60 protein-coding genes, 3 tRNA genes and 1 pseudogene (2 of these 64 only partly in view) are annotated in these 53,996 nt (G+C 66.4%); 30 read left to right on the forward strand and 34 right to left on the reverse strand.

Features of this window, described 5'->3' with window-relative positions:
* The 3 genes from FQV39_RS00545 to FQV39_RS00555 all read left to right on the forward strand — a co-directional run.
* A protein-coding gene (locus FQV39_RS00545) for an AMP-binding protein (protein WP_149128536.1) crosses the window boundary here: on the forward strand, positions 1–68 show its final stretch. It extends 1,498 nt beyond the left edge of the window; only the last 68 of its 1,566 coding nucleotides appear in the window; its start codon lies beyond the left edge, outside the window; it ends in the stop codon at positions 66–68.
* Positions 69–96: 28 nt separating this feature from the next.
* Positions 97–753: a DUF1190 domain-containing protein gene (locus tag FQV39_RS00550; protein WP_149128537.1), complete on the forward strand. Its 657-nt coding sequence runs from the start codon at positions 97–99 to the stop codon at positions 751–753.
* Positions 754–833: 80 nt separating this feature from the next.
* Positions 834–920 (forward strand) — tRNA-Leu (locus FQV39_RS00555).
* Between the two features lie 136 nt (positions 921–1,056).
* Here FQV39_RS00555 and FQV39_RS00560 read toward each other — a convergent pair.
* Positions 1,057–1,596 carry a DUF6778 family protein gene (locus tag FQV39_RS00560; RefSeq protein WP_149128538.1) on the reverse strand — a complete coding sequence of 180 codons (540 nt, stop codon included), beginning with the start codon at positions 1,594–1,596 and terminating at the stop codon, positions 1,057–1,059.
* 166 nt (positions 1,597–1,762) lie between these two features.
* Entirely contained in the window at positions 1,763–2,410 is a 648-nt protein-coding gene (locus FQV39_RS00565; protein ID WP_149128539.1) for a DUF938 domain-containing protein, read from the reverse strand.
* 126 nt (positions 2,411–2,536) lie between these two features.
* On the opposite strand from FQV39_RS00565, the gene FQV39_RS00570 reads away from it, so the two are divergent.
* Positions 2,537–3,799, forward strand: coding sequence for a hemolysin family protein (locus FQV39_RS00570; RefSeq protein WP_187640296.1), 1,263 nt, complete (start codon positions 2,537–2,539; stop codon positions 3,797–3,799).
* A 79-nt stretch (positions 3,800–3,878) separates the two neighbouring features.
* Here FQV39_RS00570 and FQV39_RS00575 read toward each other — a convergent pair whose 3' ends face one another.
* The 4 genes from FQV39_RS00575 to FQV39_RS00590 all read right to left on the reverse strand — a co-directional run bounded on the left by FQV39_RS00575 (position 3,879) and on the right by FQV39_RS00590 (position 7,019).
* A complete protein-coding gene (locus FQV39_RS00575; protein WP_149128540.1) occupies positions 3,879–4,193 on the reverse strand; it encodes a hypothetical protein in 315 nt (104 codons plus the stop codon).
* Positions 4,194–4,356: 163 nt separating this feature from the next.
* Positions 4,357–5,535, reverse strand: a complete 1,179-nt coding sequence (locus FQV39_RS00580; protein WP_149128541.1) for an FAD-dependent monooxygenase — start codon at positions 5,533–5,535, stop codon at positions 4,357–4,359.
* Positions 5,536–5,712: 177 nt separating this feature from the next.
* Positions 5,713–5,964, reverse strand: coding sequence for a zinc-finger domain-containing protein (locus FQV39_RS00585; RefSeq protein ID WP_149128542.1), 252 nt, complete (start codon positions 5,962–5,964; stop codon positions 5,713–5,715).
* A gap of 77 nt (positions 5,965–6,041) precedes the next feature.
* Entirely contained in the window at positions 6,042–7,019 is a 978-nt protein-coding gene (locus FQV39_RS00590) for an acetyltransferase domain-containing protein (protein WP_149128543.1), read from the reverse strand.
* A 374-nt stretch (positions 7,020–7,393) separates the two neighbouring features.
* On the opposite strand from FQV39_RS00590, the gene FQV39_RS00595 reads away from it, so the two are divergent.
* Positions 7,394–8,161 carry an alpha/beta fold hydrolase gene (locus FQV39_RS00595; RefSeq protein WP_149128544.1) on the forward strand — a complete coding sequence of 256 codons (768 nt, stop codon included), beginning with the start codon at positions 7,394–7,396 and terminating at the stop codon, positions 8,159–8,161.
* Between the two features lie 187 nt (positions 8,162–8,348).
* Complete coding sequence (gene cysE, locus FQV39_RS00600) at positions 8,349–9,197, forward strand: serine O-acetyltransferase (RefSeq protein WP_149128545.1); 849 nt, start codon at positions 8,349–8,351, stop codon at positions 9,195–9,197.
* Here the strand turns inward: cysE and FQV39_RS00605 are convergent.
* Entirely contained in the window at positions 9,188–10,090 is a 903-nt protein-coding gene (locus tag FQV39_RS00605) for a LysR substrate-binding domain-containing protein (protein WP_248313186.1), read from the reverse strand. The two genes, cysE and FQV39_RS00605, sit on opposite strands and share 10 nt — an antisense overlap.
* Before the next feature lie 119 nt (positions 10,091–10,209).
* Between FQV39_RS00605 and FQV39_RS00610 the strand changes: the two genes are divergently transcribed.
* Together FQV39_RS00610 and FQV39_RS00615 are read left to right on the forward strand one after the other, a co-directional pair.
* Positions 10,210–11,532 (forward strand): serine hydroxymethyltransferase, encoded by a 1,323-nt coding sequence (locus FQV39_RS00610; RefSeq protein WP_149128546.1) that lies wholly within the window; start codon positions 10,210–10,212, stop codon positions 11,530–11,532.
* Between the two features lie 30 nt (positions 11,533–11,562).
* On the forward strand, positions 11,563–12,054 hold the full coding sequence (locus FQV39_RS00615; RefSeq protein WP_149133581.1) for a GNAT family N-acetyltransferase: 492 nt from the start codon (positions 11,563–11,565) through the stop codon (positions 12,052–12,054).
* Between the two features lie 21 nt (positions 12,055–12,075).
* Here the strand turns inward: FQV39_RS00615 and FQV39_RS00620 are convergent, their stop codons facing one another.
* Together FQV39_RS00620 and FQV39_RS00625 are read right to left on the reverse strand one after the other, a co-directional pair.
* Positions 12,076–12,417 (reverse strand): hypothetical protein, encoded by a 342-nt coding sequence (locus tag FQV39_RS00620; protein WP_149128547.1) that lies wholly within the window; start codon positions 12,415–12,417, stop codon positions 12,076–12,078.
* Positions 12,418–12,549: 132 nt separating this feature from the next.
* Positions 12,550–13,929: a serine hydrolase domain-containing protein gene (locus FQV39_RS00625; protein WP_149128548.1), complete on the reverse strand. Its 1,380-nt coding sequence runs from the start codon at positions 13,927–13,929 to the stop codon at positions 12,550–12,552.
* Between the two features lie 166 nt (positions 13,930–14,095).
* On the opposite strand from FQV39_RS00625, the gene FQV39_RS00630 reads away from it, so the two are divergent.
* Positions 14,096–14,308 carry a DUF3126 family protein gene (locus FQV39_RS00630; protein ID WP_149128549.1) on the forward strand — a complete coding sequence of 71 codons (213 nt, stop codon included), beginning with the start codon at positions 14,096–14,098 and terminating at the stop codon, positions 14,306–14,308.
* 164 nt (positions 14,309–14,472) lie between these two features.
* On the opposite strand, the gene FQV39_RS00635 is transcribed toward FQV39_RS00630, so the two are convergent.
* Positions 14,473–15,192 (reverse strand): hypothetical protein, encoded by a 720-nt coding sequence (locus FQV39_RS00635; RefSeq protein ID WP_149128550.1) that lies wholly within the window; start codon positions 15,190–15,192, stop codon positions 14,473–14,475.
* A 280-nt stretch (positions 15,193–15,472) separates the two neighbouring features.
* Between FQV39_RS00635 and FQV39_RS00640 the strand changes: the two genes are divergently transcribed.
* Positions 15,473–15,799 (forward strand): DUF6949 family protein, encoded by a 327-nt coding sequence (locus FQV39_RS00640; protein ID WP_149128551.1) that lies wholly within the window; start codon positions 15,473–15,475, stop codon positions 15,797–15,799.
* A 159-nt stretch (positions 15,800–15,958) separates the two neighbouring features.
* Complete coding sequence (locus tag FQV39_RS00645; protein ID WP_149128552.1) at positions 15,959–16,489, forward strand: gamma carbonic anhydrase family protein; 531 nt, start codon at positions 15,959–15,961, stop codon at positions 16,487–16,489.
* 175 nt (positions 16,490–16,664) lie between these two features.
* On the opposite strand, the gene FQV39_RS00650 is transcribed toward FQV39_RS00645, so the two are convergent.
* From FQV39_RS00650 to FQV39_RS00660, 3 genes are all read right to left on the reverse strand, one after another.
* Positions 16,665–17,300, reverse strand: coding sequence for a transglutaminase-like cysteine peptidase (locus FQV39_RS00650; protein ID WP_149128553.1), 636 nt, complete (start codon positions 17,298–17,300; stop codon positions 16,665–16,667).
* 401 nt (positions 17,301–17,701) lie between these two features.
* Positions 17,702–18,316 (reverse strand): PilZ domain-containing protein, encoded by a 615-nt coding sequence (locus FQV39_RS00655; protein ID WP_149128554.1) that lies wholly within the window; start codon positions 18,314–18,316, stop codon positions 17,702–17,704.
* A gap of 60 nt (positions 18,317–18,376) precedes the next feature.
* On the reverse strand, positions 18,377–18,946 hold the full coding sequence (locus tag FQV39_RS00660) for a PAS domain-containing protein (RefSeq protein ID WP_149128555.1): 570 nt from the start codon (positions 18,944–18,946) through the stop codon (positions 18,377–18,379).
* A 509-nt stretch (positions 18,947–19,455) separates the two neighbouring features.
* Here FQV39_RS00660 and FQV39_RS00665 point away from each other — a divergent pair.
* Together FQV39_RS00665 and FQV39_RS00670 are read left to right on the forward strand one after the other, a co-directional pair.
* Entirely contained in the window at positions 19,456–20,268 is an 813-nt protein-coding gene (locus tag FQV39_RS00665) for a rhomboid family intramembrane serine protease (protein WP_149128556.1), read from the forward strand.
* A gap of 196 nt (positions 20,269–20,464) precedes the next feature.
* Positions 20,465–20,896 carry a CBS domain-containing protein gene (locus FQV39_RS00670; RefSeq protein WP_149128557.1) on the forward strand — a complete coding sequence of 144 codons (432 nt, stop codon included), beginning with the start codon at positions 20,465–20,467 and terminating at the stop codon, positions 20,894–20,896.
* Positions 20,897–21,015: 119 nt separating this feature from the next.
* Here the strand turns inward: FQV39_RS00670 and FQV39_RS00675 are convergent, their stop codons facing one another.
* The 3 genes from FQV39_RS00675 to folE all read right to left on the reverse strand — a co-directional run bounded on the left by FQV39_RS00675 (position 21,016) and on the right by folE (position 23,316).
* Entirely contained in the window at positions 21,016–22,050 is a 1,035-nt protein-coding gene (locus FQV39_RS00675) for a patatin-like phospholipase family protein (RefSeq protein ID WP_149128558.1), read from the reverse strand.
* A gap of 136 nt (positions 22,051–22,186) precedes the next feature.
* Positions 22,187–22,594: a phosphoribosyl-AMP cyclohydrolase gene (gene hisI, locus FQV39_RS00680; RefSeq protein WP_149128559.1), complete on the reverse strand. Its 408-nt coding sequence runs from the start codon at positions 22,592–22,594 to the stop codon at positions 22,187–22,189.
* 77 nt (positions 22,595–22,671) lie between these two features.
* On the reverse strand, positions 22,672–23,316 hold the full coding sequence (gene folE / locus FQV39_RS00685) for a GTP cyclohydrolase I FolE (protein WP_149128560.1): 645 nt from the start codon (positions 23,314–23,316) through the stop codon (positions 22,672–22,674).
* 244 nt (positions 23,317–23,560) lie between these two features.
* Here folE and FQV39_RS00690 point away from each other — a divergent pair, with 244 nt between their 5' ends.
* The gene (locus tag FQV39_RS00690) at positions 23,561–24,007 is read left to right on the forward strand and encodes an iron-sulfur cluster assembly scaffold protein (protein WP_149128561.1); all 447 of its coding nucleotides are present in this window, start codon (positions 23,561–23,563) and stop codon (positions 24,005–24,007) included.
* Here FQV39_RS00690 and FQV39_RS00695 read toward each other — a convergent pair whose 3' ends face one another.
* Complete coding sequence (locus tag FQV39_RS00695; protein WP_149128562.1) at positions 24,008–24,769, reverse strand: phosphatase PAP2 family protein; 762 nt, start codon at positions 24,767–24,769, stop codon at positions 24,008–24,010. It lies immediately after the preceding gene.
* 134 nt (positions 24,770–24,903) lie between these two features.
* Here FQV39_RS00695 and yidD point away from each other — a divergent pair, with 134 nt between their 5' ends.
* From yidD to FQV39_RS00725, 6 genes are all read left to right on the forward strand, one after another.
* Positions 24,904–25,245 (forward strand): membrane protein insertion efficiency factor YidD, encoded by a 342-nt coding sequence (gene yidD / locus FQV39_RS00700; protein WP_149128563.1) that lies wholly within the window; start codon positions 24,904–24,906, stop codon positions 25,243–25,245.
* An 80-nt stretch (positions 25,246–25,325) separates the two neighbouring features.
* Positions 25,326–27,377: a threonine--tRNA ligase gene (thrS, locus tag FQV39_RS00705; RefSeq protein WP_248313483.1), complete on the forward strand. Its 2,052-nt coding sequence runs from the start codon at positions 25,326–25,328 to the stop codon at positions 27,375–27,377.
* 189 nt (positions 27,378–27,566) lie between these two features.
* Entirely contained in the window at positions 27,567–28,859 is a 1,293-nt protein-coding gene (locus FQV39_RS00710) for a DUF2157 domain-containing protein (protein ID WP_149128564.1), read from the forward strand.
* Positions 28,859–29,476, forward strand: coding sequence for a GDYXXLXY domain-containing protein (locus FQV39_RS00715; protein WP_149128565.1), 618 nt, complete (start codon positions 28,859–28,861; stop codon positions 29,474–29,476). Before FQV39_RS00710 ends, FQV39_RS00715 begins: the two co-directional genes overlap by 1 nt.
* A 141-nt stretch (positions 29,477–29,617) precedes the next feature.
* The gene (locus FQV39_RS00720) at positions 29,618–31,021 is read left to right on the forward strand and encodes an OpgC family protein (RefSeq protein ID WP_149128566.1); all 1,404 of its coding nucleotides are present in this window, start codon (positions 29,618–29,620) and stop codon (positions 31,019–31,021) included.
* 23 nt (positions 31,022–31,044) lie between these two features.
* The gene (locus FQV39_RS00725) at positions 31,045–31,770 is read left to right on the forward strand and encodes an SGNH/GDSL hydrolase family protein (protein WP_149128567.1); all 726 of its coding nucleotides are present in this window, start codon (positions 31,045–31,047) and stop codon (positions 31,768–31,770) included.
* Between the two features lie 143 nt (positions 31,771–31,913).
* On the opposite strand, the gene FQV39_RS00730 is transcribed toward FQV39_RS00725, so the two are convergent.
* Positions 31,914–32,822, reverse strand: a complete 909-nt coding sequence (locus FQV39_RS00730; protein ID WP_149128568.1) for a hypothetical protein — start codon at positions 32,820–32,822, stop codon at positions 31,914–31,916.
* A 103-nt stretch (positions 32,823–32,925) separates the two neighbouring features.
* Here FQV39_RS00730 and FQV39_RS00735 point away from each other — a divergent pair, with 103 nt between their 5' ends.
* The gene (locus tag FQV39_RS00735) at positions 32,926–33,495 is read left to right on the forward strand and encodes a nitroreductase family protein (protein ID WP_149128569.1); all 570 of its coding nucleotides are present in this window, start codon (positions 32,926–32,928) and stop codon (positions 33,493–33,495) included.
* 1 nt (position 33,496) lies between these two features.
* Positions 33,497–34,105 carry a flavin reductase family protein gene (locus tag FQV39_RS00740; protein ID WP_149128570.1) on the forward strand — a complete coding sequence of 203 codons (609 nt, stop codon included), beginning with the start codon at positions 33,497–33,499 and terminating at the stop codon, positions 34,103–34,105.
* A 274-nt stretch (positions 34,106–34,379) separates the two neighbouring features.
* On the opposite strand, the gene FQV39_RS00745 is transcribed toward FQV39_RS00740, so the two are convergent.
* The 3 genes and pseudogenes from FQV39_RS00745 to FQV39_RS00755 form a co-directional block, all read right to left on the reverse strand.
* On the reverse strand, positions 34,380–34,595 hold the full coding sequence (locus FQV39_RS00745; RefSeq protein WP_149128571.1) for a heavy-metal-associated domain-containing protein: 216 nt from the start codon (positions 34,593–34,595) through the stop codon (positions 34,380–34,382).
* A 19-nt stretch (positions 34,596–34,614) separates the two neighbouring features.
* Complete coding sequence (locus FQV39_RS00750) at positions 34,615–35,493, reverse strand: HpcH/HpaI aldolase/citrate lyase family protein (protein ID WP_149128572.1); 879 nt, start codon at positions 35,491–35,493, stop codon at positions 34,615–34,617.
* A gap of 4 nt (positions 35,494–35,497) precedes the next feature.
* Positions 35,498–36,004, reverse strand: a pseudogene (locus FQV39_RS00755) (MaoC family dehydratase); the annotation flags it as partial.
* Between the two features lie 184 nt (positions 36,005–36,188).
* On the opposite strand from FQV39_RS00755, the gene FQV39_RS00760 reads away from it, so the two are divergent.
* Together FQV39_RS00760 and FQV39_RS00765 are read left to right on the forward strand one after the other, a co-directional pair.
* Positions 36,189–37,262, forward strand: a complete 1,074-nt coding sequence (locus FQV39_RS00760; RefSeq protein WP_187640129.1) for a lytic transglycosylase domain-containing protein — start codon at positions 36,189–36,191, stop codon at positions 37,260–37,262.
* Complete coding sequence (locus FQV39_RS00765; RefSeq protein ID WP_149128574.1) at positions 37,259–38,473, forward strand: DUF2336 domain-containing protein; 1,215 nt, start codon at positions 37,259–37,261, stop codon at positions 38,471–38,473. Before FQV39_RS00760 ends, FQV39_RS00765 begins: the two co-directional genes overlap by 4 nt.
* A 3-nt stretch (positions 38,474–38,476) precedes the next feature.
* Here the strand turns inward: FQV39_RS00765 and FQV39_RS00770 are convergent, their stop codons facing one another.
* From FQV39_RS00770 to FQV39_RS00805, 8 genes are all read right to left on the reverse strand, one after another.
* Positions 38,477–39,250 (reverse strand): NAD kinase, encoded by a 774-nt coding sequence (locus FQV39_RS00770; protein ID WP_149128575.1) that lies wholly within the window; start codon positions 39,248–39,250, stop codon positions 38,477–38,479.
* Positions 39,251–39,400: 150 nt separating this feature from the next.
* Positions 39,401–40,270 (reverse strand): MBL fold metallo-hydrolase, encoded by an 870-nt coding sequence (locus tag FQV39_RS00775; RefSeq protein WP_349238574.1) that lies wholly within the window; start codon positions 40,268–40,270, stop codon positions 39,401–39,403.
* A 188-nt stretch (positions 40,271–40,458) separates the two neighbouring features.
* Entirely contained in the window at positions 40,459–40,923 is a 465-nt protein-coding gene (locus tag FQV39_RS00780) for a hypothetical protein (protein ID WP_149128577.1), read from the reverse strand.
* Between the two features lie 236 nt (positions 40,924–41,159).
* The gene (locus tag FQV39_RS00785) at positions 41,160–41,678 is read right to left on the reverse strand and encodes a hypothetical protein (RefSeq protein WP_149128578.1); all 519 of its coding nucleotides are present in this window, start codon (positions 41,676–41,678) and stop codon (positions 41,160–41,162) included.
* Between the two features lie 80 nt (positions 41,679–41,758).
* Complete coding sequence (locus FQV39_RS00790; protein WP_149128579.1) at positions 41,759–42,049, reverse strand: hypothetical protein; 291 nt, start codon at positions 42,047–42,049, stop codon at positions 41,759–41,761.
* 447 nt (positions 42,050–42,496) lie between these two features.
* Positions 42,497–42,571, reverse strand: a tRNA-Thr gene (locus FQV39_RS00795).
* A 198-nt stretch (positions 42,572–42,769) separates the two neighbouring features.
* A complete protein-coding gene (locus FQV39_RS00800; RefSeq protein ID WP_149128580.1) occupies positions 42,770–43,063 on the reverse strand; it encodes a GYD domain-containing protein in 294 nt (97 codons plus the stop codon).
* Between the two features lie 249 nt (positions 43,064–43,312).
* Entirely contained in the window at positions 43,313–44,923 is a 1,611-nt protein-coding gene (locus FQV39_RS00805) for an MFS transporter (RefSeq protein ID WP_248313189.1), read from the reverse strand.
* Positions 44,924–45,290: 367 nt separating this feature from the next.
* Here FQV39_RS00805 and FQV39_RS00810 point away from each other — a divergent pair, with 367 nt between their 5' ends.
* Positions 45,291–45,842, forward strand: coding sequence for a hypothetical protein (locus FQV39_RS00810; protein ID WP_149128582.1), 552 nt, complete (start codon positions 45,291–45,293; stop codon positions 45,840–45,842).
* A gap of 218 nt (positions 45,843–46,060) precedes the next feature.
* On the opposite strand, the gene rlmB is transcribed toward FQV39_RS00810, so the two are convergent.
* Positions 46,061–46,858, reverse strand: a complete 798-nt coding sequence (rlmB, locus tag FQV39_RS00815) for a 23S rRNA (guanosine(2251)-2'-O)-methyltransferase RlmB (protein ID WP_149128583.1) — start codon at positions 46,856–46,858, stop codon at positions 46,061–46,063.
* A 99-nt stretch (positions 46,859–46,957) separates the two neighbouring features.
* Here rlmB and FQV39_RS00820 point away from each other — a divergent pair, with 99 nt between their 5' ends.
* Positions 46,958–47,512: an AAA family ATPase gene (locus FQV39_RS00820; RefSeq protein ID WP_149128584.1), complete on the forward strand. Its 555-nt coding sequence runs from the start codon at positions 46,958–46,960 to the stop codon at positions 47,510–47,512.
* Between the two features lie 162 nt (positions 47,513–47,674).
* Positions 47,675–47,759, forward strand: a tRNA-Tyr gene (locus tag FQV39_RS00825).
* A gap of 91 nt (positions 47,760–47,850) precedes the next feature.
* On the opposite strand, the gene FQV39_RS00830 is transcribed toward FQV39_RS00825, so the two are convergent.
* The 4 genes from FQV39_RS00830 to FQV39_RS00845 all read right to left on the reverse strand — a co-directional run bounded on the left by FQV39_RS00830 (position 47,851) and on the right by FQV39_RS00845 (position 52,001).
* Entirely contained in the window at positions 47,851–48,882 is a 1,032-nt protein-coding gene (locus FQV39_RS00830) for an amino acid ABC transporter substrate-binding protein (protein WP_149128585.1), read from the reverse strand.
* Positions 48,883–48,923: 41 nt separating this feature from the next.
* The gene (locus FQV39_RS00835; protein ID WP_248313190.1) at positions 48,924–49,547 is read right to left on the reverse strand and encodes a L,D-transpeptidase; all 624 of its coding nucleotides are present in this window, start codon (positions 49,545–49,547) and stop codon (positions 48,924–48,926) included.
* 17 nt (positions 49,548–49,564) lie between these two features.
* Positions 49,565–50,014, reverse strand: coding sequence for a hypothetical protein (locus FQV39_RS00840; protein ID WP_248313191.1), 450 nt, complete (start codon positions 50,012–50,014; stop codon positions 49,565–49,567).
* 283 nt (positions 50,015–50,297) lie between these two features.
* The gene (locus FQV39_RS00845; RefSeq protein ID WP_248313192.1) at positions 50,298–52,001 is read right to left on the reverse strand and encodes an alpha/beta hydrolase; all 1,704 of its coding nucleotides are present in this window, start codon (positions 51,999–52,001) and stop codon (positions 50,298–50,300) included.
* A gap of 157 nt (positions 52,002–52,158) precedes the next feature.
* Here FQV39_RS00845 and FQV39_RS00850 point away from each other — a divergent pair, with 157 nt between their 5' ends.
* The 3 genes in view from FQV39_RS00850 to FQV39_RS00860 are tightly spaced (each overlapping or abutting the next) and all read left to right on the forward strand, a layout consistent with a single transcriptional unit that may run on beyond the window.
* Positions 52,159–52,644, forward strand: coding sequence for a MarR family winged helix-turn-helix transcriptional regulator (locus FQV39_RS00850; protein WP_248313193.1), 486 nt, complete (start codon positions 52,159–52,161; stop codon positions 52,642–52,644).
* On the forward strand, positions 52,637–53,893 hold the full coding sequence (locus FQV39_RS00855) for an HlyD family secretion protein (protein ID WP_248313194.1): 1,257 nt from the start codon (positions 52,637–52,639) through the stop codon (positions 53,891–53,893). The genes FQV39_RS00850 and FQV39_RS00855 overlap by 8 nt, the downstream gene beginning before the upstream one ends.
* Positions 53,886–53,996 carry the 5' end (the start) of a DHA2 family efflux MFS transporter permease subunit gene (locus tag FQV39_RS00860; RefSeq protein WP_149128588.1) on the forward strand. The gene runs 1,443 nt beyond the window's last position, so 111 of the gene's 1,554 nt are visible here — the first part of the coding sequence; it begins with the start codon at positions 53,886–53,888; the stop codon falls past the right edge of the window. Before FQV39_RS00855 ends, FQV39_RS00860 begins: the two co-directional genes overlap by 8 nt.

Consider the following 53,996-nt stretch of genomic DNA (forward strand, 5'->3'; position numbering starts at 1 on the left):
TCGGCAACGGCAAGATCGACTATGGCGCAACCCGAGAGCTCGCCGCCTCGCGGCGCTCGCTGCTGTAAAGCCACATTTGTAATGTTGTTGCAGCGCATGATGATTCCGGCCTCGATCCTCGCCACGCTGCGCGTCGCGGCGCTTGCGCCCGCCCTCTCGCTCGCGAGCCCGGGCGATCTGGCCGCCCAGAGCCCCGGAAACACCTATGTCCGGCGCGACGAATGCATCGCGGGCGGGCTGCTCAGCGCAGAACAGTGCGAGGTCGCCTATCGCAACGCCCGCGCCGAGTTCGAGCAGCGGGCGCCGCGCTACGCCACACGCGCGGCCTGCGAGCGTGCCCACAAGCGCTGCGGGGCGCAGGTCGTCTCGGCCGGCGGCTGGGAATCCTTCGGCAAGGGCGGCGCGACCTATGTGCCGCGTTTCGTCGGCGTCAGGGTGACGGGCGAGGGCGCGGCCAGGCGGGCCCTGCCTGTGGTCGACGGCAGCGCCAAGGTCGCCTTCGTCGGGCGCCCGGTGACGGAATTGCAGGACAAGGTCGCGGGCCGGCAGGGCGTGATCGGGCTTGCCAGCAGCGTCGGCCGCGGCGCACATCGCCATTCCGGCCAGGCCTCCGGCACCTATGTCAAGCGCGGCGACCGCGACGACACGGTGCGCGTCCCGATGGAGGAGAAGAGCATCGGTGCGGACGTAAAGCCCGGGCTCTATGTCGATCCCGACGGCGTCGAGTGGTACAAGCCGGCGCGTCCGCACTGAGGACCGGCTGCAAGCGCCCTGTGCGAAGGCGGGCCGGAGGCTTGCGCGCACCGTGCCCGCCCGCTATCGCTGTGACGCCTGCGGACGTGGCGAAACTGGTAGACGCACGAGACTTAAAATCTTGCGCCTTCAAAGGCTTGCGGGTTCGAGTCCCGCCGTCCGCACCACGGTTGCATCGAGACGATTCACCCGCGGCCAGTTCTAGAGCATTTCCGCGGTTCTCCGAATCGCGAAAATGATCCAAGTCTTTGTTTTATCGCATTTTCTTCACGCGAACCGGTGTCCACTTCGCTCGAAAATACTCTAGGCGGTCGGCTGCGGTGCCAGCCAGTCGCGGTATTTGGTCGCGAAGTTCTGGACACGACGATCGATCGGGTCGGGCAGGAAGGCCGCGTCGAGCATGGTTCCGCCAATCCCCTGGCCGGCCAGCGCGGCAGCGCGGAATTCAGGGTGAGCCAGGAGCACCGCGCCGGTCTTCGCGTCGACCACCGCGATATCGGCAACCATCTCGTGGCCTCCGCCCACAACCACGCGCTGGATGGCCGAGGCGATGTAGAGCCGACGCAGATTGATGTTGATTTTCACCGGGCGGTGACCGTTCAGGACCGGCTTCAGCTGCTGCTCGAGAGCGTTGCTGATCTTGGCGGAAGCCAGCTTGGCGACAAAGGCGCGTGCTTCGGGCGTCTTGGAGAGTTCTTCGGATTCGGTCTCCGGCCGCCCCTTGGATCTCGCATAGGCGCGGTCCCCGTCGCCCCACCACAGGGTCGCAGCGGCGTCGGTTTCGACATGGATGCTTGCGAGGCGGAAGGTTTCGACGTCCCGCTGCGACAATGGGTTTTGCATGGTGGCGCAGCCAGCAAGAGCAAACGCTAATCATGATCGCCCCCTTGGATCAGTAGCTGGCGTAATGCAGCACTCGTCAGATTCGCCAGCCCGACGAATGGAGGAGACAGGAGCTTTGGGGGGTGTCTCCGGCGGGCGCCAGCAGAACCTTCGACGGAGGGATTTCTCAACCGGCTCGAATGATCACGCTCAGGTTGTTCGCTGGCATCTCGATGACTTGCGGGGCGCCGAAACCGTTCGCCTCGGCAAGGGCCGCAATCTCTTCGAGGTCGCGCAGGCCCCATTCCGGATCGCGGCTGCGCAGGCTTTCGTCGAAGGCTGCGTTGCTCGGTTCGAGCGGCCGGCCGGGCCGGCGGTAGGGGCCGTAGAGATAGAGCGGGCCGCCGGGCTTAAGCAGCCGTCCCGCCTGGCGAAAGAGGCCCTCGGTCGCGCTCCAGGGCGAGATATGGATCATGTTGATGCAGAGGATGGCGTCGGCGGCCTCGATCGGCCATTGCGGAGCGCTGGCATCGAGCATCAATGGCGGCAGGATGTTGGATAGCCCGGACCCTTGCGTCCAGGCCGCGATGCTCGCTAGCGCGTCGGGAGCGGGATCGCTCGGCTGGAACGTCAGGGTCGGCAGGGCCGCCGCGAAATGGACGGCATGCTCTCCGGAGCCGCTCGCAACCTCCAGAACGAGCCCGGAAGGCGGCAGCACCTGGCGCAGCACGTCGAGGATCGCATCGCGATTGCGCTGGGTAGCCGGCGCCTGCAAGCGCCGGTCGGTGCCAGGCTGCTTTCCCTGCGTCGGCTGCCAGAAACTCGGCCTCGTCATGGTTCGCTCACGATTCTTTCGTCTGGCTTATCGCGTTCATGCAATGATCCGCTATAAGGGGCGTGGAAGCGGGCTGCCAAATGTCGCAGCGCCGCAGCAAACGGATTGGTTTTGTTAACCGAAATCCTGATCGTCCTGGCGCTGACGATCGTCAATGGACTTCTCGCCATGTCTGAGCTCGCCGTTGTCTCGTCACGGCCGGCTCGCCTCAAGGTCCTCAGCGACCAGGGCAACAAGGGCGCCGCGACCGCGATACGCCTGGCCGAAGACCCCGGCCGTTTCCTCTCCACCGTCCAGATCGGCATCACGCTCGTCGGCGTGCTCTCCGGCGCCTTCTCCGGCGCCACGCTGGGCGCGCGCCTGTCGGAATGGCTCGGCACCCAGGGTTTTTCGCCGTCGGTGTCGGACACGCTCGGCGTCGGTATCGTCGTCGTCGCGATCACCTATCTGTCTCTGATCCTCGGCGAGCTCGTACCGAAGCAGATCGCGCTGCGCGACCCCGAGCGCGTGGCGGCGCGCGTCGCTCCGGCGATGTCGTTGATGTCGAAGATCGGCGCGCCGCTCGTCTATCTGCTCGACATCTCCGGCAAGACGGTGCTCGCCTTGCTCGGCCAGAAAGGCGAGACCGAGGAAAAGGTCACCGAGGAAGAGGTGCGCACTATCATCGCCGAAGCCGAGACCGCCGGCGTGCTGGAGCGCGACGAGCGTGAGATGATCGCGGGCGTGATGCGTCTAGCCGACCGCTCGGCGCGCGCCCTGATGACGCCGCGCCGCGAGGTCGAGGTGATCGATCTGTCCGACAGCGCCGAGGAGCTGCGTCAGCAGCTCAAGGACACCCGCCGCTCGCGCCTGCCGGTTCAGGACGGCGAGTCGGATTCGATCGTCGGCGTCGTGCTGGTGAAGGATCTCATCGACTTCCTCGCCGCCGGCGAGATCGAGGAACTGCGCCGGCATGTCCAGGACGCCCCGGTGGTGATGGACACCGCCGACTCCCTGCATGTGCTGCGTGAGATCCGCTCGAGCCGCGTGCATATGGCTGTGGTCTTCGACGAGTACGGCCATTTCGAGGGTATCATCACCCCGGGCGACGTGCTGGAGGCGATCATCGGCGCCTTCCAGGAGGAGGAAGAGGACGAGCCGGCCATCGTGACGCGCGCGGACGGCTCCTATCTCGTCGCGGGCTGGATGCAAGTCGACGAATTCTCGCATGAACTCGGTATCCCGATCCCCCGCGACGCCGACTTCCAGACCGTCGCCGGCTTCATCCTGGCCGAGATGAACCATCTGCCGAATGTCGGCGAAGCCTTCGACAAGGGGCACTGGCGCTTCGAGGTCGTCGACCTCGACGGCCGTCGCATCGACAAAATCCTCGTCAGCCGGATCGAGTGAGCTTCAGAGCCGGCTCTCACTCAAAAGAGAAGACTGTCTTGCCGATCAGCCTGCGCTTGCAAGCTGATCGGAACGGGTCCTAGCGGCGTGGCTCGTTCGGCTCGATGATGCGGTATTCCGCATCGATCACCTCGATCCGGTCGGCCCGCTGCGGCCCGCCGGCGAAAGGATCGGCGCGGTCGAAGCCAGCCGCCTTCAGCTTGGCCTTGAGCCGCCAGACCGCGATCGCGCCGGCCACGGCGACGACCGGGATCAGGATCAGGGCGAGGCTCGCCGCGACCAGGAACAGGGTGATGCCGACGACGAAGCTCGCCGCCATGGCGAGCCATGCGGCCCAGCGCGGCATCGCGCGGGTGCGGCCAGTGAGCTGCTCGTAAAGATTGACGCGGATCATCTCTCTTTCCATCCCTCTCCGGACCTACAGATAGGGATGGAATGCGGCATTGACGAGATCAGTTAGATCGCTGCGCGTCCGATCGGACGCGATAACAGTAATCTATCTATTTGTTATCGCGTCTGATTTTTCCGAAAAGTGGATTCCACTTTTCGGTCCGATGCTATATGTCGCGCCAGTCGTAGAGCCAGCCATAGCGGTTGCGCAGCCCGTCCGGGCCAAGCCGCTTCAGCGCGAAATCCCGGGCCATGCTGAGCGGCCAGCCCAGATGGTAGTTGCGGCCGTTGCCGCGGCTTTCCTCCTGCACGCGGGCGACGCGCTGGGCGCGGGCCTTGGCATAGGCTGAAAACGCGGCCGGCACGCTGGCCGCGCCATCGCTGCCCAGTGCCTCGGCGAGCAGGCGCGCCAGCACGGTGGCATCCTCGATCGCGAGAGAGGCGCCCTGGGCCAGGAAGGGCAGGATCGGGTGGGCGGCATCGCCCATCAGTGCGATCCGGCCCTTGGCCATGGCCGCGGGCTTGCGGTCGAACAGCGACCAGACCTGCCAGCCCTGCGCCGCGCCGGTGAGCTCGCGTAGCGGGGTTGAGGCGCCGGAGAGATGCTCGGTGACGACGCTGCTGTCGCCATCGCGCGACCAGCCCTCGCGGGCTTCCTTGGCCTGGCGCACGACGACGATGTTGATCTCCTTGCCGCCGGCGACGGGGTAATGCACCGCATGCCGGCCGGGGCCGAGATGGAGCGTCACGCGCGGCTTGTCGGCGGCGCGGGCGGGAACGACGGCGCGCCAGGCCTCATAGCCGGTGAAGACCGGCGGCGAGGCATCGCCGGTGAGGTCGCGGACGCGCGACCACAGCCCGTCGGCCCCGATCAGCCCGAGGGCTTGAATGGTCTCGCCATTGCCGTTCTGCCCGCCGAGCCGGACCGTGACGCCGTTCTCGTCCTGGCTCACCTCCTCAACGCCGCGGCCGACCATCAGGCGGATGTTCGGCATGGCGCGGGCGGCGTCGAGCAGGACGGTGTGCAGGTCGTTGCGCTTGAGCATGCGGAACGGCGTCGGCATGCGCTCCGCGCTGGAGGGCATCTCCAGCACCTGGGAGCCGTCGCGCCAGCGCCGGATCATCAGCCCGTGCGAGGAGACGCTGACGCGCTTCAGCGGCAGCGTGAGGTCGAGCGCATCGAGCACGCGGCCGGAGTTGGAGGTGATCTGGAGGCCTGCGCCCGTTTCGCCGAAGCCGGTGCGCTTCTCGACGACGGTGGCGGCGATGCCGCGCCGGGCGAGCGACAGCGCCATGGTCAGCCCGCCGATGCCGGCGCCGGCGATGACGAAGTGAGGAGCAGACACAGGCGATGCCCTTGATCGATGGCGCCGGGGAGGGCGCGGGTGCCCCTCAGAACCCGCGCTTTAGAGCATTTCCGCGTTTCTCCGAATCGCGGAAATGCTCTAGGTTTTTGTTTGATCGCATTTTCTTCACGCGAACCGGTGTCCACTTCGCTCGAAAATGCTCTAGCAGAACGAGCTTCAGGCCGCCTTGGCGGTGTCGTGCCAGGCGCATTCCGGCGGGGTGCATTCGGCGCCCTTCAGCGACGGCTCGTATTTGAACAGCGTCGAGCAGTAGGGGCAGATGATCTCGTTGTCCGAGCCCATGTCGAGGAAGACATGCGGGTGGTCGAAGGGCGGCTTGGCGCCGATGCACATGAACTCGCGGGCGCCGACATGGATGACGGCGACGCCGGGATCGTTGTGAAAATGCGGAATGCCGGTCGCGGCCATGGTCGTCGCTCTTCAGAAGCTGGAATTCGCGCGCAACCTATCCCGTCAGCCGGCGGGACGCCAGTGCGCGATTTGCATCAGCGCACGCGCAGGCAGGCCTGGGCGAACTCGCTCAGGCGGGCGCCATCCTCCGGCGTGAGCAGGTCGTCGAGCGCCTTCTGCCAGAGCTGCTCGCGCTTCAGCTTGTCGATGGTGCAGGCGCAGACGGCGCGGCAGAGCTGCTCCGGCACGTCGGACCCGCAACTGCGCTGGCATTCGGCCCGGAAGGCGCGCTCGGCCGGAGGCGGCGGCGGATGGAGCTGCATCATCAGGGTCAGGGCGGCGATGAAGACCGGCTGATGGACGAGATAGACGAGCAGGCTGTGGCGTCCGCCCCAGGCGGCGATTCGCGCCGGGAGCATGCGAGGGCGCCAGGCGGCGAGTCGCGTGCCGGCCAGGCGCGGCAGCAGCAGGCGCGCCAGCACGATCCCCGTCAGCACGCAGCCGAACCAGGGGAAGACCGGCACGAAATCGGCCGTCTGGAGCGGCGCGTGCGAGAAGCCGAGCCAGGCCAGCCAGGGTTCGTCGAGCCGCGGATGGGCAATGAGGCTCGGCAGCGCAAAGGCAAGCGCCGCCGACAACGCCACGGCGGCGATCGGCAGCCGCAGGAAGGGCAGGGCCAGCACGCTTGCGAGCGCGATGTGGTGGAGGATGCCGAAGAAGATGAAGTTGCCGGGGATCGCGAACCAGGTGCCGAGTGAGACCAGGGCGGCTGCGCCGGCAACCATCGCGAGGCGCTTCAGATAGGCGCCGCGGTTCAGGCCCTTGCGCGTCGCCAGCACCAGGCTGAAGCCGACGATGACCAGGAACGAGCCTGCGATGCAGCGGGCGAAGAGCCGCCAGCCCGGCTCGGCGACGACGTCGGTCTCGATCAGCCCGAAGAAGGAGAGATCATAGGCGAAGTGGTAGACGAACATCGCCAGCAGCGCGATGCCGCGCGCCATGTCCACGAAGGCGAAGCGGGGCGATGGCGTCGTCGCGGAGGCGGTTGGCGCGCTGGGGGCGGTTTGGCTCATGGTGACAGTTCATAAGCAAGCCGCGCCGCAGCGGCTACCCAAAGCGGGGTGCCGTGGCTTTCCTTCTCCCCTTGCGGGAGAAGGTGGCGCGCCGCGCAGCGGCGTGACGGATGAGGGGTCGCACTGCGTTTTCCGTCATTGCGAGGAACGAAGCGACGAAGCAATCCAGAGGGACTGGGTAGAACGCTTGAGCCCAGCCCCCCTGGATTGCTTCGCTACGCTCGCAATGACGGAAGCGTTGCGCGACCCCTCATCCGGCCCTGCGGGCCCCCTTCTCCCGCAAGGGGAGAAGGGGGAGAAGGGATCGCGTCGCGCATGTCGTCCGGAACGGTGGTGTGGTTCCGTCACCGGGCATGATGTTGTAGAGGCACGGCATGCAGAGCTTTTCCTCCGACGGCGTGAAGATCGCTTTCATCGATCTGGCCCCCACCGGCGACACGCCGCAGCATCGGACGGTGGTGCTGGTCCATGGCTTCGCCTCCTCGCACATGACCAACTGGGTCAACACGCAGTGGACGAAGACGCTGACCCATGCCGGTTACCGTGTCGTCGCGCTCGACGACCGCGGCCATGGCCAGAGTGAGAAGCTCTACGATCCCGCCGCCTATTCCTCCGAGATCATGGCCGAGGATGTGCGCCGCCTGATGGACCATCTCGACATCCCGCGCGCCGCGGTGATGGGCTATTCGATGGGCGCGCGCATCTCGGCGCATCTGGCGCTGGCGCATCCGCGCCGGCTCGATGCGCTGCTGCTTGGCGGGCTCGGCATTCATCTCGTCGAGGGAGTGGGGCTGCCGCTCGGTATCGCCGATGCGATGGAGGCGCCTTCGCTCGATGTGCTGACCGACCCGATGCAGCGCATGTTCCGCGCCTTCGCTGAGCAGACCAAGAGCGACCTCAGGGCGCTCGCCGCCTGCATCCGCGGTTCGCGCCAGACGCTGACCGCGGAACAGGTCGGGCAGATTTCGATGCCGACGCTGATCAGCGTCGGCACGAAGGACGATGTTTCGGGCTCCGGCCCGGAGCTCGCGAAGCTCATTCCCGACGCGGAATCCTTCGCGATCGAGGGGCGGGACCACAACCTCGCGGTCGGTGACAAGAGCCACAAGCAGGCCGTCCTCGACTTTCTCGCGCGTTTGTGAGAACGTCCCGGATGAATAGAGGCACTCTGGAAAAGCGGGCGACGCCAATGTGTTGTCGACGTTCCCTGAAAAACTGAATCCGCTGCCTCGCTTTTCGATTCAACTTCGTTCGGCCTGAGCCTTTGGTGCGGACGCCAGCTTGCGGCTAGGCTGTCCTCCTGCCGACGATCCTTTCCGGAGAATGATCATGCCGTCAGGGCGCTCTGCCGTGGAAGCACGCGATCTCAAAACCGGCCTCGACCGGCTCGACCCTCTCTGGTCCCGCCTGCGTGGCGAGGCCGAAGCGGCGGTCGCCGCCGAGCCGGCGCTCGGCACGCTCATCGTCGCCTCGATTCTCAATCAGCCGTCGTTCGAATGCGCGGTTGCCCATCGCGTTGCAGCCCGGCTCGGCCATCCGGCCGTGACGGCCGATCTGATCGAGCAGGGTTTCACCGAGGCGATGGCCGATGACGCGGCGATCGGTGCCGGCATGCGCGCCGACGTGATGGCGGTGCTCGACCGCGATCCGGCCTGCTACCGCGTGCTCGAACCGGTGCTGTTCTTCAAGGGCTTCCATGCGCTGCAGTGCCACCGCCTCGCGCATTGGCTCTGGACGCGGGATCGGAAGGATTTCGCGCTCTATCTGCAGGCGCGCTCCTCGGAGGTCTTCCAGACCGACATCAACCCGGCCGCGCAGATCGGCAAGGGCGTGTTCCTCGACCATGCCACCGGCCTCGTCGTCGGCGAGACGGCAGTGATCGAGGATGATGTCTCGCTGCTGCATGGCGTCACGCTTGGCGGCACCGGCAAGCAGGGCGGCGATCGCCATCCGAAGATCCGCAAGGGCGTGCTGATCGGCGCGGGCGCCAAGATCCTCGGCAATATCGAGGTTGGTCAGTGCAGCCGCGTCGCGGCGGGCTCGGTCGTGCTGGCGGCGGTGCCGCGCAACAAGACCGTGGCGGGCGTGCCGGCCAAGGTGGTCGGTGAAGCCGGCTGCGCCGAGCCGTCGCGCTCGATGGACCAGATCCTCGAAGGCGATTGCGGCGCTTATATCTGAGCCGCACCCTCCACCGAACGGGCGAGCCATTCCACGATTTCGCCCCGGCGGGCATGGGCGCCGGGGCCGATGGCCGGCGTGAGCGTCAGCCGGTCAGGCGTCGGCATGGCCTGCGCGAAAGGCGCGACGAGCCGCCCGCTCGCCAGATGAGGGGCGACGAGGCTCATCCGGCCCATCAGCACACCGGAACCTGAGAGAGCGGCCTCCAGCGCCAGGCTGTAGAGCGAGAAGGCTGGGCCGCGCCCGGCGTCGATCCGCGCCTCCGGCAGCGCGAAAGCGAACCAGCGCGTCCAGTCGCTGCGCCAGACGGCGTCGTGCAGCAGCGTCTGCCGAGCTAGATCGGTGGCGGAGGTGATCTGGCGGGCGAGGGCCGGGGCGCAGACCGGCAAGATGGCGTCATCGCCCAGTTGGAGAGCGCCCCCCTCCGCCGCTTCCCGGTAGAACAGCGAGAGATCATAAGGCTCCCGGCGCGGATCGGGCGGCTCCTCCATCGCAGCGAGCGAGATCTGCAGGCCCGGGAAGGCCTGCTGCAGCGCCGGCAGGCGCGGCGAGAGCCAGAGCTGGGCGAGACAGGGCAGGGCGGCGATGGCGAGCGGGCGGTGCGGCTCGGCCTCGCGCAGGGCCTGGACGGCCTGGCCGAGCATGTCGAAGCCGCGCGTCAGCCGCGGCAGCGCCTCGCGCGCCGCATCCGTCAGGGCGACGCCCTGCGCCAGCCGGCGGAAGACCGGAAAGCCGAGCGTCGCTTCGAACTGCCGGATCTGCTGAGTCACGGCGCCAGCGGTGACGCCGAGTTCGTCCGCAGCCTTGGTGAAGCTCTCCAGCCGCGCCGCCGCCTCGAAGGCACGTAGCGCGTTGAGCGAGGGCAGACGTGGGCGGGGCGGCTTGACGGGCACGGCGGGCATCCGGTTCGAGGCTGAGATTTTCTCAGCCTGCGAGCGAGGAATACTCGTTTGCGCGCGGCGCGGCAAACCGCTGTTATGCCGGGAACCAGCGAGAGCGGAGGGACGGCAGCATGACGGCATTGGGCAGGCGCGATTGGGTGCCGCAGGCGAGCGAGGACTATGTGCTCAAGATCGCAGGTGAGACGGCGAGCCAGCCGCTCGACGCGATCGCGGCGCGGATCGACGCGCTCGCAGCCGAGAACCGCACCATCCATGAGCGCGACTGCGTCAATTTGAACCCCGCCACCAATGTCATGAACCCGAAGGCTGAGGCGCTGCTTTCGGCCGGGATCGGGGCGCGGCCCTCGCTCGGCTATCCCGGCGACAAATACGAGATGGGGCTGGAGGCGATCGAGCAGATCGAGATCATCGCCGCCGAACTCGCGGCCGAGGTCTTCGGCGCAAAATATGCCGAGATCCGCGTGCCCTCCGGCGCGATCGCCAATCTCTACGCCTTCATGGTCGCAGCCAAGGCTGGCGACTGCATCATCGCGCCGCCGGGCGAGATCGGCGGCCACGTCACCCATCACGGCGCGGGCGCCGCCGGGCTCTATGGCATCGTTACCCATCCGGCGCCGATCGACCCGGTGAACTACACGGTCGATGTCGAGAAGCTGCGGGCGGATGCGCTCAGGCTCCGGCCGAAGCTGATCTCGATCGGCGGCAGCCTCAACCTCTTCCCGCACCCGATCCGCGAGATCCGCGCCATCGCCGACGAGGTCGGTGCGCTCGTGCTGTTCGACGCGGCGCATATGTCCGGCATGATCGCCGGCCATGGCTGGCAGCAGCCGCTGGAGGAGGGCGCTCACCTGATGACGATGAGCACCTACAAGAGTCTTGGCGGGCCGCCGGCGGGACTGATCGTGACCAACGATGCGGAGATTGCGAAAAAGCTCGACGCCATCGCCTATCCCGGCCTCACCGCCAATTTCGACGCGGCGAAATCGGCCTCGCTCGCGGTCTCGCTGCTCGACTGGAAGGCGCATGGCCGTGCCTATGCGCAGGAGATGGCGAGGACCGCGAAGGCGCTGGCCGAAGCGCTCACTGAGCGGCAGGTGCCGGTCTTCGCCCGCGACCGCGGCATGACGACCTCGCATCAGTTTGCGATCGAGGCCGCGGCCTATGGCGGCGGGCAGGCGGCCGCGAAGACGCTGCGCGCGGTCAACATCCTGTCCTGCGGCATCGGCCTGCCGCTGCCGGCGCTCGCGGGGGACGTCAACGGGCTCAGGCTCGGCACGCCCGAGATCGTGCGCTTCGGCATGACCGCGGCCGATATGCCGGAGCTGGCGGGCTATATCGCGGAAGGCCTCAATGGCTCACGTTCGGCCGCGGCCATAGCCAGAGACGTGACTGCTTTCCGCGGACGATTCCGGGAACTGCATTTCATGCGCTAAGATGAGTTCCGGAGGCAGGAGCTCATGAGCATCGACATCAGGCTCGAGCGGCCGGGCGACGAGGCCGAAATCGCGGAGGTCACGGCGACGGCCTTCGCCAAGGCGCAGCACAGCAGCGGCACGGAGGCGGCGATCGTCTCCGGCCTGCGCGCGGCGGGGGCGCTGAGCCTTTCGCTCGTCGCCGTCGAGAGCGGTGGTGTCATCGGCCATGTCGCGTTCTCGCCGATCGAGATCGCAGAGGCGATGGGCGCCTGGTACGGGCTCGGGCCAGTCTCGGTCTTGCCCCTGCGGCAGCGTCGCGGGATCGGCGGAGCGCTGATCGAGGAAGGGCTCGCCCAGTTGCGCGCGAGCGGCGCGGCCGGCGTCGTGGTGCTGGGCGATCCGGCCTTCTACCATCGCTTCGGTTTTGCCAGCGATGGCGGGCTGCGGTTCGGCGATGTCCCGCCAGCCCAGCTGCAATGGCTGGCCTTCAAGGCGGTGACGCCGCGCGGCGAGGTGCGTTACCACCCGGCCTTCGGCTGAAGACGGCCTTGCCGTGCAGCCTCAGGAGTCGCCGGCTGGCGCGAAGAAGCAAAGCAATTCGCCCGCATCGTTGATGCAGAGATGCCAATGCCCGTCCGGCGACGGAGTGGCCTTGTCATAAGGGATTTCGAGCCTCAGGGTCGTGCGACGCTCCTTCGGCCACATCGGATGCTCGCCGGGCCGGACAATTACGGTGAAGCCGCCACGGATTTCTCGCACGGCCTCGGGCTCAAGCGGCGCGCAGTCGGCGCCGGAGCAGCAGTAGAACGGATAGTCCCAGCGGCTTGGCGCCTGATGGGGGAGTGCGCGCGTCGCTCCCACGGCAAGCAAAGCCGCCACGGCGAATGAAGCGATCACACGCATCGGCCGGCCCTCACAATTAAAATGCGGCGCAAAGGCGGCGAATGCGTGGCGGGGGGCGCGGCGAGATGCGTTATTCCGGGACGCGGCGAACGCCCCTGTCCAGGGTCTCGTATCGAGAACGCGGGGGCGCCGTCAGACCTCTTTGACCGCTCCATAGCGCGCCAGCATCTCGGCGCGCATCTCCTCCTCGCCGACCACGCGGCCGCCGCCGAGGCGGACGGAGCGCACGGCGCCGGTCTCGTCGCGCTGGAGTTCCGCCATCTCGCCCGGACTGCTGAAGCCCGAAGCGCGGGTGACGCGGCCGCGATCGGGCGCTTCCAGCGTGATCTCGGGGGCGTCGAGGAAGGGCGTGAGCAGCGCCGGGGCGGTAACGAGCACCTGCTTCCCGACCGGGACAAGGTCGTTCGCACCCCAGATGCTCCACCAGCGGCCGACCCAATCCCGCGCTTCCGCCGGTGGCGCGCCGCGCTCGGCGAAGGTCTTGAGGATATGGACGACGCCGTCCAGCCAGGGATGGGCGAGGCCGTCGATGGCGTTGGTCAGCACTGTGACGGTGAGGTCCTGCTCGCGGAAGACGCAGGTGCGGGTGATGAAGCCCTGAAAGCCGCCGGAATGCCCGAACCAGCGCCAGGCGCCTTCGCCGCCGGAGATGGTGCCGAGGCCGTAATGGCGCCCGAGGCTTGCTTCGTCGTCCGGCCAGAGGCGCCGCGTCATCTCCCGGCGGCTGAGGGCTGAGAGGATGCTGGTCGCGGCCTTCGGCGAGAGCTGCGCGAAATAGCGCGCGACATCGGCGGCCGTGGCGACGAAGCCGGCGGCCGAGGTCATGGCGTGGCCGGGATTGTCGGCCGGGATGACGACGCGCCGGCCGAGCGGCTGGATGCCGCTATGACCCTTCGCCATCGGGCGGTGGCCCCAGAGCTCGATATCGGCCTTGGTTTCGAGCAGCCCGACCTTGGCGATGACCTCGTCGGTGATCCATTCGCTGTAGCTCAGCCCCGTAACGGCCTCGATGACGAGGCCGAGCAGGGCGAAGCCGTGATTGGAGTATTTGAAGCGCTGCGAGCCGGGGTAGACCGGCGCCACGGCGAGGTCGGCGAGCAGCTCCGCCTTGCTGCAATAGGGCTTGCGGTCGAGGAACTGGCCGCTGTCCGGCCCGTCGCGGGTGAGGCCGGCGCTGTTGGAGAGCACCTGCTCGATGGTGACGGCGGCGATCTCGGGATGGAGCCCGTCGATGAAGCGGCCGACCTTGTCGTCGAGCCGCAGCCGGCCGTCCTCGACCAGGCGCAGGATGCCGGCCGAGGTGAAGCTCTTGGAATGGGAGGCGATGCGGAAGCCGTGTCGCGGCGTCAGCGCTTCGCCGGTTGCGAGGTTCGCGCTGCCGAAGGCGGCTTCGAGCACGATGTCCGTGCCGCTCGCGATCGCGACGGCGCAGCCGGGCTGGTCATGGTGGCGGCGCTGGAAATCGAGCCAGCTCGCGACATAGGCGAGGGCGGGGGCAAGCCATGGCTTCATCGGTCGGCATCCGTCACGGTTGCAGCACGGCGCCAGCATCGCACGATTCCGCCGGCGGCCGGCAAGCCGTGGAGATGTGGGGCGGGCATGTCCGGGGCGGCGGCTTTCGCTTGCCCTTCACGGCCTGCCGTGGCATCGCTCCCGGCCAATCGAAAGGACCCTGATCGTGGACAAGAAAGAACTCGCCAAGCTCGAAGCCTATCTGCGCCGCACCTTCAACAATCACGCGATCAGCGTGCGCGCCCGGATGAAGAAGACCGACTCGGCCGAGGTCTATCTGGGCGAGGAGTTCATCGGCATCATCCATGTCGACGACGAGGATGGCGACCGCTCCTTCAACTTCACCATGGCGATCCTCGACGTCGATCTCGAGGATTGAGAGCCCACGCCGTCATGCTCGGGCTCGACCCGAGCATCTCGGGGCAGGTAGGGTGCTTCCCCGGCCTGATATTGGCCTGAGATTCTCGGGTCCGCGCGGAGTTTATCCTTGGGCCGACCGACGGTCGGACCTGAGGCTTCGCCCGAGAATGACGACCGCTAGCCCTACCGGATCAGCCCGTCGAGCGTCTGCCGCACGCCGCCGAGCATCAGCGCCCAGTCGGCGATGATGCTGCGCGGGAAGCGGATGTTCACATCCATGCCGCGATGCTGGAAGGTGATGCGGCAGGGCTCGTCGAGATGGGCGGCGGTCTCGATCGGGCAGCGGGCGGCGAAGCCCTTCCCGTCCGGAACCGAGACATAGAATTCGTCGCCTTCGAAGGGCGAGCCCTTGCGGAAACTGCGCACGACCAACCCGCCAGGATTCGACCAGACGGTCGGCGTCAGGAAGCGGGCATAGGTCGCAAGCTGACGCGCCGGCTCATTGACCTTGTCGGGCGGGCTCAGCGTGATCAGCAGGCGCTTCCGGTTCTGCGGCTGAGCCGGGCCGAGGTTCGGCCAGCCGAGCCGCAACCGCACCATGCCGACGAGGCGGCTGGTGTCATCATCGTCGTCGAGCCCGGTCAGATCCTTCGGGATCAGCAGGGCGACATTGCCGACGCGCGCCGGCTGCAGCGTCGCCGGTTCGTCGGCGCGGCGATGGGTCAGATAGAGCCCAAGCCCCGTCGCCAGCGCGCCTGCGAGCACGATCATCAGCGCAGCCTTGAGCAGCGCACTGTCCGCACGCGGCAGGGGTGCGGGTGGCCGCTGCAGGCGCATGCGCACCATCGAGGTGAGATGGGCGGCCTGCTGGCCGGGCCGGTGATGGGACAGGGACGCGGTCATTCCGGATACTCTTGGCCCGATCCTTCGGACCGGTTCGGCATCACTGAATCACTGCTGGCTTAACGCGGCGTAAACCATAACCGGGCCGATAGATCGCCGCACGTCCTATCGGACGCGAAGTGGCGATCTATCCTTTTGTTTGAGCATCGGATTTCTCCGAAAAGTGGTTCCCACTTTTCGGTCCGATGCTGTATCGTTAACCATTGGTAAAGACTCGCCTTCACAGTTCGTAAACCATGCGGCAGGCTCTCGCGCGTCGTTCCGGGGAGGGACCGCGCCCGTGACCATTCAGCCTGCCGCGCTCGAGGCGCTCCAGTCGCTTCTCATCGGCTTTGCTTTCGCAGGGCTGCTGGCGAGCGCATTCGAGCTGTTCACCTCGCATCGGGCCGACTTCAGGCTGTTGGAGAGGGGCGGGCTTGCCGCCGTCGCCAGCGTACCGGTCGTGGTCTTCAGCGCGCCCTTCCTGATCCTGCGCAACACGGTGCATGGCGGGCGGATCGAGGGCCGGCCCTTCATGTTCGTGATGCTGGCCAGCATGACCGCGGCGGTCTGGGGCATGGCGTCCGGCCGCGTGGTGCTCGACCTTCTGCACATGCTCGGTGCTTGACGGCGGGGGGCGGGCCCCTGCAATCCTCGGGCGATCTATAGCATCGGACCGAAAAGTGGAATCCACTTTTCGGAAAAATCCGATGCGATAACCATTACATAGATCGCCGGCACCGCGTCCGGTAGGACGCGCGGCGATCTAAGCATCAGGATATCGCTCATGCCGCTCTACGCGCTCGATGGAACAAGACCCGACGTGCCGGATGAGGGCGCCTGGTGGCTGGCGCCCGATGCGCATGTGATCGGGCGGGTCCGGCTCGCCGCCGGTGTCGGGATCTGGTTCGGGTCGGTGCTGCGCGGCGACAATGAGTGGATCACCATCGGCGAGGACAGCAATATCCAGGAAGGCTGCGTGCTGCACACCGATATGGGCTTTCCGCTGACCGTGGGGGCCAATTGCACGATCGGCCATCGCGCCATCCTGCACGGCTGCACGATCGGTGAGAACAGCCTCGTCGGCATGGGCGCGACCGTGCTGAACGGGGCGAAGATTGGCCGCAACAGCCTCGTCGGCGCCAATGCGCTGGTGACCGAAGGCAAGGAATTTCCAGACAATTCGCTGATCGTCGGCGCCCCGGCGCGTGCGGTGCGGACGCTGGACGAGAAGGCGGCAGCGGGCATTACCGCTTCGGCGAAAGCCTATGTCCGGCGCTGGCAGCAATTCGCGGCGGGTCTCGAAAAGCTCGGCTGACAAGCGCAGCAACCTCTTCGCGCTTGCGAACCTATCTCTGAAAAGAGATGGGCCGGCTTTCCGGGGAGGAAAGCCGGCCCTGGCGAAACCCGATCCTTGGGGACGGGTGGGTGGGGACGTGACCGAGCCTCGCCGTCCTTCTACCGCAACCGCATCGTGGTCGCGGTAACCTTCATCAGCGCTGCACCGAGGCGACCGTTGGGGTCTGCGCGCCGCCGAGCGAGGTCCAGCCCGTGCGGTACTGCGACTCGCGCTTGACGTAGACGTAGCCGGTCTGGCTCCAGGGCAGGATCGCATTGCGCTTGTTGTCGAGCACGAAGTCGCCGCGGTCGGTGCGGATCATCAGCACGGCGTGGCCGGCGTTCTCCTCGTCGATTACGACGGTCATCAGCATGGCGCGGCGCGGCAGCCCGGCCTCGGCGAGGCGCTTGCGCTTCAGCAGCGAGTAGTCCTCGCAGTCGCCCTTGCCGTCGGTCGGGATATCCCAGCGATCGACGACGCCCCAGTGATCCTCGTCGGTGACGGCCTCGATCTCGCGGTTGACACTGTTATTGATGGCGACGATCGTCTTCCACAGCTTGGCGTTCAGCTCGATGCGCTCGGGCTCGCGGGTGTCGGTGCGGCATTCGGACGCGGTGCGCTTGCAGAAGTCCGTCCAGGCATAGGGCGCGCGGGCGTCGCCAGAGGCTTCGGCCGGAAGGCTTGCGACCGGGATGCCGACCGAGCCCTGCGCATTTGCTGCGGCTGCTCCACCAAGGGTGACCAAAGCAGCCAGAGCAGTACCAATCAGATTGCGTTGAATTGAGAGCATGTCGTCCCCTTTCTGTCCCGGGACTGACGATGCGTGCTGGCCAATGGATTCCGGCTGAAATGGAAACGTACAAATTTATGTATTCGACCAGGTGGTGAGCGAAGAATAGATCAGAATCAATCTTGCTGGAATGGAGAAGTAACGATTCGTATCAATTGCGTAACGATATGTTAAGCATTAATTCTTCGTTGTCCTGTAGTAGATGATTAACTTACGTAATCCTTAAGCGGCGAGGCTCGTCATGGAGCCGGCACGCCAGCTTCCAGCGCCCCATCGGCAACGCCGCCGCGGGGGTCCAGATTCATAAGAGGATGCAGAGATCGCCGCATGCCGCGGCCGCACGGGAGCGCAGATATTCGAAGCTCAGGCGGTTTGCGCGAAGCGGCCGGCCGGGCCGGCTTTCAGAGCTCGAGGTTTTCGTCGAGCAGATCGGCGGAGAGCGGGAAGCGGAACTCCGCTGCGTAGCCGCCGTCGAAGCGGCGCACGATCCGCGCCGGTGTCGAGCCGATCCGCACCGACGCATTGATCGGCAGATCGAGGTCGCTCGAAAAGGCGGCGCCGGAGAGCGAGATGTCGACGATGCGGACGACGTATTCCAAGCCGTCGTCCATCGTGAGAATGGAGCGCGGGTTGCGCGGCACGACGCGCTCGTGACGGCGATCTTCCGGAAGCCCCAGCTCCTCGCGGTTGGCGAGCCAGGTGAGCTGGGCCGTGAACTTCTCGCGCTTGCGGCTTGTCGCGGTGATGGTCATCGCGAAGCCTTCCATCGTCGTGCGGACGCAGGTGCCTTCGATTCGGCCGAGATGTTCGAGATAGGCGATGACGCGATCGCCGGGCTTCGCCTTGGCGGGGGCGGCGAGGTGCACGCCGCCCGGCGAAATGTCGATCGTCTGGCAGGGATATTCCATGCGGTTGGGCAGCATGTAGCGACCCAGCAGCACCACCTTCATACGGTGATGCCGCCTGCGTTCAGCAGGAAAGGCAGCCGTTCGGGGCGTTTGGAGCGCGCTCAGCATCAATGACCGACCTGGATTCGGCCGGATCGTAGGCGCGGTCTGGTTAACGGATCGTTCCGATCAGGCCCGCCCGCCCGGCAGAACGACGAGACGCGGCGGCTCCGCCCGGCGCGGTGTTGCGGGTGGGCGAGAGCTGGCAGCAGGCCAGAGCATCCGCAGCGAGATCATGCGCATCGACTGGATGGTATCGAGGCCGAGCCAGTCCGGCGAGACCGCCGGCGAAAGTGCCCCGAGAATGCGTGCATGGGTGCGGCCGCGATAGCGCAGCGGCAGCAGCAGCAACTCCAGATAGATCGGCGCGCCGGTCTTGGATTCTCCGGAGAGGCCGGCGACGGCGCCGGCGCTCTCGTCCATCACCGTCTGAACGAGGCGGCGCATGTCGCCTTGCGATTCGACATCCGGCCAGAGCGCGGTGAAAGCCCGTCCCCGCAGCTCGTGCCCGATGAGCGCACAGAGGCGGGTTCCCGCCAACCGGAAGACGGGGCCGATGGGCTCGTTCTCCAACACGAAGGTGTCGGACAGCGCATGGCGCAACGCACCGGGTTCGATCTCGCCACGCTCCGGTGCGGCCCGCTCGCCGCGCAACGCGTCCCAATATTCGAAAACCAGACGTGTGCTTGTGTTTTTCATCCTGCGCCCATGCTGCCGGCTTGTCCCTCGAGGCGGTGCGGCGACCGAGATTGGCGCAGAACCGTTCGAAAGAGGGACGAATCGCTTCCCCTGAGAACCGAGGACGCATTCGCCATGCCGTCTTGCCACCGTCATCTGAGTCGGGGGAGGCAGGCGGGGTCGTTAGGGTTAACCAAATCTTACCTTTGTGGAAGATCGCTCGAATGCGTATAAAATGCTTCGGAATTCGCGGGCGTTCAGCTTGCCCGCATTGCGAGGTGGAAGGGGGCGTGACCTTGCCGGCCGGTTTAACCGGGCGGCATCACAGCCGACGGAAAAGGGGAGGGCGCGAGCCGCTCCCCTTTTTCGTTGCATCGCGCCAGATCGCCGCGCGTCCTGTTGGACGCGATAACAGCCTCTAGCGATTTGTCATCGCATCGGATTGTTCCGAAAAGTGGATTCCACTTTTCGGTCCGATGCGATAGGCCGGCGCTTGCGCGGCATGGGCGCTTCGGCAAGTGTGACGCCGCATGGCTCTTCAAGATCCTCCCCGACCGGCACGCGAGCCGGCGCTCAACCTGCCACCGGCCGTCGTCTGGCTGCTCGCCGCTTTGGCGCTGATCCAGGCGGGGCGCTCCTTGCTGTCCGACTATGACGATTACGTCCTGATGTCGTGGCTGGCCTTCGTGCCGGCGCGGCTGACGCTGTGGCTTTCGCCCGGGCGGCTGGAGGACGTGGTCGGCGCGATGGCGCAGTCCACGGCGGGACAGGATGTGGTCGAGAGGCTGCAGCTCGTGCGGCTGCTTCTCGCCGACGGCGGCGTCAGGCTCTGGACCCTGCTGACCTACGGGTTCCTGCATGGCTCCTGGCTGCATCTGGTGTCGAACGCGGTCTGGCTGGCGGCGTTCGGCAGCCCGGTGGCGCGGCGGCTCGGGACGAATCGCTTCCTCAATCTGATGGCGCTTTCGACGATCGGTGGGGCGCTGCTGCACTGGTGGTCGCGCGATCTCGACGTCCTGCCGCTGGTCGGCGCGTCGGCTGGCGTCTCCGGAGCCACCGCCGCGGCGATCCGTTTCGTCTTCGCCCCAGGCCTGCGCTTCGGTGAACTGGGCAACGACGAGGTGGTGCGGGCGATTCCAGCCGAGCCGCTCGGCCAGCTCTGGCGCAATTCCCGCGCACTCCTGTTCATCGGCATCTGGTTCGCGACGAATATCCTGTTCGGGGCCGGGCTGGTGCCGATCCTCGGCGAGGAGACGAGCATCGCCTGGGAGGCTCATATCGGCGGTTTCGTCGTCGGGCTGCTGCTGTTTCCCCTGCTCGACCGAGGCACGCTCAGGCGCTGAGCGGCGGCGTTCGATCCGGCGGAGACGGCGTCCGGCAAAAGGCTGGCAAGCCTTGCCTGCGCCGGTCTCTTCCCGCACACTCGCATCATTGCGAAGCACTCTTCGAGCCGGTCCGGCATCGCAAGGTTGCCGGTGACTCGAGGGGTTCCAGCGGAACCGCGCGCCGGCGATGGCGCGCCTGCGAGGAGGGACTTCCATGAATGTCGAGAAGCTGCTGGGCGACAAGGGGCACGAGGTCATCTCGGTGCTGCCGCACCGGACGCTGGCCGAGGCGATCCGCACGCTGAGCGAGAAGCGCATCGGTGCCGTGGTCGTCATGGGGTCGGACGGAGCGCTGGTCGGCATCCTGTCCGAACGCGACATCATCCGTGCGCTGGGAGAGCATGGTGCCACGGCATTGGAGAGCGCCGTGTCGCGATCGATGACCTCCAAGGTCGTGACCTGCCGGCCGCAGACCAGCGTCGACGAGCTGATGGAAATCATGACGATGGGCCGCTTCCGCCATGTCCCGGTGGTCGAGAACGGGCGTGTTACCGGCATCGTCTCGATCGGCGACGTGGTGAAGCATCGCGTTGCAGCGATCGAGGCTGAAAGCCAGGCGATGCGCGACTATATCGCGATGGCCTGACGGGTATTGCATCGGACCGAAAGGTGGAATCCACCCTTCGGAAAATCCGATGCGATAACAAGTGCATAGATCGCCGTTATAGCGTCCGATAGGACGCGCGGTGATCGAGCCCGCCCGGCTCAGCTGTCGGGCGCGATATGGCTGGCGGCGACGAGGGCGGCGATATCGTCGAGCGCGCGCTGCGCCGCCTGCCGCCCCAGCTCCATCGTCTCGTCGGCGCGGTGGAAATCGAACAGGCCGATGCGGCCGAGCTTGGGGCCGATCATCACGTCCGGCGGATCGCCGGCGAGACGCGAACGCGAGATTCGGTCCTGCGTGATGTTGAAGGCGTCGATCATGACGCCGGCCAGACCAGGACGGTTCTCGGAGGGGCGGCCGACGATGTTGCGGACGCGCTTGGCCGCCCCGCTGATGCCGTCATACCAGCGTGGCTCGGGGCGGATCTCCAGCTCGGGGATCAGCGGATCGGGATCGGAGCCGTGGTTCTGGATGATCGTGCCACGGCCTGAAAGGTCATTGTTCAAGTTGAGGCAGATCACGATGTCGGCACCGAGCGCGCGGGCCGCCGTCACCGGCACCGGGTTGACCAGCGCGCCGTCCATCAGCCAGCGGCCGCCGAGCTTCACCGGATCGAAGACGCCAGGCAGGGCGTAGGAGGCGCCCAGCGCATCGACCAGCGGGCCATGCGTCAGCCAGATCTCATGACCGGAGCCGAGTTCAGTCGCAATCGCGACGAAGCGATGCGAGAGTTCCTCGATGCGGATGTTGCCGAGATGCTGATCGAGCAGGCGCTTCAGCCGCCCGCCGGCAATGAGGCCGGCGCCGCCGATATGGAAATCCATCAGGCCGACGATGCGGCGCTTGGTCAGGCTGGTGGCGAATTCCGCGAGCTCGGGCAGTTTGCCGGCGGCATAACAGCCGCCCACCACCGCCCCGATCGAGGTGCCGGCGATCACGTCAGGGGCGAAGCCGGCTTCGATCAGGACTTCGAGGGCGCCGATATGGGCCCAGCCGCGGGCCGCGCCGCCGCCGAGCGCCAGGCCGATCTTCGGCCTGACCGCCAAGGACCGCTCTTCGATCGAACGCATCTCGTTCATCGCGGCCCCACCTCCGCCGAGACCAAAGGCCCGCCGCGCGGTATTGTCCCAGAACATGGACCCGTCCCTCCGTGGGAATTTAGGGTCTCAGAAGCCGATGAGCGAATGGTGAACGGCATGACAGGCGACATTATCGCCTGCATTTGACGGAACCGTGAAGGCGCGCCGATGGCATTGCCGATGCGCGCCGGCTTCAGGTGCAGATGATCAACGGCTTCTGCGCATCCTCGCGCAGTGGCTGGAGCCGGTAGAAGCAGGAGCAGCGGCCGGTGTGGCAGCAGCCGCCGTCGCCGCCGACCTTGACCTTGAGCCAGATCGCATCCTGATCGCAGTCGACCCGCATCTCGACAATGGACTGGATCTGGCCGGAGGTCGCGCCCTTGTGCCAGAGCTCCTGGCGCGAGCGCGACCAGTACCAGGCCTCGCCGGTCTCGATCGAGCGCTGCAGCGCCTCGGCATTCATATGCGCGACCATCAGCACCGCGCCACTGTCGGCCTCGGTGGCGACGACCGTCACGAGGCCATTCGCGTCGAAGCGGGGGCTGAGCACCGTGCCCTCCTCGAGGGCGTGCTTGTCGGCCGCGGCAGGGAAGGGGCTCATCTCGGCTCCATCGTGGAAAAGGCGCGTCGTCCGACGCGCCTTGTAGGGAACTGGCCGGGTGTCGCCAACCGCTGGGACTACAGTCCCGGCGACTTCACCATGGTGAAAAAGCGGACCTGCTCGGCCGGGTCGTCGCGGAAGATGCCGCGATACTGTGTCGTCATGGTCGAGGAACCCTGCTTCTGCACGCCGCGCATCGACATGCACATATGCTCGGCCTCGACGAGAATGGCGATGCCGCGCGGCTCCAGCGCCTCCTCGATCACATCCGCGATCTGGGCGGTCATCGTCTCCTGCGTCTGCAGGCGCCGCGCATAGACGTCGACGATGCGGGCAAGCTTCGAGAGGCCGACCACGCCCTTCGACGGGTAGTAGCCGATATGCGCCTTGCCGACGAAGGGCACCATGTGGTGCTCGCAATGCGAATAGAACGGGATGTCGCGCACCAGAACCATGTCCTGGTAGCCGTCGACCTCCTCGAAGACGCGGTCGAGAATGTCATGAGGGTCTTCGGCATAGCCGCTGTAGAGTTCCTTGTAGGCCTTGGCGACGCGCTGCGGCGTCTCGGCGAGGCCCTCGCGCGACGGATCGTCTCCAGCCCAGAGGATGAGCGTGCGGACGGCGGCCTCGGCCTCTTCCCGCGTCGGCTTGCGGACCAGAAACTTGTCAGCGGAGGGGGCGACGGCCCCCTCGACGGACAAGGACTTAACCACAGGGATCATGTGGTGCCTCCCGTTGGGACGATGGAGGCCACGCGTTCGACGGCCAAGCGGCCGCGGCCGCGAGGCCGTTGCGACAAGTTTTGATACCTTGCGGCGGATAAGGTTCCCATGCCCTCCCGTTCCGCGGCGATCAACCCTATATTGGTTCTCCGAGCCGGTCATTCCAGAGCCGCCGGGGCCGGATCCGATCAGGTTGCTCAACCTGATCGGTGAATCCGTCCCTGAACTTACTATAGGCCGAGCCATGCTGGACGACGTCTACAACAAGCGCATTCTGGCACTTGCCGCCAACATCCCCCTGCTGCAGCGCCTGCCGTCTCCGGACGCCACGGCGCGGGCTCATTCGAAGCTATGCGGCTCCACCGTGACAGTCGATGTCACCATGGAGGGCGACGTCGTCACCGGCTTCGGCCATGAGGTGAAGGCCTGCGCGCTCGGACAGGCCTCCTCCTCGATCATGGCACGACATGTCGTCGGCTCGACGGCCGAGGAACTGCGCCGGGTGCGCGAGCAGGCCCGCGCCATCCTGAAGGAGAATGCCGAGCCGCCCGAGGGCAAATGGGCCGATCTCGCCGTGCTCGTGCCGGTGCGCGACTTCAAGGCGCGCCATGCCTCGACGATGCTGACCTTCGATGCGGTGGTCGACGCGATCGACCAGATCGAAGCACGGCGGCGCGAGGCCGCCGCCTGATCACTTCACGCCGAAGGCGACCTTGATCTCGGGAATCGTCTCGTCGAAGCGGGCCTTGAAGGCGCGGTCGGCCAGCAGGGCCTTGGCGACGGCGCGTCCGACCTTGTCGCCGGCGACGAGATCGCTGGGAAAGTGGAAGCCGCAGATCAGGCGGCTTTCGTCATAGCTCTTCACGCGCTCTTCGAGCTTGTCCGCCATTGAAGGGACCGCCGCCTTGAGCAGCTCTGCGTAAAGCGCAGCCGTCGCCGCATGGGCGGAGGGGAAGGAGGTGCCCTCCGGGCGCGCGCCGGGGCAGGGCTTGACGCGGACCTTGGCCCAGAGCTGGAAGGGGCGGGTGCGGCTGGTCAGGCGGTGGACGCTCTTCAGCAGGATACCGAGCTCGACCTGCGCCTCGCGGAACAGCAACCGCACCTCGCGATGGGTGTTGTCGACATAGTTCGTTTGCATGCCGTTCAGGAAGTTGACCAGCCCCTGGCGCTGGTCGGCGATCGCCTGTTTCTCGCGCTCCGGCGTGCGATTGAGCGTCAGCTGCTGCACCTGCTCGAACTCGGCCTTGGCTTCCGGGCTGTTCTGCGCCGGGGGCAGGCCGATGATATGAGCGATGTCGAGCTTGGTGCCATCGAGCCAGAGCAGGTAAGGCCGCTGCTGGGCCGAGGCAGGCGCGGCGAGGCCGAGGCTCAACGCCAGTCCGACCCCCGCAACAGCATTGCGCAGGTGGACCTGGCGAAGAAGGGCATGGCGAAAGCGAGCGGCGCGCATCATGTTTCCGATATCAGGCAATTGAAAACGGGCATGGGAAACGGGTTCTGGTGACGGCTGAACAAAACGAAGCAGACGATCTATTCCAGCGTCTCTTTGTTAAGCAAAGATTTTCGCGCTTGCGAAGGCTTACACTTTTGCCGCGCAGGATCGCCCATATCCTGATCCGCGGCTATCAGCTCAGCTTCTCCATGCTGGTCGGACGCCATTGCCGGCACTGGCCGAGCTGCTCGACCTACACCGACGAGGCGGTCCAGCGCTTCGGGCTCTGGCGCGGCGGCTGGATCGGCCTCGCCCGGATCTGCCGCTGCAACCCCTGGGGTACGAGCGGCATCGATATCGTCTGCGAGGAATTGCCGTCGGGCGCGAGGTGGTATAGGCCGTGGGCCTATGGCCGCTGGCGCGGGACGAACGTGCCGGCGGCTATCGATTCCGGCGCCGATCCGGTTGCGGGCGGCGGAACCACCTCACAGGCGTAACCGGCCTTGACTTACGGGGTTCGTATCCCCGAGTGAGCAGGATACTCAGTATCATGATGAAGGATCATATGGCGGGGTTCATGCAGTCGAGCCCCCGCTCGCTTCCCGCAGAGAAGAGTGGCGAGTCGACGATCTCCCTGACCTTTCCCGACGGCGCCAAGCGCGAATTCCACTCCGGCATCACCGGGGTCGATATCGCCAAGGGCATTTCCCCCTCTCTCCTGAAGCGCACCGTCGCCATGGCGCTCGACGGCACGGTCGTCGATCTCGCCGATCCGATCGAGCGCGATGCCAGGATCGAGTTCCTGAACCGGGAGGACCCGCGTTCGCTGGAGCTGATCCGGCACGACACCGCTCACGTCCTCGCCGAAGCCGTGCAGGAACTCTTCCCCGGCACGCAGGTGACGATCGGCCCCGTCATCGAGAACGGCTTCTATTACGACTTCGCCCGCAACGAGCCCTTCACCCCTGAGGACTTCCCGGCGATCGAGAAGAAGATGCGCGAGATCGTCGCGCGCGACAAACCCTTCACCAAGGAGGTCTGGAGCCGCGACAAGGCCAAGGACTTCTTCGCCAAGAAGGGCGAGGCCTACAAGGTCGAGCTGGTCGATGCGATTCCCGCTGACCAGACGCTGAAGATGTATGCGCAGGGCGACTGGATCGATCTCTGCCGCGGCCCGCACATGACCTCGGTGGGCAAGGTCGGCAACGCCTTCAAGCTGATGAAGACGGCCGGCGCCTATTGGCGCGGCGACAGCAACAACGCGATGCTGACCCGCATCTACGGCACCGCCTTCGCCAGGCAGGAGGAACTCGACGCCTATCTCAAACAGCTTGAGGAGGCGGAGAAGCGCGACCACCGCAAGCTCGGCCGGGAGATGGACCTGTTCCACTTCCAGGAGGAGGGGCCGGGCGTCGTCTTCTGGCACTCCAAGGGCTGGCGGCTCTTCCAGGAGATCATCGCCTATATGCGGCGGCGCCTGGCCGCCGACTATGAGGAGGTGAATGCGCCGCAGATCCTCGACAAGTCGCTCTGGGAGACCTCGGGCCACTGGGGCTGGTACCAGGACAACATGTTTGCGGTGAAGTCTGCCGCTGCCTTCGAGAACCCGACGGATGCCGAGCGTGATCATCGCGTCTTCGCGCTGAAGCCGATGAACTGCCCCGGCCACGTCCAGATCTTCAAGCATGGGCTGAAGAGCTATCGCGATCTGCCGATCCGGCTTGCCGAATTCGGCAACGTTCATCGCTACGAGCCGTCGGGCGCACTGCATGGGCTGATGCGCGTGCGCGGCTTCACGCAGGACGATGCGCATATCTTCTGCACCGAGGAGCAGCTCGCGGCCGAGTGCCTGAAGATCAACGATCTGATCCTCTCGGTCTATTCGGATTTCGGCTTCACCGACGACCTCGTCATCAAGCTCTCGACCCGGCCCGACAAACGTGTCGGCTCGGACGAGCTCTGGGACCATGCCGAAGACGTCATGCACAAGGTGCTGGAGCAGATCGCGGCCCAGTCCGGCAACCGGATCAAGACCGAGATCAGCCCGGGCGAGGGCGCCTTCTACGGGCCGAAGTTCGAATATGTGCTGCGCGACGCCATCGGCCGTGACTGGCAGTGCGGCACGACGCAGGTCGACTTCAACCTGCCGGAGCGCTTCGGTGCCTTCTATATCGGCGCCGACGGCGAGAAGAAGCAGCCGGTCATGGTCCACCGCGCGATCTGCGGCTCGCTGGAGCGCTTCACCGGCATCCTGATCGAGCACCATGCCGGGCACTTCCCGCTTTGGCTCGCGCCGGAGCAGGTCATCGTTGCGCCCATCACCTCGGATGCCGACGGCTATGCCGAGGAGGTCACGATGGCCCTGATGGGCGCCGGCCTGCGCGCCCGCGCTGATCTGCGCAACGAGAAGATCTCGTACAAGGTGCGCGAGCACTCGCTGGCGAAGGTCCCGGTCATCATCGCCGTCGGCAAGCGCGAGGCTGAGGAGAAGACCGTGACGCTCCGCCGCCTCGGCAGCCAGGCGCAGATCGTGATGCCGCTCTCGGAAGCGCTCACTGCTCTGACGCAGGAGGCATCGGCGCCCGATCTCGCACGGACGAAGGCAGCCAAGGCGGCCAAGTTGGCCTGACGGTCTTCGTCATGCTCGGACGCTCCCCGTCGGGGGCGTCATTCCGGGCTTGACCCGGAATCCATCGAAGAGCGTCAAGCCTTACGATGGATTCCGGATCGGCGCGGCTTACGCCGCTTGTCCGGAATGACGGAGCCTTATGAGCAGTACTCTAGCTAAAGGCGCGGCGATCGTGCCAGATTGCCGGCGATGCTGACGGGTTCCTATCGCAAGCGGCTCGAGGCCGATCTCATCCGCTGGGTCGATGGCGGGCTGCTCAGTGACGAGAGCGCCGGGGCGATCCGCCGCTCGGTCGTCCGTGAGCATAGCGGTTTCGGCCTGCCGGCGCTGCTTGGCTTGCTCGGCGGGCTGCTGATCGCGTCGAGCGTCGCCGCCTTCGTCGCCGCAAACTGGGAGGCGATCCCGCGCCTCGCCAAGCTCGGCGTGATCCTCGCAGGCATCGCGGTCTGCTTTGCACTCGCTTTCCGGCTGGAGCGCGGCGGCTCGCTCCGTGGCGGCGACGCGGCGGTGACCTGCGGCGTGCTGATCTTCGGCGCCGGGCTCGCGCTCGTCGGCCAGATGTACCATCTGCCGGCCGATTGGCCGGGTGGGGCTGTGCTGGTCGCGCTCGGCGCGCTCGCTGCCGCCTCTCTGATGCGGTCGAGCGGGGCCCTCGCCATCGCCTTCGTCGCGATCTGCGCCTGGAGCTTCGGGCGCTGGGAAGAGCTGCGCGGCGGCGCCCATTTCGAATTCTTCATCCTCTATCTGCCGGCGCTGTGGCTGGCGCTGTCACGCAACAACCGGTTGATCCAGCATCTGGCCGTGCTGGCCGGCGCGTTCTGGATCGGTATGGCGCCCGGCTACTGGCTGTTCGAGCGCTTCGATTATGGGCTGTTGGCCTATGGGCTGGCGGTCTCGGCCCTTTACGTCGCGCTGGGCGCGATCGCGCTCGACCGGGGCGGTCCGGGCCTGCTGACGGCCTGCCTGCCCTGGGGCCTGCTCGGCCTCGTGGTCGTTCTCAACGTCGAGTTGATCCGCATCCTCGACAATGAGGAGGCCCGGGCCGGGCATGCCTTCCTCTTCGTGTTCTATGCCTATGCCGTGGCGGTCCCGTTGACGATCCTGGCCGGGGTAACAGCCCGCGACCGGCGCTTCACCTGGCCACTGGCGGCCGCGCTCGGGCTGGCGCTGCTCGTGCCCGCCGTGTTCTGGAGCGGCATCGTCACCGGCATGCCCGGCAAGATCGCGGTGGCGAGCCTCATCCTCCTCTCGGCGACGGCTCTCATGGTCGCCGGGGCCGCGGGTGGCGTTCGCCGGCTCGTGATGGCGGGCTCCATCCTGTTCGGCATCGCGATCCTGATCCTACTCTGGCAGACGATCGGCACGTTGCTCGATCAGTCGCTGTTCTTCCTCATCGCCGGGGCGGCGCTGCTGGCTGTTGCCTCGGGAGCGCGGCGCCTGTTCGCGCGGCTGAACCCGCCTGCCGAGAGGGAGGCCGCGTGATGCGTTCGTTCTCGGCCGATGTGATTGCCGCGAAGGTACCGCTGCTCTGGCGGGCAGTCGCCGCCGCGCTGCTGCTGGGGCTCGTCCTGCTCGCCCTGGTCGAGCAGCGGGCGCGCGTCCTGCGCAACGGGACGGAGGTGCGGCTGAAAACGGTGCCGGTCGATCCGCGTGATCTCTTCCGTGGCGATTACGTCGTGCTCGGCTATCCGATCAGCATGGTCGAGGCGGGGCAGGAGGGTGCGCGGCCATACCAGCGCGGCGAAACCGTCTTCGTCACGCTCGGCCGCGACGAACAGGGCTTCGCGCGGGCGGTCGGCGTTTCGCGCGAGTGGCCGAAAGGCAGCGGCGAGGCCGTCGTGATCGCCGGACGCGTGACGTCGATCGGCGGCTGTGCGATCAACGCAAATGGCGAGACCGATTGCCGCGGCAATCGCAGCCGCCTGCGCATCGCCTATGGGCTCGAGAGCTATTTCGTGCCGCAAGGCGAGGGCAAGGCGATCGAGGCCACCGAAAAGGCCCGGATCGAGGTCGTCGCGGCCGTGTCGTCGTCGGGCGAGGCGGCGATCAAGCGCCTGCTGATCGACGGCAAGCAGGTCTATCAGGAACCGCCTTACTGACAGGCGGCCGGCCGTCCATTCAGCGATCGCGCCGGCTTCAAGCGGCGCTCTGACAGCTGCACAGCGACCCGCACGCATCACGTTGCCGTGTCGTCGAAGGCCCGTACGGGGTTCGTCTCACCTCCGCCGCAAAGCGTCGAAATGATCGCCACACGCGCTTGTGACAACGCGCCGCGTGACGCGAATCCTCTTCGGTTATATGAACGGCAGATGAACAGACTCGACAGGGAATGTTCATCTGAAGGCCCGCCGCCGGGGAGCCGCGACCGGCCGCCTGCGTACCGCCCGAGCCCTTCCTCGCTGCTGAAGGACAGCCCCGTGTCGTCCATCCCCTCCTTCAGACGCTTCCTGCTTCTCGGCCAGCCGGCCGATGGCACGGTGCGCTCTGCCGGCGGGCGCGATGCGCGAATCGATGTGGTGCGCGGGCTTGCGCTGCTGATCATCTTCATCAACCACATGCCCGGGAACGTGGTCTCGGCCTATATGCCGCATCGTTACGGCTTCTCGGACGCGGCCGATATCTTCGTCCTGCTGGCCGGCGTCTCGGCCGCCCTGGCCTATGGCGGGCTGATCGAGCAACGCGGCTTCTCGCTCGCGGCGTTGAAGCTCGGCGAGCGGATATGGACGCTCTACATCGCCCATCTCGCGGTCTTCATCCTCGTCTGCGGGGTCGTCGCCACGGCGGTCACGCAGACGCAGAACCCCCTCTATATCGAGACGATCAACATCCAGCCCTTCTTCCGCGACACGGTCGAGGCGCTGATCGGCGCGCTGACCCTGACCTATCAGCCGTCCTATCTCGACATCCTGCCGCTCTACATCGTGCTGCTCGCGCTGTTCCCGGCGATCTACTATGCGGTGCGGATCAGCCCGCTGCTGACGCTCGCCGTCTCGCTGACGGTCTGGCAGGCCGCGCTCGTCTTCGAGCTCAACCTGCCGAACGGCAGTGCCGGTGTCTGGTTCTTCAACCCCTTCGCCTGGCAGGTCGTCTTCACGCTCGGGATCATCATCGGCCGGGCGGCGCAACTCGGCGTCGCCGCGCCGCGGCTGCTGTGGCTCGATGTGGCTGCTGTTGCGTTCATTGTCTTCGCCTGGGCGGTGAAGATATCGACCGGCAACCCGACGGGCATCGGCGCGTTGAATGATTGGTTCGATTCAGTCCAGCTTGGCTCGGACAAGACCAATCTGGCCTGGACCCGGTTGATGCATATCGGAGCGCTCATCTGGCTCGCGATCCGCTGGCTGCCGGCCGGCGGGGCCATGGCGAAGCCGATGCTCGGACGCGCGCTGGCCTCGGCGGGGCAGAATTCGCTCCATGTCTTCTGCGTCGGGATCGTGCTTTCGATCATCGGGCAGATCGTTCTGGCCGAAACTTCCTTCGCTTTGGGCGTTCAGTTGCTGATTTGCACCGCGGGCATTACAATTTTGACAGGGTTAGGGATCTTCCTGTCGTGGTACCGTTCGATCACGAAACGCGGCGCAAGCGCCGAACCTGTCCCGGCCCGTGGCGCGCAGGCGCCGCGGCCCTCCTTGTCCTCGCGCTGAATTCACCCGCCATCGCAGCGCCGATGCCGGCGCCGGCCGACACACGCTGCCGCGCCGATGCGATGAAGCCCGCCTTCCAGCCGAACCTGCCGGAGGCCCGCAAGGCGCTGCAGGAAACCGGCCGGCTGACGATCGTGGCGCTGGGTTCCTCCGCCACGGCCGGCTCCGGCGCCAGCGCCGAGGACAAGAGCTATCCGTCAGTGCTGCAGGCCGAACTCACACGCCGCCTGCCCGGTGCCGAGGTCACGGTCATCAACAAGGGCGTCGGCGGCCAGTCGGCCTATGACATGCTGCTGCGCATGCAGGCCGACGTCATCGATGAGAAGCCCGCGATCGTGATCTGGCAGACGGTTATCAACGATGCGATCCGCGACATCGGCGAGGAGAAGCTGGCCAAGATCCTCAACAAGGGCATCAGCAAGGCGCGCGCCGCCGGGATCGACATGGTGCTGATGGATCTGCCGTGGCTGCCGCGCGAGGGACGCTATCCGCATTACGACGATTATCGCGCCGTCCTGATGAAGACGGCACAGGAGCAGGGCATTTCGCTCTTCCCGCGCTATGCGCTGATGAAGGGCTGGTCGAACTCCCGCCAGTTCACGCCGGAGGAACTGCTCGGCATGGACGGGCTGCATCTGGTCGATGCCGGCTATCGCTGCCTCGGCCTGCGCCTCGCCGACGGGATCGTCTCCGGCATCGGCAATGTCCGGATCGAGGCGGCGGGCCGCGAGGTGAAGCCGCCGAACTGAGCCGGGCGCGTCATTCTCGGGCGGAGCCCTCGGGTCCGACCTTCGGTCGGCCCAAGGATAAACTCCGCGCAGACCCGAGAATCTCTTGCCGGAAAAGGCGCTGGTTTCCGAGATGCTCGGGGCAGGCCCGAGCATGACGGAGGCTACTTCGCCAGAACCTCGATATCGCGGTCGGAGCCCGACTCAACCTTGAAGTCGCGCGAATAGACCTGCCCTTCCTGCCGGGCGATCAGGACATAGTCGCCCTCGGCGAGGATGACTTGCGGGAAGGCGCCGATGGCCTCGCGGATGACGTCGCCGCCCGGTGTCAGCACGCTGAAGGCGGTTCCGGCGAAGGCCTCGCCCCCGGCGCTGGCGACGAGCTTCAGGGTGACCTTGGCGGCGCGGTGATGCAGCGTCGCTTCGGTGACCTTGCCGGTTTCGACCTTCACGTCGGCGCGCTGGATGGCGTTGGAGTCGCCGTAAGTCGAGACGACATGATAGGTGCCTTCGGGCAGGCGGATGATCTCGCCGGCCTTGGCGCCGCTGGTAATGAGCCGCCCTTCCGAGTTTCCCTGCAAGGGCACGAAGACGGAGAAGGTGAGTTGCCCGGCCGGGATCGGCGCGTCGCCGATCGAGCCCGCCAGCGAGAGCGCGCCGGCGCTGATCTGCACCTGATCGCGCAGCCCCTGCGCGCCGAGGCTGACGCGCTTCGTGCCGCTGGCGAAGCCATAGGCGGCGTGGATGATGTAGTTGCCTGGCGGCAGCGAGAAGCTCGGTTCGGGCTCGGCTGAGCGCGCAACGATCTTCGGAGCCGATCCGTCCACGGTTTCGCTGAGGATGCGCCAGTTCAGCCCGGATTTGATCGGCCTGCGATCGTTTGCGAACTGCGCGGAGACGCTGAGCCTGGCCTGCGCGGTCGAAGCGCCGGGGGGCGCGGGGGCCTGGGCGTCCGCACCGGGGCCGGTGTCGGGCGTCGTGGTCTGGGCTGAGGCCGGCGAGAGGAGGACGGCCACGGCGAAGACGAGGCCGGCGAAGCGGCGGCCAGCTTCAAAACCATCCAATTCAAGCATGCTTTCTGTCCTCGGCGCCCCTGCGGCGATGTATGAGCAGGCGCGCTTGTCCTCATGATGGCGAAGGAATAGGTCAATCCCATCGCCATCGCCCGGATGTTTCATGACCGATACGCTCTCTCTGCTCAAGCTGCGTCGCTCGGTGCCGCCGCAGTTCCTCTCCGCTCCGGGGCCGCAAGGCGCTGAGCTCGACGAATTGCTGACGATCGCGGCGCGCGTGCCGGACCATGGCAAGCTGGCGCCCTGGCGCTTCATCATCTTCACCGGCGCGGCGCGCGAGGAGGCGGCCGAGGTGGTCGCGCGCGTCTTCCAGAAGAAGAATCCGCAGGCAAGCGACGATCAGGTCGAGTTCGAGCGCAAGCGCCTGCTGCATGCGCCCGTTATCGTGGCGGTGGTCTCGCGGGCGCGCGAGCACGTCAAGATCCCGCTTTGGGAGCAGGAGCTCTCGGCAGGCGCCGTCTGCATGAACATGCTCGTGGCGGCCTATGCCATGGGCTATGCCGGTTCCTGGCTGACGAACTGGTTCTCCTTCGACCGCGAGGTGATGACCGCGTTCGGACTCGCGGAGGACGAGCGGATGGCCGGCTTCATCCATATCGGCACGCCGACGGCGCCGATCACGGATCGAGATCGCCCGGTGATGGCCGACATCGTCAGCTACTACGGAGCCTGACGTGACCTGCTACTCCGCGTCGAAGGACGATCTCGGCTTCGCCCACGACCCGTTCAAGGCGATCGTGGCGCCACGGCCGATCGGCTGGATCACGGCGCTGAGCGCGAAGGGCGAGGTCAATCTCTCGCCCTACAGCTTCTTCAACGCGATCTCGTCGCGGCCGAACATCGTGATGTTCTCGTCGGAGAACAAGAAGGATGCGGTCGCCTTCATCGAGGAGACCGGCGAGTTCACCTGCTCGCTGGTGACGAAGGCCCTGGCGCAGACGATGAACCTGACCTCGGCGCCGCTGCCACGCGGCGAGAACGAGTACATCCACGCCGGGCTCGAGATGGCGCCGTCGCGCTTCGTCAAGCCGCCGCGCGTCGCCGGCACGCCGGCTGCGCTCGAATGCAAGCTGCTCTCGATCCAGCAGCTTCACGATCTCGACGGTAACGCCGTGCCGCGCTGGATGGTGCTGGGGCAGGTCGTCGGCACCTTCATTGACGACACCTTCGTCAAGGACGGGCGCTTCGATACGGCTGGCGCCAACCCGATCGCGCGCTGCGGCTATGCCGATTATGCCGAGGTGACGAGCCTGTTCTCGATCCAGCGGCCTGTGGGCGGATAGGGCGCTTCCCTTCTCCCCTTGCGGGAGAAGGTGGCCCGAAGGGCCGGATGAGGGGGCGCGCTGTGCTTTCCGTCATTGCGAGGAGCTGGGCGACGAAGCAATCCAGGGGGACTGGATGAGAGGTTCAGCCCAATCCCCCTGGATGCTTCGCTGTGCTCGCAATGACGATGTAGGGCCGCGCGACCCCTCATCCGTCTCGGCTTCGCCGAGCCACCTTCTCCCGCAAGGGGAGAAGGAGAGCCCTACCGTCACGGCCATGGGTCTACGGCTCGGTTCAACTGACCGCCAGCGGCCCCTTGGCGCGGTAGTCGCCGAGTGGGGTAAGGGCGCGGTTGATCGCGTCGGCGTCGAGAGTGACGCCATCTGGCAAGGTCAGTTGCGGCGGATCGAGCGTCACTTTCGCACCCGGTGCGAGCGCCGTGGCCGCCTGCTGGACGCGCGAGGCGCAGCCGCCGCAATGCATGCCCGAGATCGCAAAAACCTGAGTCATTCGAATCGCCTCCGGCCGATCATTCAGCCAGTTTCTGAGCGCGCGCGAGCAGCCGCTGCGCCCTGATCAGATGGGGACGGTCGAGCATTTCGCCATCGAGGCCGATGACGCCGGCCCCCGGATTGGCCGCGAACAGCGCGACGATCTGCTTCGCCTTGGCGAGCGCTGCCGGCGAGGGCGAGAAGATCTCGTTGATCGGCGCGACCTGAGCCGGGTGGATCGCCATCTTGCCAGTGAAGCCGTCCCGCCGTGCCGCCAGGCATTCGGCGCGGAAGGCGGCCTCGTCGCGGAAATTGGTGAAGACGGTGTCGATCGCTTCGACCTGCGCGGCCGTTGCTCCGAACAGGGTCAGCGCGCGGGCGAAGCGGTAGGGATCGGTATAAGAGCCATCCTCCAGCCGGTTGGTTTCGGCGCCGAGATCGGCCGACAGGTCTTCGGCCCCCCAGGTCAGCGCCATCAGGCGGTGGGAGGAGCGGCTGTAGCTGCCGAGCCCGAAGATGCCCTTGGCGTTCTCGGTGGTGATGGGCAGGATCCGCGTCGTGCCGTCGGGCAGATCAGACTCCGCCTCGCGCACGGCGATCTTGGCGGCGAGATGGCCGACATCGGCCCCGCCTTCCGATTTCGGCAGCATGATCGCGTCCGGCGCGCCGGGCATGACGGCGTCGAGATCGGCGTCGCTCATGCCTGTCGCGAGGCCATTGATGCGCACGATCAGCAGCGGGCGCTTCGGGAGCGGGCGGGTGGCATCCAGGAAGGCGCGGGTGATCTCGCGTGCCTGCGGCTTCGCATCGAGCGCGACGGAATCCTCGAGGTCGAGGATCAGCGCGTCGGCGCCGATCTCCAGGCCCTTCTGCTGCTTCTTCGGGCTGTCGCCCGGCACGAACAGGAGTGAACGCATGTTGTCAGACCGCGACGGTGTCGGGTTCAGGCCGCTTGCGCATGAAGGCCTGTCGGCGGCACTGGGCGACGAGCGTGCCGTCCTGCTTGTAGGCCTTGTGCAGGAAATCGACGATGCCGGCATCCGGCCGCGAGCGCGACTCGCGCTTGGCGACGATCTCGGTGGTGCAGTTCACGGTGTCGCCCTCGAAGAGCGGGGCGGGGAAGACGACGTCGGTCATGCCGAGATTGCCGATGGTGGTGCCGACGGTGGTGTCGTTGACCGAGATGCCGATCATCAGCCCGAGCGTGAAGAGCGAGTTCATCAGCGGCTTGCCCCACTCCGTCTCGGTCGCGCAGAAATGTGCATCGATATGAAGGGGTTGCGGGTTGAGCGTCATGTTGGAGAACAACATGTTGTCCATCTGCGTGACGGTTCGGGTCAGGCCGTGCTCGATCACCGCTCCGACCTGGAAATCCTCGAAATAGATACCGCCACGCTTGTGACGCACCACATCGGCCATCGACGCCTCCGCCTTCGCATCGCCGGCCGCTGAGCCGGCACGAGAAGTCGTAGAATGCCATCCGCCGGGAGGGAAGCGGAAAGCGCGGCGTTAAGCTTTGCAAGGGTGCGCTTAACGGTTCGCTTACCATAATGGAGCATTGTTCGGATTGCGCTTTCCGCAATGCGCGGAAGCCGCATGCCGAAGGCCCCAGATGTTCCTGTTCACCACGCCGCAGAGCCGCGACGCGCAGCCAGCCAATCCGGTCGTCAGCGCCATCCGCCAAGGCGCGGAGCGAACGGGTGCGGGCTTCGACTACCTGCTCAAGACGGCGCAGCGCGAATCCTCGCTGGAGCCGGACGCCAAGGCCAAGACCTCCAGCGCGACCGGGCTTTTCCAGTTCATCGAGCAGACCTGGCTCGCCATGGTGAAGCAGGAGGGGCCGAAGCAGGGCCTCTCGGAATATGCCGATGCGATCTCCGAGAGCGGTGGGCGGCTGAGCGTTTCCGACCCTTCGGCGCGCGAGAAGATCCTGCAGCTGCGCAACGATCCGCAGGTTGCGGCGCTGATGGCCGGCGCACTGACACAGAAGAACCGCGACCAGCTTGCCGGCGCCCTTGGGCGGCAGCCGCAGGCCGGTGAACTCTATATGGCCCATGTGCTCGGTGCACGCGGCGCTTCCGACCTGATCCGGGCGGCGGCCAGCGATCCCAACCGTGTCGCGGCGCGCGACTTCCCGGAGGCGGCTGCGGCCAACCGCTCGATCTTCTACGACAAGGCCGGTCGGGCGCGCAGCGTCCAGGAGGTCTATGGCGTGCTGGCGGCGAGCCATGCCAGCACCCAGGTCGCGGCCAATGTGGCGCAGAACGCACAAGCAGGGCAGGGCGATATCCCGCAAGCCGAGATCGCCGCCGGGCTGCGCGAGGGCCGCGCGAAGGGGCTCGTCGGGCTGTTCTCCACCAATGGCTCGCGCGATCCGGTCTCCAAGGCGGTCGCCAATCTCTGGACGACGCCGAGCCGCGGCGGCACGCGCACGGCGTCGCTAGATGGCGGCGAGCGCTATTTTCCGCGCCCCGGCCAGAGCGATGCCAGGTCGGCGTCTGATGCGAGCACCTCGACCGGCGGTGCCGCGTCGACCGATACCGGCAAGGTCGTCAACGCGCCGTTGCCGCCCTCGCGGCCGAGCGAGCTCTCCTCCACTGCCGTCGCGGCACCGCAGGCGGTCGGGAAAACGCGCCGCGGCCCACTCGACCTGTCGTCCTTCATGATCCAGCGGGGCGGCGCATGATCGTTCGCCGTTTCCTGCTCTGGGCCCGGACGGCACCGGCCGAAGCGCGTGCCTCGGGCGCCGCCGCCCTTGCGGGCGCCTATCTGCGTTCCGGCATGTCGGACGAGGATCGCCACGAGGCGGAGACGGCGCTGATTGCGCTGATCGACGACCCTTCGCCGCTGGTCCGGCGAGCGATCGCAGAGGAAATGGCTCCCTCGATGCGCACGCCGCGCAACCTCGCGCTCGGCTTGATCGCCGATCAGAGCGATGTGGCGGCGCTGGTCCTGGCGCATTCGCCGGTGTTGACGGAGGCCGATCTGGTCGATGCGGCGGCCGTCGGCGACACGCTGGCGCAGCGCGCCATTGCGATGCGCCGCTGCCTGCCGGTCAGCGTCTGTGCGGCGCTGGCGGAAGTGGGCTGCGAGGAGGCGCTGATCACGCTTGCGGGCAATCGCACCGCAGAAATTCCCGACTTCTCGTTTGAACGGATGGTCGAGCGTCGCGGCGACAGCGGCGCGCTGCGCGAGGCGCTGCTGGAGCGGGCGGACCTGCCCGCGGGGCTACGGCAGACGATCGCTGCGCGCGTATCGGACACGCTAGCAAGCTTCGTCGCCGGTTGCGGCTGGTTGACCCCCGAGCGCAGCGCCCGTCTGGCGCGCGAAGCCACCGAACGCGTCGCGGTGGCGCTTGCGGCCGGCGGAGAGGCGACGGATGCGCCGGCGGTCGTCGAGGTTCTGCGCGCTACCGGGCGGCTGACCCCCGGCCTGATGCTGCGCTCTCTGCTGAGCGGCGAGCCGGCGTTGGCAGAAGCTGCCTTCGTCTCGCTTTCCGACTTGCCGGCTGCGCGGGTCGCGGCCCTGTTGCGCGACAGACGCGGCGCCGGGCTCAAGGCGCTGTGCCGCAGGGCCGGATTGCCGGCCTCGCTGGAACCGGCGTTCACGGCTGCGATCCTTGCCCTCAATGCCCGTGGCTTCGATGCGGGTGGCGCGCGGCACGGCATCGACCGTGATTTGCTGCGCGAGGTCCTGATCGCCTGCGAGGCGACGGAGGGCTCGGAAGCCGATGCGCTCATGGCGCTGCTGCGTCGCATGGATGCGGAAGCTGCCCGCGATGAGGCGAAAGCTCTGGCGGATTCGTTCGCAGATGATGCCGCGCTCGCCTGGTTGATCGAAGCCGATCCGGCCTTTCTGGTCGAATTTGAAGCGGGCGACCTGCGCGACGCGGCCTGAGATTCAGTAGCCGAACTGTTCGCGCAGGATGCGCTCGTCCAGGCTGTGGCCGGGATCGTGCATCATGACGAGATCGACTGTGCGGTCGATCTCGATCGAAACGGAGCTGACCTCGTCGATCTGGGTATGATCGGCAACGGCGCTGACCGGGCGCTTATCGGCTTCCAGCACCTCTATGAAGACCTTGGCATGGTCCGGCAGCAGCGCGCCGCGCCAGCGGCGCGGCCGAAAGGCCGAGATCGGCGTCAGCGCGAGCAGCGGCGCATCGAGCGGCAGGATCGGCCCATTGGCCGAGAGATTGTAGGCGGTGGAGCCGGCAGGCGTCGCGAGCAGAAGCCCGTCGGCGATCAATTCCGACAATCGCACCTGGCCATCGACCGAGATCCGCAGCTTGGCGGCCTGGTAGGAACGGCGCAGCAGCGAAACTTCGTTGATCGCCTTGGCCTGCACCGTTGCGCCATTGCATTCCACGGCCTGCATCGAGAGCGGATGCACGATGCTGCGCTGGGCGGCCTCCAGCCGCTTTTGCAGTCCGCGCTCCTTGAACTCGTTCATCAGAAAGCCGACCGAGCCGCGATTCATCCCGTAGATCGGTTTGCCGGTGCCGAGAAAGCGGTGGAGCGTCTGCAGCATCAGCCCGTCGCCGCCGAGCGCGACCACGACATCCGCTTCCGCTGGATTGGCGTTGCCATAGCGCTCGACCAGCTTGTGGAGCGCCGCCTGCGCTTCAGGCGTATCACTGGCGACGAAGGAGATCGCGCCGAAGCGTTCAGTCATAGCGTGTCCTGAAGCGGCAGGCCTTGCGGCATCGGCGCAGGCTTAACACGACCGGGCCGCAAGTCGCGAGGCCGCGAGGCAATAAACTCGGCCAATAAAAAAGACCGGGCTGGACGCCCGGCCTTGAAGAGACGCGGCGAAGTGGGGTGCTCAGATTGCCGGGGTCCACTGCACCGGCACCAGCTCGAAGCCGGTGCCGTCCTTCGCGATATGCCCGACGGCGGGGAAGGGCGCATGGTAGAAGGCGACCTGCATCCGATCGCTTGAGACCATGTCGAGCAGCCTGCGGCGGGTGGCGGCGGCCTGCGGGCCGTCCATATCGAAGACCGCCGACCAGTCCGGATTGCGCACGAAGAGTGCGGGGTGATTGGTCGTGTCCGACATGATCATCAGCTTGCCGTTGCCCGAGGTGAGGGCGAAGACGGTGTGGCCGGGCGTATGACCGGGCGCGGCGATCGGGGTCAGCCCCGGCACGATCTCCTTGCCCGGCTCGAACTGCTTCACGTCTTTGGAAATCGGGCCGAAGACGCGCCGTACGCCGGCGAAGGCGCCTTTCATGGCCTCCGGCGCAGCGTTCATCTTGGCGTCATCCATCCAGAACGCCCATTCGGCGGCTGGCACCATGACTTCCGCATTCGGGAAGACGGCCGAGCCGTCCTTGAGTCGGAAGCCGTTGATATGGTCGCCGTGGAAATGGCTGAACACGATGCTCGAGACATTCTTCGGGTCGAGGCCGGCGGCCTTGAAGTTCGCCATCCAGCTGCCGGAGGTCGGCGCGCCGGAATCGCCATTGCCGGTGTCGATCAGTGTCAGCTTGCCGCCGCTCTGGATCGCGAGCGTGGTGAAGGTGATGTTCAGCGCGTCCTGCGGCAGGAACGCCTGCTCCATTGCTTTCTTGACGTCGGCCAGTTCGGCATTGCGGACGAGGCCATCCAGCGGGCGCTTGGCAAAACCGTCATTGATGGCGGTAACCGTCACATCGCCGACCTTGTAGCGATAGAAACCGGGAGCTTGGTTCACGGGAACTCCTTGCGCTTGCGCCAGACCGATTCTTGGCAGGTCCAGGGTCGCAGCTGCGATGAGAGCACCTGCACCCGCCATCGCGGTCCGGCGCGAAATTTTTATGTCCTGCATCGTGTTCTCCCCTCAGATCGCAGGCAGACTAGCGAGGGGAAATGACCGTTCAACCGCGACGATGTGCCGATGGGTCAAGTTTCCGTGAGGCGCGGACCGGCCGAGGCTGTCGTCGTGCCTTCCGCTGCTTCGGTGTCCGGCCGGGTGGTTGGCTCACGGCGGGCGAGGGCGCGCAGCATCGCGGCGCAAAGGGCGAGCGAGCCGATCACGCCCTGACCCGAGCAGTCGGCGACGAGTGCCTGGAACGCCATGGCATCGTCGCCTACCAGGCATTGCAGGCTCCAGTTCCAGCCAGGAGCTTTCTGCCGCAGAAGCGAGACGGCGACATCGATGTCGGCGCTGACCGCGCCGAGAGTCTTCCAGAAGGAGCCGTGCTGATAGATGCCGCCGGCCGGGGTGCGGCGGGTGGCGAGCCGTGTCGGCTTGCGCCGCACCGTATAGCCGAGCGCTTCGTAGATATCCGCATCCAGCTCCCGGTCGGGCTTGCTGGAGGTCTCGCAGCGTGCGGCCAGTGTCAAAAGATGAGTCCGGTCGTCCATTCCGGGTTCGCACAAGGATCGGTCAGGGGGTGACGCCGTCTGACGGCGGCGACGTGACTGAACCTCTACCTCATGACGGCGCATGCCGGCCAGCCACCTATGTCGGCCCGCGGATCCAAGATCGCCGCGCGTCCGACCGGACGCGATAACGGTGATCTATGCATTCGTTATCGCATCGGACCGAAAAGTGGATTCCACTTTTCGGTCCGATGCTATAGCGGGCTTTCGCCGCGTGATCAGAAACCGACGACGGTGCCGCGAGCGTGACCGCCGGGCACGCGGCAGGAGCAGCCCGTGCCGAGAGGGGCAGGCGCGTAGAGCGTGCAGATCCGCACCGGCGTGCTGCACTGGCCACCATCTGCGGTGGGCACCACCTCATAGGCCGGATAAGCGGGGTAGTCGGGGTAGGCATAGGCCGGATAGGCTGCAACCGCGCCGAGCGTCGCGGCTGCGGCGAGGCCGGAAGCCGCGCCCCAATAAGGATAGCCGCCCCATCCTCCATAGCGCCGATAAGGATAATAGCCGCCACCCCAGTAATATGGTCTGCCCGGGTAGAAGCCGGCGCCACGCCAGCCCCCTCCGCCATACCAACCGGAACGGTAGGCCGGGAAAGCAGGCCTCATGCCGATGCCGTAACCGTGAAAGCCGCCAGCGCGGAAGCCTCCGCCTCCGAAACGATATTGAGCGGTCGCTGTGAATCCGGTGGCCAACAGCAACGGCACGACGGATACAGCGAGCAGCAGAGAGCGACGCATGCGAACCTCCCCAGGGAACGGATTTCACCCCAACCCCTGAACGCCGCAATCCGGATCAGGTTCCGCCGGTTCTGTGCCGATCAGTCGTCGAACCAGCGTGACTGCGGCTTGCAACGGTAGCCGACAAAGCAGGCGTCCGTGTCGCGACTCGGCACCCAGGCCGGATCGAGCGATTCGTCGAACTGGCAGAAGCTCCGGTTGCGGACAAAGCGATCATAGGTGAAGCCGCCCGTGCCGAGCACGATCGCGCCATGCATCTGAACATCCCTCTGGCTGGCCGCGCAGGGACGCGACACGGTGGAGGGGCGCGCCTGAGCCAGCGCGGCGCCTGCATTCAGCGCGAGAACGAGCGTGAGAGCGATGGCCTTCATCGGAGCCTCCCGATCGGGCGAGGCGGATAATCCATCCGCTTCGCCAAAACGTTCCCGGAGCGGGGTGGATGTCAATCCTGATACGGGATTCTACGCGAGCCGGCCCAGACTGCGATGCCGGCAGGCAACCTTGTGTGCGTCTCGAAGGAAGCGCCGGGAGCTTACGAGGCCGCGGCGAATGCCAGCACGGCGCCCATGATGTTGATCGCCGTCAACAGCCAGTGAGGCACTACGGCCGCGACAATTGCCGACGCTTCGGCGTTCTCGAACATTGGCCCCTCACGCAATGCTCCAAGCGGCCGATTTCAATTGATGCGAAGAAAAGCCGCAGCCCCCAAATGGGGGCATCTCGACGCGACCCCGCCTCCTTTGGAGGATGACAGGAGCGAGGCGCCGGACTGCATCCGGCGCCTCATATCGATATCTTGAAATCATCTTGGAATTCGTTGGTGCCGGTGGAGAGGATCGAACTCCCGACCTTCGGTTTACAAAACCGCTGCACTACCGCTGTGCTACACCGGCGCCCCTGACTGCTCGGCCAGGATGGCCGCCGACGGAGATGTTCGCGTCGACGGTACCGTAGCGGTTACCAGTCGATGACAGCGAGAGCAAGCATCTCAGGCGCGACTGCTGCCGATCCGTTGCGCGGCATTCATGCGCAATGACGTGGAAGCGCCGTTTCAGGGACGTCTGCCCGGCCTCATCGCCTGGCTGACAGGCTCAGCTCACCGAGCGGATGATCTCGCGATAGGCCGCCTCGGGAAAGGCCTTGAGGGTTTGGGTGCGGACATTGCCGAGCATGGCGAGCTGCAGGGCGAAGCGCGCCTGGACCGCGTCGTCCGGGGCTTCGCAGACGATCACCATGTCGTATTTGCCCATCGTCATGAAGAAGGCCTTGAACTCGCCGCCCATATCCTTGAGCGCCTGCTTGGCAGCGTCGAGACGGTTCGGCGAGGCGTTGACGTTGCGCGCGCCCTGATCGGTCCAATTGGCCAGCATGATGTAGGTTGTCATCGCGCTACTCCCTGAAACGGCCCGGCCTGTTCATCGGAAGTATCTGGCGGCGGCTTGATCGTCGCCGCTGGTTGGGATGGCTTCTGCCATCTGCCGGACCTTGACGATAGGATAGCACAGCGTGCGGCCGAGCAGCACGGCAAAGGAGCCTTGGGACAGGATTAGCAGCGAGGGGCATCCTGGCCGCGAGCGGCAAAGAAAAGGCCCCGCCCTTGCGGGCGGGGCCGAGATGATCGCCTGGAGTGGCGGTCACTTCAGGATGTCGCGGTCCTTGGTTTCCGGCAGGAAGAGCAGGCCGATCACGAAGGTGCCGAGCGCCACGACGATCGGGTACCACAGGCCCGAGAAGATGTTGCCGCTTGCAGCCACGATCGCGAAGGCGGTCGGAGGCAGGAAGCCGCCGAACCAGCCGTTGCCGATGTGATAGGGCAACGACATGCCGGAGTAGCGGATGCGGGTCGGGAAGAGTTCGACCAGCAGGGCCGCGATCGGGCCGTAGACCATCGTCACGAAGAGGACGAGCACGAACAGGATGCCGGTAGCCTTCAGGGCGCGGCCGTCGGTCAGCACCTGGCCGATCGAGGGCGTCTTCAGGATGGTCGCGTCACCCGCCTTCGGATAGCCGGCGGCCTGGGCGGCGGCGACGAGATCGGCTGCGCCGCTCGGCGCATCCTTGCCGTTGATCGTCGCCTTGAGCGGCGAGCCGGCCGGGCCGGGCACCAGCTCATAATGGATCGAGTTGGTGGCCAGCGTGCGGCGGACGACGTCGCAGGGCTTGGTGAAGCTGCGCACCCCGACCGGATCGAAGAGCGTGCCGCACTCGGCCGGATCGGCGGTGAGGGCGAGCTTCACGTTCTCGGTCGCCGCGATCAGCTTCGGATTGGCCGTGCTCGCGAGCATCGTGAACAGCGGGAAGTAGGTCAGCGCCGCGATCAGGCAGCCGGCGAGCAGGATGGGCTTGCGGCCGATCTTGTCCGAGAGCCAGCCGAAGAGGATAAAGAACGGCGTGCCGGCGAGCAGCGAGAGCGCGATCAGCAGGTTGGCGGTGGTGCCGTCGATCTTCAGGGTCTGCGTCAGGAAGAACAGCGCGTAGAACTGGCCGGTGTACCAGACCACCGCCTGGCCGGCGGTGCCGCCGAGCAGCGCGATGATGCCGATCTTGGCGTTCTCCCAGGTGCCGAAGGCTTCGGAGAGCGGGGCCTTCGAATGGGTGCCCTCTTCCTTCATCTTCACGAAGGCCGGCGATTCGGCGAGCTGGAGACGGATCCAGATCGAGAAGCCGAGCAGGATGATCGAGAGCAGGAACGGAATGCGCCAGCCCCAGGCGGCGAAGGTTTCCGGCGTCATGCTGAGGCGCAGGCCGAGAATGACGATCAGCGACAGGAACAGGCCGACCGTCGCGGTCGTCTGGATCCACGAGGTGTAGAAGCCGCGCCGTCCCATCGGGGCATGCTCGGCGACATAGGTCGCGGCGCCGCCATATTCGCCGCCGAGCGCCAGGCCCTGCAGCAGGCGGCAGGCAATAAAGATCACCGGAGCGGCATAGCCGATCGTCTGGAAGCCGGGCAGCAGGCCGACGACGAAGGTGGAAATGCCCATCACGGTCATCGTGACCAGGAAGGTGTATTTGCGGCCGATCATGTCACCGAGGCGGCCGAAGAACAGCGCGCCGAACGGACGAACCGCGAAGCCCGCGGCGAAGCCGAACAGCACGAAGATGAATTTCGCCGTATCGTTGTCGCCGGGCACGAAGGTCTGGGCGATGTTGGCGGCGAGCGAGCCCGCCAGATAGAAGTCATACCACTCGAAGACCGTACCGGCCGACGAGGCGATAATGACCTTCCTTTCTTCCCTGGTCATCGGCCGAGGGGCGGCTCTCGAGTCCGATGCTTGTGATGCCATGCTCATGGCGTTTGTCTCCCCTGGTAAAGCCCTGAAGCCGGGGATGTCCCGGCGGGTTCCTTCCACGCGGCTCGCGTTTCTGATGAGGCGATGACCGCGGTGCCGGGTGGCGGACAAATCCCGCCATACCAGCCTAGATCAGAGGTTTGCGCGCGTATTGTCACAGGGGCAATCGAGCACTTGGTCTTGCACCGTTCGTCTTAAGACTATCGATGGGGCGGGCGGGGGACCAAGGATTGTGGAAAAGCAGTGGCTTTCCTGCGGGCGCGGCGGCAATATAGTTTTCTTCGGGAGGCCTGACGAGATGCGGTGGGGGAGGCGCGCCATGTCGCGGCTTGCGATCACCTTGTCATGCGGTTTCTTCGTCGCTGCGACGCTGTCGACGGGCGTTTGGGCCGCCGGGCGCGGCCTCGGGCCTGCAGCGCCGATGTCGATAGGCCACGGGCGGGTCCTTGCCGGGCATCCCGTCCAAGTCGTTCGGCCCGTCCAGGGCTTCCGGCCGTGGCGCGGCGCAGGCCGGGGAGCACTTGGCTGGCATCATCGCCGCTTTGGCTGGAATTCGCCGGGCTATTCCTGGCCCGGGTACGGTTTCGACTACGGTTTCGACGCGCCAACGGGGGGCGTCACTATCGTCGAGCAGCAAGCGGAGCCGACTCAGCCGATCGATCCCAATTCTTTCGAGAATCTGATGCCGCGGGCCGGGATCCAACCTTCGCCCACGCCGGAGCCGACGATCTATCGACTCGAAGGGCCACGCTCGCGTCCCGTCACTCGAATCATTCGGATTGCCGGCGCGGACGATGCCCGAGAAGGCGCCCGCAGCCGATACGCCCATGCCGACACGGGCGCGCTGCTGCTGACGGTGCCGCGCCGCTGATCGGAACGTGCTGCTCGATCCAGGCCAGGCTTCGGCTGAGCATCGGCCTCGGTTTCGTCTCTAGAGCATGCGGCGTTTCCATGGAATCACGGGTCATCCCGGCCGAAGCGAAGCGGAGAGCCGGGATCCATGCCTGAACCTTTGTCGCGAGGCGCTCTGGCATGGATCCCGGGTCAAGCCCGGGATGACGGTGTGTTTCCGCGCAAAATCAGCAGGCTCTAGCGGCGGCTCGCGACGTAGAGCGCGATTGCTGTGGCGTTCGAGACGTTGAGGCTGGTGATCGCACCGGGGACTTCAAGCCGCGCGACGTGATCGCAGAGCTCGCGGGTGCGTTGGCGCAGGCCCTTGCCTTCCGCGCCCATCACCATGACGAGCGGCCGCTTCAGCGCGACTTCGTCGAGCGCAACATCGCCGTCCGAATCGAAGCCGATACGCAGGAAGCCGCGTCCGCCCAGCGTCTCCAGCGCGTCGCCGAGGTTGCGCACCGCGATCAGCGGCACATGCTCCAGGGCGCCGGAGGCTGATTTCGCCAGCACGCCGGTGGCCGCGGGCGAATGGCGGATCGTGACGATGACGGCCGCCGCGCCGAAGGCTGCCGCGGAGCGCAGGATGGCGCCAACATTGTGCGGATCGGTGATCTGGTCGAGTGCCAGCACGATCGCATCGTCCGCCAGGCTGTCGAGCTCAAGCGAGGGCAGGGGATCGCAGACCAGATAAAGGCCTTGATGCACTGAATCGGGCGTCAGCAGCCGGTCGATCTCGGAGGGGCGCACGATCTCGGGCTCGAGCGGGAGCATCCCGACCACCTCCTGCAACCGCCGCAGCCCGTTCTCGGTGGCGAGCAGGCGCCGGTGCCGGCGCTGCGGGTTGCGCAGGGCCTCGACCACGGGATGGACGCCGAAAAGCACGGCCTCGTCGATATCGCCGGGCCGATGCGGCGGTGGGCCGCCGGCGCGGTGGGCGCCGGGTCTGCCGCCTGTGGGCCTGGCTTGTTTCGGGCGGAATGGCGGGGCCATCGCATTCTCCAGATTGACCGGAGTGCCGTGCCATGGCGCGAGGCGCTTGGCCAGAGCGAAGCGCGAGACGCGGACGGATCGCAGAGGAAAGGATCGACGATGACAGGCAGGACAGACCGGCTGATCGTCCTCACGGGAGGACCGGGCTCGGGCAAGACGACCCTGATCGAGGCGCTGGCGAAACGCGGCTTTGCCGTGCAACCGGAGGCCGGCCGGGCGATCATTCGCGACCAGCAGGCGATTGGCGGCGAGGGATTGCCGTGGAAGAATCGCGCGCTCTTCGCGGAGCTGATGCTCGCGGCGGATCTGCGCAGCTACCATGAGGCGTGTGGGCAAGCCGAATTTGCCTTCTTCGACCGCGGGTTGCCCGACATCGTCGGCTATCTCGCGCTCTGCGGATTGCCGGTGCCGCCGCATGCCGAGGCCGCGGCGGAGCGATTCCGCTATCGCAGAACCGTGTTCATCGCGCCGCCATGGCCTGCGATCTTCGGGCAGGACGCGGAGCGCAAGCAGGATTTCGCAGAGGCCGAGCGGACCTATGAGGCGATGGCCCGGACCTATCCGCGTTACGGCTACGACCTCGTCGAATTGCCGCAGGAGAGTGTCGAAAACCGTGTCGATTTCATCCTGAAGCGCCTCGGCGCTGCGAGCTGAGCAATTTCAGCCGGGTCCGCTTCACAGGGAATTCGTGCCTTCGGTCTTTTTGCCGTTGACAGGGGGCGGCCCGGTCACCATAAGTCCGGCCGCGCCTGCCGGTCGTCGCGAAAGTGACATATCGGTGGCCCTCGGCTCAACAAGCCGATCATGGGCGCAGGCGGGGGAATGTCCCGAGCGGCAAAGGGGGCGGACTGTAAATCCGCTGGCTATGCCTTCGCAGGTTCGAGTCCTGCTTCCCCCACCATCCATCTCCTTGAAACTGCCCAGCTTCTGCCGCTGATGCCGTGTCGAGAGCGGGCCTGAACCCGCTCCCGTCGAAAGCAGCCGCTATGCTCCTATCGCAGCGGCGGAGCGTAGAGCACGCCGCCCATGCTCCAGAGCTGGTTGAGGCCGCGGGGAATGCCGAGCTTCGAGCCGGTCCCGAGATTGCGCTCGTAGATCTCGGCGTAGTTGCCGGTCGCCTTGACGGCGCGGATCGCCCAGTCGGCATCGAGCCCCATGGCCTTGCCGAAGCCGCCTTCAGCGCCGGTGAAGCGGCGTGCGTCGGGCTTCTGCGATTTCAGGGCCTCGTCGACATTGCCAGTGGCGATGCCGAGCTCTTCGGCGTTGACCAAAGCGAAGTTCACCCACTTCACCACGTTGAACCAGGGGAAGTCGTCGCTGCGCACCACCGGGCCGAGCGGCTCCTTCGAGATCACGTCCGGCAGCACGATCGCATCCGCCGGCTTCGCCAGCCTGAGCCGCTCGCCGTGCAGCGCCGACTGGTCGCGGGTCAGCACGTCGCATTGCCCGCTCTCGAAGGCGGCGAAAGCCTCCGCCGCGCTCGGATAGACCTTCTCCTCATAGGTCATGGAATTGGCCTTGAAGAAGTCGGCAAGGTTGAGCTGCGTCGTGGTGCCGGCCTCGACGCAGATCTTGGCCTTGTCGAGAGACAGCGCGCTGTCGACCTTGAGCGAGCGTTTCGCCAGGAAGCCCTGGCCGTCATGATAGGTGATACCGGCGAAGGCGAGACCGAGCTCAGCCTCGCGGCCGAGCGTCCAGGTCGAGTTGCGTGCCAGCAGATCGACCTTGCCGCCCTTCAGCGCGTCGAAGCGCTCGCTGGCGGAGAGCGGCGTGAAGGCGATCTTGTTCGCGTCGCCGAGGACCGCGGCCGCGACGGCGCGACAGAAATCGACATCGAAGCCGTTCCACTTGCCTTCGGCATCCTTGGCCGAGAAGCCGAGCACGCCCTCGCTGACGCCACACTGGAGCGTGCCGCGCTGTTTCACCGTATCGAGTGTGCCTGCACCTGCCGGGGCCGCCAGCGTGGCGGCAAGCGCGGCGCCGGCGGCGAGGCCGGGCAGGCGAAACCATGAGGCCTTCGACATGGCTCTCTTCTCCCTTCGGATTCGGTTGCGCACGGCGCCGGTCACAGCGTGGCGTTGTGGCGGATGACCACCTTGGTCCCGACCGGGACGCGCTCATAGAGATCGACGATGTCGCCATTGGCGAGCCGGAAGCAGCCGGACGAGATCGCCTGGCCGATCGTCTCGGGCTGGTTGGTGCCGTGGACGCGGAAGACGGTCGAGCCGAGATAGAGCGCGCGCGCGCCCATCGGATTGCCGGGGCCGCCGGCCATGAAGCGCGGCAGATAGGGCTGGCGCTGCAGCATCTCCGGCGGCGGGCGCCAATCCGGCCACTCGGACTTGCGGCTGACCTGGACCTGGCCGGACCAGGTGAAGCCCTCGCGGCCGACGCCGATGCCGTAGCGCAGCGCCCGGCCATTGCCCTGGATCACATAGAGAAAGCGCTCGCCGGAATGGATCACGACCGTACCGGGCGCCTCGTTGGAGCGGAACAGCACCATCTGCCGGGCATAGGGGCCCTCTGTGATGCTGACCTCCTCGGTGGAGACCCGGCCGGGTTCGTCCCCGATATCCATCGTCTCCTTCATCCCCGCAGGCGGGCGCGGCTGCGCCAGGGAGATGCCGGAGAGGGCGAGCAGCGGCAGGCAGGCGAGGCCGATGCCGGCAAGGGTCTTTGAGAGATTCATGTCTCGTCAGCTCCAGATCAGCAGCGGCTGTAGACGAAGGTGCCGTAGCGCCGGTTCGCGTCCGGATCGACGAAGCGCATCACCAGCTCCTTCTGCGACACCGAAAGCAGTTCGCGATCTTGCGGATCGCCGGCCGGCGCCTCGAAGCCGACATAGTTCTTGCCGCCCGGCCCGGCCTTCAGCCTGAGCTCGTAAGGCTTGGGATCGTCGGCGACATGCATCATCACACCATCGCCAGCGCCCTTCGTGATCGTATAGGGCTGCTTGCATTGCGCCCGGGCTTCAGCCTCCGTGCGCTTGCGGTCCTTCTCGGTGTGGAAGGAAGCGATGCCCCAGCGGCCCACCAACGCGTCTCGCGTGACATTGGTCGGGGCCGGGGCGCTTTCCGCGACGCTCGCCACCGGCGACAGTGCCTCGCCGCCGCCGCAGCCTGAGAGCAACAACCCCAGAAGCAGGCTTCCACTCAACGGACCGATCCCGGCACCAGAAGCACCGGCCTTAAACCCTACCTGTCTCATCGGTCCTCCATCGCGATTGGTCAGAGTCGAAGCGATGCATCATGGTGCAAGGCAGAGGGCAGCCGATGCTAGGACAGCATGGCTTTTGTCATTGATTTCGGAGCGGGTGATCGCGTGGCGTCCATCGGCTTCCCGGAGGCCCCCCTGGCCAGAGATGCGGCAGCGATGGCGACAGCACAGCCGCAAATGCGATCGGGATCAAGCCCCCTTTGTCCTTCTTTCATCGGTGGAACTATCCGCCCCTGTTGTCATAGGGGGTGCCGGCAGGGCTTTCGCCGCCCGCCGGAGTCCGTGCCCGATCGGCCAGATGCTGCTTCAGAGCTGCAAGCTCTTCCGCCGGCCAGCGGCCGGTGCCAAGGACTGTCGTCCACGCCTCGACATAGTGTTCGGGGGCATAGACATGCCCGTAACCGATGGGAGTGCTGGTCGCGACGGCCATGTCGAGCGCCAGCTGCAGCATGGTGACGATCGGATACCAGCGCAGCTCCGCCGAGACATCCGGCCCGCGCGGCTGTCTCATCCAGTCCGGCTGCCGATAGGCATCGCGGTAGTCGAAGAAGACGATCGGATCGCTGGCATATTGCAGATAGACCAGCCGCATCGCCCCCCAGGGCCGGTCGGATGGGACGGACGGGCCGTTCTGGTTCATGAAGCGGACGATGCGGCTGTCCCGGAACTCGGGCAGCCATTGTGGTGAGCCGGGATTGCGAGATTCTGTGATCGAGCGCCAGCCCCGGGTTTCGAAGGGCGGGCCGCTCCAGAGCGCTCCGTCGATCGGATCGCCGATCATTTCGAACAGCTCTGCGGATTTCTCCGAGTTCATGGCGCCGAGGCTGAGGCCGTGCAGATAGAGCTTCGGGCGCCTGTCGTGGGGTAGGGCGGTCCAGTAGCGATAGATCTCGCGGAAGAGTGCGCGGGCAGTCTCGGCTCCGTATTCAGGCTGAGTCAGAAGGGAGAGGGGGCTGCTCAGATAGGAGTACTGCACCGCGACGCTGGCGACGTCGCCATCGCGCAGGTATTCGAGTGCATCCATCGCGGATGGATCGACCCAGCCCGTGCCCGTCGGCGTGACGACGATGAGCGTCGAGCGGGAGAAGCCGCCGACGCGCTTGAGTTCCTCCAGCGCGAGCTTGGCCCTCGCTTCCGCTGTTTCGGCGCCGCGCAGGCCGACATAGACCCGGATCGGCTCCTGGGCAGGGCGTCCGGTCTGGGTGCTGATCCGTGTGGCGGTCGGGCCGGCGGCGATGAATTCGCGGCCGGCGCGGCCGAGTTCGCGCCATGTGACGAGGGAGGCTTTGCTGCCGGTCTTGTTCGGATCGGTCGGCTGCGCGCGCTCCGGTTCGAGCAGCGCGTCGAACTCGCGATAGGAGGAATCGAGCGCGCGAAAGACCGAGCGAGCCAGGACATCGCTCGCCAGCGACCAGAACAGCAGCGCCGCCAGACCAAACCCGATGATGTTGGCGAGCCGAGGGGGGATGTATCGCCTGGTGATGCCGACGATCCAGGCGGCCAGCCGCTTGAACAGGCGCGCGACGATCAGGACCAGCACGAAGGTCGCAAGCGCGACGAGGCAGAGCTGGGCCGGGTGCAAACTGGGAAGCAGGGGCAGGTTGAAGACGGCACGGATCGAGTTCTGCCAATCCGCCGCCTTCCAGAGAAACCACAACGCGATCAGCACCGACAGGATCAGGATCGCGGCATTCACCGGGCGCCGCAGGCGCTCCGATGGTCCCGGCAATTCGAGATAGCGCCAGAGCTGGCGGGAGAGCACGCCGAGGCCGTAGCCGATGGCAAAGCAGATGCCGGCCAGCGCGCCTTGCGTCAAATAGCTGCGCGGCACGAGGGTGGGCGTCAGAGCGGCGGCGAATAGCAGGGTTCCCAGCGCCAGTCCCACACCTGACAGCGACGCAAACTGCCCGCGAATCCAACGCGCCACTAGCCGATCCCCCTCGCACGGGACGCTCTGGCTTCTCCGCCGACCGCGCTCCCGCTCGGCGAAGCGTAGCCGCGGCTGATCTCGCCTGGCAATCCGCGCCCATGACGTAGGGACGGCCGTCCAGCGCTTGGCATGGCTGCAGTAGGATATTATATAGATGCTTATGACAAGCATGCCTACCAAACCGCCGCCGACCGTAGGCTTCCTCCTCCATGATGTCGCGCGGCTGCTGCGCAAGCGCTTCGAGCAGAACGCCCGCGACACCGGGCTGACGCGCTCGCAGTGGCAGGTGCTCGCCTATCTCGACCGGAATGCCGGCATCCAGCAGGGCGCGCTCGCCGAGCTGATCGATGTCGAGCCGATCACCGTCGGCCGGATCGTTGACAAGCTGGAGAGCTGCGGTCTGGCCGAGCGCAGGGCGCACCCGACCGACCGGCGCAGCTGGCAGCTCTACCTGACCGAGAAGGCCGGGCCGACGCTCGAAAAGATGCGTGTGCTCGGCGAAATCACGCGGGCAGAGGCGTTCGGCGCGATTCCGGAAGCGGAGCGCGCGCGACTGCTCGGCCTGCTCGAAACCATGAAAGAGAATCTCGTGGCCGCCTGCCAGTCGCCGGCGGCCGAAGGACAGGCCCGCCATGGATGACGTTGCCAGAAGAACCGAAGCCGACGCGGAGATGGCGCCCGAGCCGCGTGACAATGTGACCGAGATCAAGCGCGCGGGAGAGGCGAAGGCGCCGCCTGCGCCCGCCGCCAACGTTCCCGAGGCGGCGCCTATCGTCGTTTCGGCGGCCCCGGCGGCGCGTCCTGCGCGCAACCACAAGCGCCAGCTGCTCTTCGCACTGCTGCCGGTTGCGCTGATCGTGGGGGGATATGCCTATGTCACCGGTGGTCAGGTGATGTCGACCGACAATGCCTATGTGCAGGCCGATATCGTCGGCATCTCGACCGATGTCGCCGGCATCGTCAGCGAGGTCGACGTCCGCGACAACCAGCCGGTCAAGGCTGGCGACGTGCTCTTCCGGCTCGATGACAAGCCGTTTCGTTTCGCTTTGGAGCGGGCCGATGCGCAGATCGGCGTGGTCAACAACGATCTCGAGGCGCTGAAGGCGAGCTACAAGGGCATGCAGAGCCAGATCGCCCAGGCCGAGAGCGATATCGCGTTCTACCAGACCACGTTCAAGCGCCAGCAGGATCTCGCCACCAAATCCGTTGCCTCACAGGCGACCTACGACCAGGCCAAGCACGATCTCGATGGGGCGCAGCAGAAGCTCGTCCAGCTGCACAATCAGCTCGCCGGCATCGCCGCCAACCTGAACGGAAAGCCCGATGCGCCGGTCGAGGAGCATCCGCGCTACCGCGATGCCGTCGCCGCCCGTGCCGAGGCGGCCCGCCAGCTCGACCACACCGTGGTGCGTGCATCGATGGACGGCATCGTCACCAATGTGCCCTCGCTGCAGAAGGGGCAGTATCTGGCGGAGGCGACCAACGCCTTCAGCCTGGTTTCCACGGACCATGTCTGGATCCAGGCCAACCCCAAGGAAACCGAGCTGACCTGGGTGCGGCCCGGGCAGAAGGCCGAGGTCTATGTCGACAGCTATCCGGGCGCGAGCTGGAGCGGCACAGTCGACAGCATCAGCCCAGCCTCGGCGGCGAGCTTCTCGCTGCTGCCGGCGCAGAACACCAGCGGCAACTGGGTCAAGGTGGTGCAGCGCATCGCCATGCGGGTGAAGATCGAGACGCCGCCCGACCGGCCGCAACTGCGCGCCGGCATGAGCGTGACGCTCGATGTCGACACCGGCCACGCACGCGGCCTGCCAGATTTCGTCGGCTCCGCCATGGGCATGAGCAAGAACCCGGGCATGGGCAAGAAGACCGAGAACAATCATGGCTAGCGCCGTCGCCGCGGCAGCGACTCCGGTCGCCAACCGCGGCGCCATCACCGCCTGCGTCATCCTCGCGGTGATCATGCAGGCGCTCGACACCACGATCGCCAAT

The organism is Bosea sp. F3-2, assembly GCF_008253865.1.
GTDB lineage: Bacteria > Pseudomonadota > Alphaproteobacteria > Rhizobiales > Beijerinckiaceae > Allobosea.

Bases quoted from the DNA above. Each gene is read 5' to 3' on its own strand.
- FQV39_RS00550 (WP_149128537.1), top strand. From the start codon at position 97: ATGATGATTCCGGCCTCGATCCTCGCCACGCTGCGCGTCGCGGCGCTT.
- FQV39_RS00560 (WP_149128538.1), bottom strand. From the start codon at position 1,596: ATGCAAAACCCATTGTCGCAGCGGGACGTCGAAACCTTCCGCCTCGCA.
- FQV39_RS00565 (WP_149128539.1), bottom strand. From the start codon at position 2,410: ATGACGAGGCCGAGTTTCTGGCAGCCGACGCAGGGAAAGCAGCCTGGC.
- FQV39_RS00575 (WP_149128540.1), bottom strand. From the start codon at position 4,193: ATGATCCGCGTCAATCTTTACGAGCAGCTCACTGGCCGCACCCGCGCG.
- FQV39_RS00585 (WP_149128542.1), bottom strand. From the start codon at position 5,964: ATGGCCGCGACCGGCATTCCGCATTTTCACAACGATCCCGGCGTCGCC.
- FQV39_RS00590 (WP_149128543.1), bottom strand. From the start codon at position 7,019: ATGAGCCAAACCGCCCCCAGCGCGCCAACCGCCTCCGCGACGACGCCA.
- FQV39_RS00595 (WP_149128544.1), top strand. From the start codon at position 7,394: ATGCAGAGCTTTTCCTCCGACGGCGTGAAGATCGCTTTCATCGATCTG.
- cysE (WP_149128545.1), top strand. From the start codon at position 8,349: ATGCCGTCAGGGCGCTCTGCCGTGGAAGCACGCGATCTCAAAACCGGC.
- FQV39_RS00610 (WP_149128546.1), top strand. From the start codon at position 10,210: ATGACGGCATTGGGCAGGCGCGATTGGGTGCCGCAGGCGAGCGAGGAC.
- FQV39_RS00620 (WP_149128547.1), bottom strand. From the start codon at position 12,417: ATGCGTGTGATCGCTTCATTCGCCGTGGCGGCTTTGCTTGCCGTGGGA.
- FQV39_RS00625 (WP_149128548.1), bottom strand. From the start codon at position 13,929: ATGAAGCCATGGCTTGCCCCCGCCCTCGCCTATGTCGCGAGCTGGCTC.
- FQV39_RS00635 (WP_149128550.1), bottom strand. From the start codon at position 15,192: ATGACCGCGTCCCTGTCCCATCACCGGCCCGGCCAGCAGGCCGCCCAT.
- FQV39_RS00645 (WP_149128552.1), top strand. From the start codon at position 15,959: ATGCCGCTCTACGCGCTCGATGGAACAAGACCCGACGTGCCGGATGAG.
- FQV39_RS00650 (WP_149128553.1), bottom strand. From the start codon at position 17,300: ATGCTCTCAATTCAACGCAATCTGATTGGTACTGCTCTGGCTGCTTTG.
- FQV39_RS00655 (WP_149128554.1), bottom strand. From the start codon at position 18,316: ATGCTGAGCGCGCTCCAAACGCCCCGAACGGCTGCCTTTCCTGCTGAA.
- FQV39_RS00660 (WP_149128555.1), bottom strand. From the start codon at position 18,946: ATGAAAAACACAAGCACACGTCTGGTTTTCGAATATTGGGACGCGTTG.
- FQV39_RS00665 (WP_149128556.1), top strand. From the start codon at position 19,456: ATGGCTCTTCAAGATCCTCCCCGACCGGCACGCGAGCCGGCGCTCAAC.
- FQV39_RS00670 (WP_149128557.1), top strand. From the start codon at position 20,465: ATGAATGTCGAGAAGCTGCTGGGCGACAAGGGGCACGAGGTCATCTCG.
- FQV39_RS00675 (WP_149128558.1), bottom strand. From the start codon at position 22,050: ATGTTCTGGGACAATACCGCGCGGCGGGCCTTTGGTCTCGGCGGAGGT.
- hisI (WP_149128559.1), bottom strand. From the start codon at position 22,594: ATGAGCCCCTTCCCTGCCGCGGCCGACAAGCACGCCCTCGAGGAGGGC.
- folE (WP_149128560.1), bottom strand. From the start codon at position 23,316: ATGATCCCTGTGGTTAAGTCCTTGTCCGTCGAGGGGGCCGTCGCCCCC.
- FQV39_RS00690 (WP_149128561.1), top strand. From the start codon at position 23,561: ATGCTGGACGACGTCTACAACAAGCGCATTCTGGCACTTGCCGCCAAC.
- FQV39_RS00695 (WP_149128562.1), bottom strand. From the start codon at position 24,769: ATGATGCGCGCCGCTCGCTTTCGCCATGCCCTTCTTCGCCAGGTCCAC.
- thrS (WP_248313483.1), top strand. From the start codon at position 25,326: ATGCAGTCGAGCCCCCGCTCGCTTCCCGCAGAGAAGAGTGGCGAGTCG.
- FQV39_RS00710 (WP_149128564.1), top strand. From the start codon at position 27,567: ATGCTGACGGGTTCCTATCGCAAGCGGCTCGAGGCCGATCTCATCCGC.
- FQV39_RS00715 (WP_149128565.1), top strand. From the start codon at position 28,859: ATGCGTTCGTTCTCGGCCGATGTGATTGCCGCGAAGGTACCGCTGCTC.
- FQV39_RS00720 (WP_149128566.1), top strand. From the start codon at position 29,618: ATGATCGCCACACGCGCTTGTGACAACGCGCCGCGTGACGCGAATCCT.
- FQV39_RS00725 (WP_149128567.1), top strand. From the start codon at position 31,045: ATGCCGGCGCCGGCCGACACACGCTGCCGCGCCGATGCGATGAAGCCC.
- FQV39_RS00730 (WP_149128568.1), bottom strand. From the start codon at position 32,822: ATGCTTGAATTGGATGGTTTTGAAGCTGGCCGCCGCTTCGCCGGCCTC.
- FQV39_RS00735 (WP_149128569.1), top strand. From the start codon at position 32,926: ATGACCGATACGCTCTCTCTGCTCAAGCTGCGTCGCTCGGTGCCGCCG.
- FQV39_RS00745 (WP_149128571.1), bottom strand. From the start codon at position 34,595: ATGACTCAGGTTTTTGCGATCTCGGGCATGCATTGCGGCGGCTGCGCC.
- FQV39_RS00750 (WP_149128572.1), bottom strand. From the start codon at position 35,493: ATGCGTTCACTCCTGTTCGTGCCGGGCGACAGCCCGAAGAAGCAGCAG.
- FQV39_RS00760 (WP_187640129.1), top strand. From the start codon at position 36,189: ATGTTCCTGTTCACCACGCCGCAGAGCCGCGACGCGCAGCCAGCCAAT.
- FQV39_RS00765 (WP_149128574.1), top strand. From the start codon at position 37,259: ATGATCGTTCGCCGTTTCCTGCTCTGGGCCCGGACGGCACCGGCCGAA.
- FQV39_RS00770 (WP_149128575.1), bottom strand. From the start codon at position 39,250: ATGACTGAACGCTTCGGCGCGATCTCCTTCGTCGCCAGTGATACGCCT.
- FQV39_RS00780 (WP_149128577.1), bottom strand. From the start codon at position 40,923: ATGGACGACCGGACTCATCTTTTGACACTGGCCGCACGCTGCGAGACC.
- FQV39_RS00785 (WP_149128578.1), bottom strand. From the start codon at position 41,678: ATGCGTCGCTCTCTGCTGCTCGCTGTATCCGTCGTGCCGTTGCTGTTG.
- FQV39_RS00790 (WP_149128579.1), bottom strand. From the start codon at position 42,049: ATGAAGGCCATCGCTCTCACGCTCGTTCTCGCGCTGAATGCAGGCGCC.
- FQV39_RS00800 (WP_149128580.1), bottom strand. From the start codon at position 43,063: ATGACAACCTACATCATGCTGGCCAATTGGACCGATCAGGGCGCGCGC.
- FQV39_RS00805 (WP_248313189.1), bottom strand. From the start codon at position 44,923: ATGACCAGGGAAGAAAGGAAGGTCATTATCGCCTCGTCGGCCGGTACG.
- FQV39_RS00810 (WP_149128582.1), top strand. From the start codon at position 45,291: ATGTCGCGGCTTGCGATCACCTTGTCATGCGGTTTCTTCGTCGCTGCG.
- rlmB (WP_149128583.1), bottom strand. From the start codon at position 46,858: ATGGCCCCGCCATTCCGCCCGAAACAAGCCAGGCCCACAGGCGGCAGA.
- FQV39_RS00820 (WP_149128584.1), top strand. From the start codon at position 46,958: ATGACAGGCAGGACAGACCGGCTGATCGTCCTCACGGGAGGACCGGGC.
- FQV39_RS00830 (WP_149128585.1), bottom strand. From the start codon at position 48,882: ATGTCGAAGGCCTCATGGTTTCGCCTGCCCGGCCTCGCCGCCGGCGCC.
- FQV39_RS00835 (WP_248313190.1), bottom strand. From the start codon at position 49,547: ATGAATCTCTCAAAGACCCTTGCCGGCATCGGCCTCGCCTGCCTGCCG.
- FQV39_RS00850 (WP_248313193.1), top strand. From the start codon at position 52,159: ATGCTTATGACAAGCATGCCTACCAAACCGCCGCCGACCGTAGGCTTC.
- FQV39_RS00855 (WP_248313194.1), top strand. From the start codon at position 52,637: ATGGATGACGTTGCCAGAAGAACCGAAGCCGACGCGGAGATGGCGCCC.